We start from the raw sequence: 56,963 nt of genomic DNA, 5'->3' as shown, positions 1-56,963 counted from the left end.
AGACTATCACATGAGTTATATTTTTATTATACATTGATCATATCAAAAATATTATCATTAGTGAAATTATCATTCATTATTTTGTAATGTTAAAGCTGCCAGCATAATAATAATGTTCACCAAGTTTCATAACAGCTACATATGCTTTATTTATTCTGCTTGCTAAAAGTGGTGGTACTTTATCATTAATTAATCCACTACCTAGGACGATAATAAAGTCTTGATTGTATTTTGGTTTGTTCAATTGATACAAAAAGTAAGTTGTTAAAAAAGTTGATACATGGATAAAGAAATATAAGGCTATTAAAGAAATGCCACCGAAAATAGGGCTGAAATATGAAGGGACAAATCGTTCTGGATCCACAATTGAAAAGATTAAGTATAATAAAATACAGCTACCTAAAATTAAAGTTAAAGAATTAGAAAAGCCCCTGCTCTCTCTTTTTCTTAAAACTCTTGCATTAAGAAAAAGTCCTATCATTAAAAAGAATGCACCAAAGGTATATACTAGTACAATAATTGCAATTGGTATAAATACAATCCGAATTAGAATTAGATTTTCAGAAGAATAACTTACATACTAAGAGTGAGAAATGAAATAATAAACAGATTAAAGAGAAAGCCAATGAGTAAACTTCTCGGATCTTTTAAATAGAAGAATAGGAAAATTGAGAATAAAGCCAGAGTAATCATTACTAAAAACAACATTTTTGTATACACCTCAATTTGTTATAAATATGTTGTGATTTTATACCATATTGTATAAATAGTATAGTGGAATATGAAATGGTTTACATTAATAAAGAAATATTAAAATGTTTATTATCAATTTGTAGTAGGGGTCACCATATTAATCAAAGAAAACTTTAAGAAACACAGAGGTAACAAATCTCTGTGTTTCTTAAAGTTTATGACAGCAATCCTGTCCTACCCCAAACATGAAATCAAAGCTAACCAGTCAAAATGATTATCCAATTTTCGGAAAACACCCCTTATTAAATAGTGCAATTAAAAGTATGTAGGTATATCTAGAATTGTAAATATCAGCAAAACAAGGGGATGAAGATAGTGTATCGAATCTCTAATAAAAGAACCCCCATTATAGACGACGTATATTACTATAACTTATACTTCGAACTACAAATCCAGACCAGACTGTCCGGTCTGGATTAGAGTTAAGATATTAACAAATTAATTTTCTTAATATTCACCTGAGAATTTAGCATATTCCTTCTTATACTATGGATTAAAAGAACCGTAGTATAAGATTCTTTTATTTAAAGATAGTAAACAGCAATCACTGCTACCGAATTATTAATCATGTGCATTATAATTCCCACATATAAACGCCCGGTTAACTTATAAGTACAACCTAAACTAATTCCCAGAAGGAGATATGGAATTGCTTCTAAAGAAAGAAGACTAACATGCACACCCGCAAAAATAGCTGAAGAAACAAGTACACCTAACCAGGAATTTTTAAAAATCCCATGCTGTATAACACCACGATAGACAATTTCTTCTCCAATGGGTGCTACCAGAGCAACAGAAAATGCGAAGACTAAAATGGGTAACGTTATTTGGCTTTCTAATGCAACTTGATTAGATGATTGAAAACTTATAACGTTTGCTAGTAACAGTGGTAGGAATTTACATACTACAGTTAGTACTAGACCTAAAAGTAAGCTCTTTTGCAAACTCATCGTAAAATTATTTTGATTAGTAAAGGGCTCTTTAGATCTACGATAATAAAAATAAATTATTAGAACAATTAACAAATTAATTGCATCAAACGAAAGGCTAATCCCACCAAACTGTTCATCACTAATGAAATAAACTAGTGCGATAATTTGCCTTAAAATCATATAAAACATAAAAATCCCTAACGATATTGCCGACATTTTATTGAATCGACATTGTTTCTTTAATATATCAAACACAAAAAAACCTCCTTGAAATAATTTTAATTCGTAGAACATGATAACAAAGCCTAACTTCTTTTGCACTACTTATATAATTAAAATATAATTTAAATATATCTAAATTATATAATATTAACTTAGAGATAATTATATAAATGGTAGTAGGGGTTACCATATCATTCTGAGAAAATTGTACTCTAAGGAATATCAACCCCTGGTGTTACAGCCTTTTTTAGAGATAACTACATGTACAGAAAGATAAAAAACTAAGCTTAATTGAACATTGATTTATTTACACACTTTTTGAACATGATTATAATTTGGAAAACGTTGATAGTATTGAGTTTTATTCTCTGTTCATTAACATAGGATTTTCTGGACAAATGCCTTTTAACGTACAGGAAACAGCTTAAATGTGCCCAAATTGTATCTAAATGAAACGGTATGGTTAGACCATATAGCACACCTACGGAAATAAGGGGGCTTCTGAGATAAAATATAAACTATGTAACTTCTAATCTNNAGATTAGAAGTTACATAGTTAGATAGAAGTCATTAACTTTAAAAAAAATGTAATTTATAATCCAGATATAGATCATTTATTAAAGGAGTATTCAAATGAAAAAAATTATAAGTTATGCGGTAGTTATTGCTATTTTTATAGGAATAGGATTAGGAGTAAAACGTTATGTACAAGGTCCAGGGCAACCAGTGGATGGGATTTTGGTTAGTGGTACTGCAGCTGAGGTAGAAAAAGTCAAACAAGAATTTAAAGATGATACTAAACAATCAATAGACTATAAAGTAAAATATGTCACAACAATAAGAAAGACCCAATTATCAGAAGAAGATAAGAAGCAAAATGATACAAATGAAGAATTTGAAATCAATACAAAAGAATATGCGGTTATTAATAGTTCTACTGCGGTAAAATTATTTAATAAGGGACTTCTAAGAGCTAGAAAAGATCCAAATTCAGCGTCTACTATTTCCGAGATGGTGAAAGATAAAAATAAAGTATCTAGTGATCAGAATCTATTATTTTCTCTTGTGTTCTATAATTCTACAGGGGATAATCCTACAGTTGAAAATTTTGAAAATAACCAGTTGAATTTGAACGGTAAGATGGTATCTGCACAGTATGTTAAACAACAAATTTGGATTGGATATGAACCAATGGACCTTGTTATTCTAAAAGACCAAGACTATAATGCAATTCCTGAATCAGAGTCAATAATGAAATTGATTCAATTTAAAAAACGTAATTTTGATTATAAAAACAAACAAGAAGTAGCAAAGGTCTTAAAAGAGTTAAATAAAACCTCTCCAATTAGTGAGAAGAAAATAAACTTCGTAGAAGTACAGGACTAATTTAAAATAAGGATAAGGTGATATAAATGGAAATCGTAAGAATAGAAGATGTAGTCAAAAGTTATGGTGAAGGTAACAGCAGGATAGATGCTCTAAAGGGTATAAACCTTACAATACATCAGGGGGAATTTGTTTCAATCGTAGGAGCTTCTGGCTCAGGTAAAAGTACATTGTTGCATATTTTGGGCGGGTTGGATCGCCCAAGTTCAGGAGAAGTATTTATTGGAGAGAACAATATTTATAATTATCCAGATAATGAACTTTCGATATTTAGAAGAAGAAAAGTTGGATTTATATTTCAGTTCTTTAATTTAATTCCAGTATTAAATGTGCAGGAGAATATAGCTTTACCCACTTTACTAGATAATGAACCTGTAGATAATTCTTATATGGACGAAATCGTTGAAATTCTAGGACTTCATGAAAGAAGAAATCATTTACCATCTGAATTATCAGGAGGTCAGCAACAACGGGTTTCGATTGGGAGAGCACTTATAAATCGTCCACATTTGATTTTAGCTGATGAGCCTACAGGAAATCTTGATACCCAAAATACAAAAGAAGTCATGGATTTATTAAGATTGACAGCACAAAAATATAATCAAACTATTGTATTGATTACTCACGATTTAAAAATTGCATCAACTTCTGACCGTATTATTACAATTGAAGATGGCCAAATCATTTCCGATCAGTGGCTAGCAACGAGTAAGCCTAAGACGGGAGGAAACTAATTTTGATTGGTAATTATAAACAATTAAGTAGGAGATACTTGAAGGGGAATATGAAACGAACAATTTTAACTTTGATCGGAATCATACTCTCTGTAGCGTTAATTTCTACAATCGGCCTATTTATGAACGGGACTCAGATTACTCAAATCGAGAATGCGAAAAAGAGGCAAGGGTATTCTTTTCATGCTGTTGTATTGAATTACGATGAATCGATATTAAAAAAAATTAAATACAATCCACAAATTGAATCATTTGGTTTAATGTCACAGGGAGATACAGTCCAAGTCGGAGAGGCTGCTGTACAAATGAATTTTGCTGACGATAACGCCTTGGAGTTTTTAAAATACAGTATTATTAAGGGCCGATTGCCATCTAATGATCGAGAAGTTGCTGTTGATCCCTGGGTATTACCTCATATAAAAGAAAATATCCAAATAGGTGAATCATTTGAATTAAATGAAAAAAAATACAAATTGGTTGGTTTTCTAAGTGATCGTGCATATACACAGGAAAATAAAGTGGGACGGTTACTAACCTATAAGCGTGAGTTTAGCGCTGGGGAAGGAAAAATATTAGTCGGAATTAATCCAAAAGCCAACTTTAATGAGGTTTTAGAGGGAATCACGACCCTTTCCGGAAAAAATAATAATATTAATATAAATAAAGAATTAATTCAATTAGAGAAACCAGGTTACAATAATTCGATTATGGCTACGCTAATTATTACAATCAGCATTGTTGTGATAGCGACAGTTGTTGTGATTTACAACGCTTTTCAAATCAGTGTCGTGGAACGAACGAAGCAGTTTGGTTTGTTGAGAAGCATTGGAGCAACACGAAAGCAAATTAGACAAATCGTGCTGAGAGAAGCTACTTTCCTGGCTGTTATCGCTATACCATTTGGAATTATATGCAGCCTAATAGCACTTGCCTCTCTTCAATTCACTTTTTCACTTTTAACGGAAAATAGTAAAGAGGTCTCGTTATTCTATGTTGATTGGAAGATTTTATTAATCAGTTCGATTATTACCTTCTTTTCTGTAATAGCGTCAAGTTTGTATCCAGCTTATGTTGCAGGGAAAATCTCTCCATTGTTAGCAATCAGCAGCAGGTTGTCAATTAAAAAAGAACAAATCAAAAAACAAAAGAATTCCATGTTGAGAAAACCTTTATCTTTTCCTTTGAGCATGGCTATGAAAAATGTGAAGCGAAATAAAAATCGTTATACCATTACAATTTTATCAATTATTATAAGTAGTGTGTTATTTATTACTTTCTCATATTTAATGAATGTTGCATTTGCATCTAAATCTTATACTAAATTATCTATTAAATCGGATATTACAATTAATATAGAGGATAATAATTCAGATCATTTAGTTGAAAGTAAACAAGTTTTGAATCAATTGAAATCACTTGGAAATATATCTAATGTATACAAAAATAAGAAGAATAGTTTTGAAACTAAATTAAAGGATGTAACTCAATCTTCCGCGACAGTTGAGGAAATAAAAAACACGATTGGAAAAAGATATTCCATTGCAATCGTAAATAATTATCAAGAAAATAAAGCAAAAAAAGAAGAAAAACTTACTTTACAAGTGCTTGCATATGGTTTTATCACAGTCATTTCTTTAATTAGTAGCGTTAACATCCTCAATACTATAACTATAAGCATCATGACTAGACGAAAAGAATTGGCCGCGTTGAAATCCATTGGTATGTCACAAAAGGATTTGAAAAAAATGATTACCTATGAAGCCCTGATTTACGGTTTTTCTGGAAGTTTACAAGGAATCTTTTTTGGTTGTATACTGTCATATATTATATATGTAGCTATTTCTGATATGTTGAAAATGGCATGGACGATTCCTTATGAGGCTTGTATCGTTACGTTTGTTTCAGCTTTAATAATTAGTTATTTATCAGTCTTAAATCCATTGAAAAAAATTCAACAAGATAATATTATTGATACTATCAGAGAAGAGTAATATTATAGGCCTGGCTAGATTATAGTCAGGCTATTATGATTGGAGAATAAGCTAGGGGAAGAAAAAGGAGAGGGCATACTTGAATAGAAAAATATTACTAGTTGAAGATGATGAAGCTCTTGGCTTAGCCATCGAATTTTCATTGAGAAATGAAGGTTATGAGGTAATTAGAGCGTCTAGTGTACAAGAAGCAAAATACCAGTTTGTTCACAATACATTTGATTTGTTCATCCTTGATATCGGTCTACCAGATGGTAATGGTTATGACTTATGTTTATATTTTAAAAGGCAAAACGAAAAATCGATTATTATTTTCTTAACTGCACTAGATGAGGAAGCAAATGTGGTAATGGGACTGGATATAGGCGGAGATGATTATATAACCAAACCCTTTCGGGTTAGGGAACTCATGGCTAGAGTGAAAGTACAATTGCGCAAACAGGCAGCGCTTGAAACACCTGCTCAGATTTTAAAATCTGAGAATATAAGAATCGATACGAACCTAGTCAAGGTTTATAAAGATTGTGAAAGTATTACATTGACGAATTTAGAATACAAGCTTCTATTGAATTTCATGATGAATTCTCATAAAGCCTTAAAAAGAGATGAGCTCCTACTAAAAATAACGGAAGGAGATAATGTCTTTTTTGATGAAAATACGTTATCTGTATACATTAAGCGTTTAAGGGCTAAAGTTGAAGACAATCCCCAAAAACCACAGTTTATTGTTACTGAAAGAGGATATGGTTATCGTTGGAGTAAGGACGTGATTGGGTGAGCAAGATAATGAAAAATACTGAAATGAAAAGCTATATGACAATATTAACCGTTCTTTTATCTTTATTTACGATTTACCAATTTATTACTCAGCAATTATTCTATGATCATTTAAAACGCGACTCTATTGCAACCTGGGGGGGAATTACGGCTAGGTTGGTTGAGCAAAATCCTGAAAATGAAGCTGAAATTATGAAAGCCTTAACAAATCATTCGTCTCATTCAAGTGAATATCAAGAAAAAGGGACAGAGATCCTAAAGCAATATGGATTATACGAAGACTTGGAATCAAAATTTTTCCCCCATTTAAATAATCTAATTTTTGACCACAATCAATTTATTATTTGGGGATTGATTGTTTTTGGTTTTTTGCTTTTTTTTGCAAACTACATGCAACAAAAAATTATTTTCAATAAAATTAGCCAGCTTACTAGTGCTGCAAAAAAAATAATCGAGGGAGATTACTCGGTTGTCATAAATGAAAATAAAGAAGGGGATTTCGCGAAATTGGCAATTTCATTTCGCTCAATGAAGGACATCATTAGAAAAAATATGCATGATTTGCTTGAAGAAAAGCGATTTTTAGGAGAAATGTTGCAGGATATATCTCATCAGTTAAAAACACCGCTCTCAACGATCTCTATCTATAATGAAATGTTAGTAAGTGAAAAGCTATGCCGCGAGCAACAAGTTAAATTATTGCAAAATAATGATATTCAAATATCTAGAATGAATGTCTTAATTCAGAATTTGTTAAAAGTAGCAAAAATTGATGCAAAAGCTATTTCGTTTGATAAAGAGCCAGGGAATTTAGTAGATACGACTAATGAAGTTCTAAATCGCTTGCAAAGCATGATAAGTGATAAAAATATATTGATTGATTGGAATGAACCGGGAGAAATAGTCGTTATTCACGACAAATTATGGATGCAGGAAGCTTTGTTAAACCTGTTGAAGAATGCAATCGAACATTCTAAACCGGGTGGTAAAATAATGATTCAGGCCAAAAATTCTCCAATCTATACAGAACTAATGATTCAAGACTTTGGAGAGGGAATTTCAGCTGAAGAATTACCACATATTTTTGAACGATTCTATAAATCAAGTAGTTCTAAAAAGCACGGTTCGACCGGAATTGGGTTGGCACTTGTCAAAGCTATTATTGAGGCACATCACGCCTTGATTACAGTTGAAAGCGAAAAAAATGCTTATACAAAATTTACAATTACTTTTATGAAATTTTAAATTAGAATTATAGCCAAAATCTATTAAATAATGGATATGTGGTGAAATTCCATCATCTTCATCATGTTTGACCTCCAGGAAATAAAAAGTTAAACTATTCTTGTACTCGAAGTACTACAATAGTACTGAAGAGATAATAACTTTACTATTTTGGTATGAGGTGAATAAATGATGAAAGATCGGATTGCCAAAACTGCTATTGCACTTTTTCATGTAAGGGGAATAAAATTCACCATGAGTGATTTAGCTCGTGATCTAGGTGTAAGCAAAAGTACGCTTTACGAGCATTTTCCATCTAAGGACGCGCTTATTGGTTATGTAGTTGAGCAAATAAATGAAGAAGCCCAAATACGTTTTCGAGAAATTATCGAAAACTCGAATTTGACCATACCCGAAAAATTAAAAGGGATTCTTTTAATTGTGCCCAAGGATTTTCAGCACAGCTTCTTACGTTTATTGATTGAACTGCGACGTTACCACCCAGAGCAGTGGACAAAAATAGAACAAGGCATAAATGAAGAATGGGAGGTAATTACTGGGCTAGTTGAAGAGGGCATCAATAGTGGTGTTTTACGTTCACTGGACATTCCAGTACTAATCCAAACACTCAAAACGTTAATGACATCAATTTTTGAACAGGGCAGTATAGCTTCTAACCAAATTTCGCTACAAGAGTCACTTGCAATGATGGTCGATATCATATTGCATGGAATCACAAGTAATGATTAAATAGTACTTCTACATAAAAAATGAGTAGGATCACAATAACCATATAGGTTAACGTGATCCTGCTCATTTTTATTTTTATGCCGATTTTACGAAAGGGGAATTATACTTTACAGGCTGGAAGAAATCGGTATAATATAAAGTGTAGTACCAAAAATAATTTTATGGTACTGAAGGTACATATTGAGACAACCAGAGATGAAAACGAAAAGTTAGTACTTATAGATTGTTTTTTCAATTTGGCTGGGATGTCCTTGAAGATAAAATACAGGTATAGGAGGAATGTAAATGGATTTTTTCGAGACTGTTTTAATCATTGTGAATTTTAGTATTCTAGGCTGTACACTTTTTTTTAGTGAGAAAATAAAGCGATGGTCTATCTTCAGCCTAACGGTTGCCTTCGGCGTGGTTGTTGTGCAGCTTATCGTAGAAGGCTATCGCTGGCAGATGATTCCGGCTTATTTCTCCCCAGTTATTTTAACAATCTACTATTTATTTGCTGAACCAAAAAAGAACGTTAAAAGTATTGTTGCAGTCACAGCTAAGACATTGCTGCTGGTCATTTATTTGACTATTGCGGTCATGCTTCCTTCCCTCATGCCGGTTGTTTTATTTGAAAAAACGAACGGTCCTTTCAAGGTTGGTACTACACTTTATCATTGGATTGATTATCAGCGAGAAGAACCTTATTTGAAAGAGTTGAACGACCGGCGCGAGCTGATGGTTCAGGTTTGGTATCCTGCAAAGGAAAAAGGAGAGATGAATCGCGCACCTTATATTCATAACTCGGATGAAATTGCCAAGGGATTGGAAAAATCATTGTCTATTCCAGCATTCGCATTTCACCATCTAGGCTTGGTGAAATGCGAATGCATTCATGGAAGCTCAATTGTCAGATTCAGAGAAACATTATCCGATTCTAATTTTTTCCCATGGTTTAAGCGGTTTTCGCAATCAAAACACTTTTGAGGTGGAGGAGCTGGCCAGCCAAGGTTATATCGTCGTAGGCATTGATCATACCTATGATGCTGCAGCTACCGTCTTTCCAGATGGCAGAACCGCTTTTGTACAGTCGCTCAATTTAAATGATTTTGCCGAACGAGATCGCCATATTAAATTATGGAAGGAAGATGTTGTCTTTGTACTTAATCAAATAGAGAAGCTTAACCAAAATGATAAAGACAATCGCTTTACAGGAAGAATGGATACATCCCGAATTGGAATGTTTGGCCATTCTTATGGTGGAGCTACAGCTGCGCAAGTATTAGTGGAAGACACTCGTGTCAAAGCAGCCATCGATATGGATGGTACATTATATGGGGAAAATGTTCCGAAAACTGGAGTCGGAAAACCGTTTTTGATTATGAATGCAGAGATTAGTGATGATTCCACGGAAGATTTTTTAGAGGGAAAAGTTCGTAGTGACCATGCACTTGCAGGTGGAGGCATGTCAATGGTTATTCCCCATACTAATCATACAAGTTTCACTGATTTTCATTTGTTCTCTCCTTTGTTACGAAGCTCAGATGAAGATCCAAGTTATGTTCACCGTATTATAAACGAATTCAGTCTTGCTTTTTTTGACCGATATGTGAAACAGATAGACGATAGTTCTACGCTTGAAAAATTGGACTCCAAATACCCAGAAGTGAAATTTAAAGTAAATGAATGAAAATGTCTTTTCATATATTTGCTAGCAGTTGGGTATATATTTTAATCTTTTTAATATGAATATAGAGGAGTTTTTTTATGTTTAATAGATTGAAGTATTTTCTTTTATCTGAGAAAGAAATAGTTGAAACAGTGAAAAATTACAATGAGGAAAAAATACACGTTTCCATAATAAAAGATATTTTAGGGGATTTAATCTTAATAAGAACTTTTATATTTTTAGCGTTTGTTCCAATATCAACTTTTATTTTTTCAGTTATAATTTATGGAGCTGTTTTCTTTTTATCCGGTATTAAGATTACTGTTTGGGGCATCACTATAATGTTATTGGTTCCAATAACATTACTTTTCTATATGAATATAACTAATACATCAATTATTATTACTGATTTAGTGAAGAAATTTTTATTAACCATAAAATATTTAAATCCATTTTACTCAATGTTAAATAAACCTTGGCTATTTATTTTTGAATTATTATTCGGTTTTTTATATGTCTTTGTGCTATCTTTGTTTTCTATTTGGATAGTATTACATTCATTAGAAATAGATTTCTCTGAATTTAGTTCGGAGGATAATCGAAGTTTCCAATTTTCAATTACTATTTTGCATACAGCGGTTTATTTGTTTATAAGAGTTCATGGCCAACCTTGTAAGACAACTAAGCAAAAAATTAAAAAGCTGAAAATGAAATTTTATTTATGGTTTTGTTCTATGATTGCAAGTATTGTATATATATTTGAATCACTCTTTAATCATATGAATGGAATTCAAGCATTTTATTTTATTTTTGTTTTAATGATTGCTTTAGAAAGAACAGTGACACATTACAAGAAATTTATAGATTTTTTAGAATCTGAAGGCCTATATGAAAAACAATTGTAGAAAAAGAAGTCTTTTTAAATTCAAAAAGTTATACCTACTAAGTATTAGAAGAGTAAAAAAACGTTATTCTTTACCTAAAATGATAGGAAAGGATAGCGTTTTTGTATGACTATTTTTGTATTTGATGAATCATGATTAGTTGCTCAAGAAATTCAAAGCTTTTTATCTCAAGATTTCTTATGAAATCTTGCCAGAGAAATTGGTTTCGTGCAACGAACTTGTAAATTCCCCAAAAAATATTTACTCAATTCTTGAGTTTGGATGGAAGTAGAAAGAGATTCTATACTGTCTTATTTAATATTAATTTATATTAAAATTCATGTAATGTAATATGAAATAATACATTTTATAATAATCTATTAAGATAAAATGATATATTTTTGAATGGAATATATAAATGGAGGAATTGTTATGAACAAGAATTTGAAATTTACTCAACTGATACTTGGTATTAGTACAATGGCATTATCATTTGGAAGTATTCAAACGCAAGTATCAGCAGAGGAAAAAGCACCGTATAATGTGTTACAAGTGAAACCAATTGGGACAGAAACTTCTAAAGATGAAATTGTACATGCTACAAAAGCAGAAGAAACATTGACTTTTGAAGAGCGATTAAAAGTAGGTGACTTTTCACAAAGACCTACTCCGCTTATGAAACGTGATGAAAGTCAATTAAAGCAAAGCTACACCCTGGCAGAACTAGATAAAATGCCTGATAACGAACTCATTAATACACTATCAAAAATTTCTTGGAATCAAATTACTGATTTATTTCAATTCAATCAAGATACGAAAGCTTTTTATGAGAATAAAGAACGCATGAACGTTATCATTAATGAATTAGGACAACGAGGAAGGGCGTTTACGAAAGAGGACTCAAAAGGAATTGAAACATTTGTTGAAGTATTACGTTCTGCTTTTTATGTAGGATATTATAATAATGAATTAAATTACTTAAAAGAGAGAGGCTTCCATGACAAATGTTTACCAGCATTAAAAGCAATTGCAAAAAATCCAAACTTTACATTAGGTACAGCCGAGCAAGATAGAGTAGTAGCAGCGTATGGAAAATTAATTAGTAATGCTTCTAGTGACACTGAAACAGTACAGTATGCGGTAAATATTTTAAAACAATATAATGATAACCTTTCTACGTATGTAAGTGATTATGCAAAAGGACAAGCTGTATATGAAATTGTAAAAGGAATTGATTATGATATACAGTCTTATTTACAGGATACGAATAAGAAACCTAATGAAACAATGTGGTATGGAAAGATTGATACCTTTATAAATGAGGTTAGTAGAATTGCTCTCGTGGGGAAGGTAACAAATGAAAATAGTTGGTTAATTAATAATGGCATTTATTATGCAGGACGTTTAGGGAAATTTCATAGTAATCCAAACAAAGGGTTGGAAGTTATTACACAAGCGATGAGCTTGTATCCTCGTTTAAGTGGAGCGTATTTTGTAGCAGTAGAACAAATTAAAACAAACTATGGTGGAAAAGATTATAGTGGAAATGAAGTAGATTTACAAAAAATACGTGAAGAAGGGAAACAACAATATTTACCTAAAACATATATATTTGATGACGGATCTATTGTCTTTAAGACGGGAGATAAAGTAACAGAAGAAAAAATTAAGAGATTATATTGGGCAGCCAAGGAAGTAAAAGCACAATATCACCGTGTAATTGGAAATGATAAAGCACTAGAACCGGGTAATGCTGATGATGTACTAACAATAGTAATTTATAATAATCCAGATGAATATCAATTAAATAGACAATTATATGGATATGAAACAAATAACGGTGGAATTTATATTGAAGAGAAGGGGACTTTCTTTACGTATGAGCGTACGCCAAAGCAGAGTATTTATAGTTTAGAAGAGTTATTCCGTCATGAATTCACTCATTATTTACAAGGAAGATATGAGGTTCCTGGTTTATTTGGAAGCGGAGAAATGTATCAAAACGAACGATTAACTTGGTTCCAAGAAGGGAATGCAGAATTTTTTGCAGGATCTACACGTACAAATAATGTTGTGCCACGTAAAAGTATAATAAGTGGCTTATCATCTGATCCAGCAAGCCGTTATACAGCAAAGCAAACTTTGTTCGCCAAATATGGATCTTGGGACTTTTATAAGTATTCCTTTGCACTACAGTCTTATTTGTATAATCATCAATTTGGCACATTTGATAAGCTTCAAGATTTAATTCGCGCAAACGATGTGAGAAATTATGATGCGTATCGTGAATCATTAAGCAAAAATACACAATTAAATGCAGAATATCAAACGTATATGCAGCAGTTGATTGATAATCAAGAGAAATACAATGTACCGCAAGTAACAAATGATTATTTAATACAACACGCACCAAAGCCGTTAGCTGAAGTGAAAAAAGAAATTGTAGATGTAGCAAATATAAAAGATGCAAAAATTAAAAAACATGAGTCGCAATTCTTTAATACATTTAGCGTGGAAGGAAAGTATACAGGTAGTACATCAAAAGGTGAGTCTGAAGATTGGAAAGCGATGAGTAAACAAGTAAACCAAACTTTAGAGCAATTATCCCAAAATGGGTGGAGTGGCTATAAAACAGTTACAGCTTATTTTGTAAACTATCGTGTAAATGCAGCTAATCAGTATGAATATGATATTGTTTTTCATGGTGTTGCGACCGAGGAAAAAGAAAAAACGGCTACTATAGTAAATATGAATGGACCATACAGCGGGATAGTAAATGAAGAAATTCATTTCCATAGCGATGGTACAACAAGTGAAAATGGAAAAGTTATTTCTTATCTATGGAACTTTGGGGATGGTACAACAAGTACAGAAGCGAATCCTACCCACGTGTATGGAGAAAAAGGAACATATACCGTGGAATTAACAGTGAAAGATAGTAGAGGAAAAGAAAGTAAAGAACAAACAAAAGTTACTGTAAAACAAGATCCGCAAACAGGTGGATCCCTCGAAGAAGAGAAGGTACTTTCGTTTAATACGCTTGTAAAAGGAAATTTGATTACGCCTGATCAGACAGATGTTTATATGTTTGATGTTACAGTTCCAAAAGAAGTAGATGTTTCTGTGATAAATGAACAAAATATTGGGATGACATGGGTACTTTATCATGAATCAGACATGCAAAATTACGTAGCTTGTGGTGAAGATAAAGGTAATGCTATAAAGGGAAAATTCGTAGCGAAACCAGGGAAATATTATTTGAATGTATATAAATTCGATGATAAAAATGGTGAATATTCATTATTAGTAAAATAAATTTATTTGTGGTGAGTAGTTCAATAAAGCCCTAATTATTCATACCCAACCGCGCTGAAAAAACGGTATTCTTTCTATCTAAGATGTAGAAGGAATATCGTTTATTTTTTTGACAAAATTAAGGGGTGACGTTCATGGAAATGGATAACATCATTCGTATTTTACGTAAAGAGAAAAAGTTTTCCAAAGAAGATTTAGCTAATTTTCTTGGCGTAACGGTTGATTAAAATTTCACTTTATTACTTGTAAAGGGGTATTCAATGTATCGTACTATCGAAAAATCCAAATTTAATCAATGAATTGCGATAAAATCTGTTCGGAAATAATGAAATTTTAGGAAAAATAAGGTACACTAGTCTATGATTTTAGTTGAAAATCGCTTGACGTTAATGTATATGGGGGAAAGATTGATGAACAACAATACAATAAATGAATCAGTTGAAGAAGTTGATCAAAAACGAGTAAGATCGAGTAAACGTTTTACAAATTGGAAGTTTATTGCAACGGGTATTGGTGTAATTGCACTTCTTATTGGGGGAATGAGTTATTATCAGGCAACTCACTTCAATTCGAATGTCACGATTAACGACACAAAGATTGGTGGTCTGAGCGCTGATCAAGCAATACAGAAATTAAAAACATCTGGATTAGCAAACAAAGTCTATGTTGATCAACAACAAATTTTAGATGAAAAAGAAACAAAAACGGAACTTACGGAAAAAGATTTGCCTCAAGTTAAGAAACTATTAAAAGGCCAGTGGACATTTTTCCCTTCTTCAAAGGAAAAAAATTATTCATTGTTACCAGAGAAGGCAGATCAGTATCGTAGTGAAACGATGAAAAAACTTGTAGAAGAAAAGCTCATCTCTATGAATGAAAAGTTAAAAGCGCCTCAAGATGCTATGGCGAAGCTAGAACAAGGAAAAATTGTTATCTCGAAAAGTGTTGAAGGAAAACAGTATGATATTACTAGTCTATTGAAAGATTACGACAAGCAGAAGTATAAAAGCGAAATTCATCTGAAGTCAGCATACATAAAGCCTATTAAAGAAGACGATCCGATTGTCAAAAAAGAGGAGAAAGCACTGCAGAATCTTCTTGGGCAGTCTGTTGAGTATAAAGTGCAAAATGAAGTGTATCCTTTAAAAGCGAAAGATTTAATTCAAAATGCCTCTATGTCAAAGGATATGAAAGTTACAATTGATGGGAGCGATATTAAGAATAAGGTTGCTGAAATTAATAATGCTAAATCAACATTAAATAAAGATTTCGCATTTAAAACTCATTCTGGTTCAGTTATATCAGTAAAAGGACAAGGTTATGGCTGGGCACTAGATGTTGAAAAAGAAACAAAACAAGTTCAACAAGCCTTTGAAAAAGGTGATAACTCACTTTCTGCTTCTAATATTCACGGAAATGGTTGGGAGAAGGAAGGGATCGGTTATAAAACAACATCGAATAATGGCATTGGAGACACATATGCGGAAGTTTCAATTGCCGATCAACAAATTTGGATTTACAAAGATGGAAAATTAGTTGTCACAACAAATGTAGTAACTGGTAAACATAGTACGGGTGAAGATACATCACCAGGAGTTTGGTACGTCCTATATAAACGAACACCATACACGCTCAAAGGCAGCGCAGTAGGTAAGGCTGATTATGCAGTTAAAGTAGATTACTGGGTCCCATTCACAAATAGCGGTCAAGGATTCCACGATGCCGGTTGGCGGAAAGACTGGGCAAATAATGCTTATTTAACAGGAGGATCAGGTGGATGTGTTAACCTTGTTCCTAATGTTGCAAAAACTGTGTATGATAGTTTGAACACGTATGATCCAGTAATCGTGTACTAAAAAATAGTAATCGTGCGTGAAGCGATGTATGTATGAAAAACTTAAATGGATAAAAAAGCAGGGAGTCACGAGAGTGATTTCGTGCTTTTTTGTGCATATACAACGTGGTACACTGGATATTGAAGTTAGATTTAAATAATTTTATTAGTACCCAGAAGAAACAAATTGGAAAGTGATTAAAATTGACAATGAATATCATTTTCATTTAATATGAAGTCGGTACATTTTATTGAAGATGATTTTTGTGGGAAAAGTCTACTTTTCTATTAATGTAATAGATTACCATTAAGGTGCCACTTTCAAAAATTATCACTGATTTTATATGAATTTAAGCGCAGGAAGGGATAAAATAAAAATGAATTGGAAAAAAGGCGGATTATGGATTATTATTTTTTTCATTGTAAAAGGTACGATTTCTACACTTTTAATCGTTACAGGTGCTAAATATTTTAATTTATCATCTATGCAAATTTTAGTACTAATACTGATTTTATTACTGATTTCCGTAATAGGACGTAAACTCCTTTACAGATATAAACAAAACAAAAAAACAAAAAGAGCTAAATATATAATGAAGCCCCAGAAACCTTTGGATTTCTGGGGTTTTACTTATAAAAATTTATAGTTTATAAAACAAAAAACTCCGTATTATTTGACTTCTAGTAACAATTTATATGATCAAGAATAATTGAGCTAATAGATTTCGTTAAATTGCCATGATTTTTTTGTAACCGAATAGATTCATTACCGTTTCAGACCTATGTATTCATTCATAACCTAACAGTAAAAGGGGGGATAATTGAAGGTATGGCGGTTAATGAGGAATCAATTTGTCAACAGTTTGCAAGAATTATCGGTGGTCAAGAAGGCTTCGCCGGTGGGAAATGCGTGGCAACAATAAACCGAGATGAAATACGAGCAACAATCTTGGGAAAACGTTTTAGAGTAACAACTTCTTTCTCATTCGAATCAAGAGATAATAAAACTGGACGGGCATTGTGTCTAGGTCGGGTAGCGCTTTTACAAAAGGAAGTCACTGAATTTGTTGCTACAATTATTAAACAAGGAATAATCGTTTCGTCTATACACAATGAGTGGTTATGTGATGATCCAAATTTAATTTATGTGAATATCGAAGACGTTGATGATCCACTAATTTTTGCAAGAAAAGTCAGAAGAGCATTGTGTAATTAACTAATTTTTTTAGTTAATTGAGTGATTACGTTAAATAGAAGATTTTAACGTGTTGAATGTTATATTTGGAAAATAGATTTAAGTGGATGGATTTATAAAATGAAAGAAGGCGTTCTGTATTTGGAATGCCTTTTCTTGATGATTTTGTTGCTAATGTGGGTGGTTACTTTATTTTAATTGATTATATGTTGCTTGTTTTGCAACAATAAGAACTCGGTGGAGTACCCTAAGAAATACATTCTTGCCCTAGATGACATTTTAGCTTAATAGCAATGAGCTCCCGATTGTGGAAAATCTCCAGACTTCTATTAGCTGGTTAGTTGAAGAAGTATTTGTTCCACAACTCTTAAGGTATTGTAATATAAAAAAATCATCCTTCTGCAATCCATTCAAATGGTTCAATCTCCACATCTTATGAATTCCATGAAAGTGCTAAACCTAAGCAAACGAATTAACTATCCTATGCAAGAAAGTTTAGGTAGCTAATAGCATATGTTTTATTGAAAGGGTGTGATTGGATTATGGATCGACCGAATTGGGGAATTGGAGGATTAGTATTCGTTGGCTGCATGTTTCTTGGTGGAGGAGTGGGATCTATGTTAGGAAATGCCCAAACTGGATGGCTAATAGGAATGGGTGTTGGCTTTCTTGGGATGGCTTTAACGAAACTGATTAGAAAGTAATATAACGGGGATTTTTTTCCGGTAAATAAAGAAATATGTAAGTATTTAATACCATCAGAGCTCTGTAAATTATAGTTAGAAGCTTCTCTTTTGTAGTGGCCTTTTCTAAATTTTTCTATACATAGATATGATTCTCAAGTCGAAGGATGGCACCTTAGGGTGTCTTTTTTATGCTCTCTAAAAATGTCTTAACATATAATAGCCGAGTTTTTCCTTCCCATCAAGTATAAAAGGAAAAACACCTCATAAAACAAAAAATCTGCCCATTTAAATTCTGGTAACAATTCATGTAATCAAGAATAATTGAGTTAATAGATTTCGTTACATTCCTAGCATCTTTTTTATAATAGAATAGATTCATAACCTAACAGTAAAAGGGGGATGATTTTGACATAGAAAAATAATAGGTAAATCATTTGACAATTAAAATAACCTACTTTAATATGTATGCCATAGCATGTAATTTCTGTTTATTTCGAGGAATGATGGAGATAGCTTGATTTTGTATCATATCTGATTCAAAATCACTTTTTTACCTATTACCAGTCAAATTTTCGCATTATATATGCTATAGCATATTGGTTTTGTCCTTTTAATATTGAAAAGGGTAATGTAAATTGAATCGACTTCCATATGGTCAAGCTCAGGCAATAGGGTAAAGGTAGTGACTACTACCTGAACAATACTGAGTTTTATCAAATAATTAGAAAGGTGTGATGACTATTATAATATTAATCAATATTATAAAAGCCTTGTTGTTTGTGTTCTTTTTAATGACAGGTACGAAAATTATATCGGGGAAAATGGCAGATGAGTTCAAACGATTTGGTTTACCTTCGTTTTTTAATTTCTTAACTGGGGCTTTTGAAATTGTAGGGGCGATTGGTATGTTGATAGGAATTTGGATTCCAATGGTAGCTTTATTGGCGGGATTTTTGTTAGGCGGTACGATGCTTGCAGCTGCACTTACTCTTATTGTATTAGCGAGAGATCCTTTTAAGAAAGCAATACCTGCACTTGTCTTGTTTATTCTTAGTTTAGCGATAAGTTGTTATCATATTTTTTAGCATAGCCTAAAACCGTTAAACTTTATGCATTCCAGTTGCTATCGTTTTGTCCTCATTTGAGACATTACCATCATTTGAATCAAAAAATATATAATCAGTAAAAGAGTGGGAAGAATTTTTATATAAAGGAATTCTTGTTGTACGTTGAAAAATATTGAAAATAGGAGTGAGTGAAAATGGCATATTTATTACAAGTTGATTTTCCGTTTGAAGGTCCTTTTGGTGAAAAAATGGAAAATGCATTTTGGGATTTAGCGAAAAGTATTAATGAAGAAGAAGGATTCCATTGGAAAATATGGACAGAGAATCAAGAAACAAAAGAAGCTGGAGGCATCTATGTATTTGAAGAAAAACAAGATGCTGAAAAATACGCGGAAATGCACAAGAGCAGACTTGAAGCAGCTGGTGTTAAAGATATTAGAGTAAGAATTTTTAACATCAATGAAAAGTTAACTGAATTGAATCGTGGTTATATCAAATAATTTTGATAGTCAGAGCAAGCGTAAAAAGGAGGGGGATTATCCCCTCCTTTTTTGAATTTTTAAGTTAAAGGTGAGGGGGCCTTACACAAAAAAATCCCTATAAAGATAGGAATTCGTGTATCGACATATAGATCTTTGGAAAAGGTTGTCCTAAGTGTAACATATGAAAATTCTTGAATTTGTGAAAATGACGTGAGAGTACTGTGGAAAAAGTTGTATTAAAATAGTTATTTGTAAAAGGGTAAGACCCTTACTGGGAGGTAAGGGTCACAGGAAATGCAAATTTATTTGTAATTTGCTAAAGTAATTATAACATATATACCTGTCTATACATGTTACGGAATTATGAACATAAATATAATTTTGTAACATGTAATAGCGAATTCTGGTTGACTTGTGTTATTTTTAATGGCTTGTAACAAAAAAGAAAGAAAAGACCTGATAACAGCCCCCGTTTTTGTTGTTGTTTTGGCATATAATAAATTCTGTTGTTTCTCACGCATTAATATGAGCCAAGATGAAAGAAATAGGGAAACACCCTATTTCTTTTTATTTCCATAATAAAATAAGATTATTAAGTCGAATGTGACAAGAATAATTAGAAGTAACAAGTGTAGAAGTGCATCAGCTTTCCCGTTTAGCAAAGACTTTATAAAGAAATCCCATTCTGTTTCATGGGGAGGTTCTATCCAGTTTCGTTGCAGTCCTAACACCATTCCATTTATGAAAAAGACAATACTTAATAGAATTCTTCCAACAAATAAGGCAGCTATTTTTATATTCCACTTCTTTATCCCGCATTAACGGGCAGTAAGACCCCCACCACAAAATTCAGCGAAAACAAAGAAGTTAGGTGGGGGATCAACTGTCCGTAAAAGCCCGATTGGTGAAGGCTAATAATCATTGGGGGATGAAGAAACCCCCAATGATTAAAGTTTCACTTTATCTCTCCGTCTCAAAAAACTCAATCCACTCCCCGTCAGGGCCAGCGAAGAATATGTATCGTGTTCCATCTGGTAATGTTTCGATTTCTTCTCCTAGTAAAAAGGTTACTTCGTGCTTTCTTAGTCTTTCGATTTCCTCTTCTAATGAATCCACTTTGAAGCAAATATGATGTACTTTTCCTTCTGCCGGAAGAGAAGAGTTGTAGCCTTCAATGAGTTCTAGTATCGTTTCCTTCGATTCTTCTACACCTAAAAAAGCGAGTTGTAAGTCTGGATTCGGGTGACCCATACGTTTAATGAGCTGTAATCCAACTACTTCTTCATAAAATGAAATAGATGTTTCTAAGTTTGCAACCATAAGTCCAACGTGTTCGATTCTTCTAACTGGCATGTAGATTCCTTCTTTCTGAAAATTATATACAATATATTATTGAAAATTAAGAAAATAAGCAAGATAAAAACCTTACAAATTTTAGCTTGTTATATGGTATAGTGAGAAAGTATGTTTGGGGAGAAGGAAGGAGATTATACGATGAATACACCTACTCAAACTCCTTCATTATCGGCAACGATGAAAGAGTGGCATTATGCATTAGCGTATGAAATTAAACATTGGAAAACGATAGGTGGTAGTAAAATTTCTATCATGAACGGTCGTTTTTTATATACAGATTATGAAAGTACGGTATACGTATTTCAGCTTATTTCAGAAGTAAGCTTACCTGAAGGCTCACCAATTCGAATTGAGTTCGATGGTGAGGAAGCGACAGGGGAAGTATTATCTGTACACGGATTAGAAATAGAACTGAAATTAAATGATTATATACAAGGTGAAATACGAGAGGCTGTTTTATACAGTGAACCGTGGCAATTGCTAGAGCAACTACAAGAGCGATTGAAAGAGGCACATAAAGATAAGTTAAAACGTAATCGTATAAAGCGTCTTGTTGATGGGACGAGCAGTCCAAAACATATTGAGAAGATGAAAAATCCGAAAAATGAATTGGCGTATCGATCGTTTTACAATCCGACAACATACGTGTGGGGACCACCTGGAACAGGGAAGTCTTACAATTTATCACGTATTATTTCGGCGCATTATCAAAAAGGAAAATCGGTACTTGTGTTAGCTCATAGTAATGCCGCAGTGGACGTATTAATGAGTGAAGTAACGAAGCAAATTGAGAAGAAAAAGAAATGGACGCCTGGCGAAATTGTTCGTTACGGTTATAGTCAACATGAACATATACGAAATCATGAAACATTACTTACGTCGAAGTTAGTTGAAACGACGAACGGATCATGGGGAGAAGAAAGACTCTATTTGGAGGAAACACGACAAGATCTTCGTGAAAAGATTTTATCATATAAAGCGACATCTGCTGATAAGAAGCGTATACAAGAGATTGAAAGTGATCTTCGAAAGCAAAAAGCGAAAATTAAAGAAGTAGAAAAAGAATACATTGAAAATGCGAAAGTAATCGGCGCAACTTTATCAAAATGTGCTATTGATTCACTTATTTATGAGCGTACATTTGATTTAGTTGTCGTAGATGAAGTGAGTATGGCATATGTGCCGCAAATTGCATTAGCTGCTTCACTTGGAAAACGCATAGTCGTATGTGGTGACTTTTTACAATTACCTCCAATTGCGATGGCAAACCATGAACTCGTTCGAAAATGGCTCGGGGAAGATATGTTTTACCATGCCGGCATTGTTGATTCTGTAAATAAATCAGAAGCACATCCAAACCTTTTTATGCTGCAGGAACAAAGACGTATGCATGCGGATATATCGAAGTTTACGAATTCATTTATTTATAAAAATAGAGTATACGATCATCCGTCTGTTTCAGAACGTAAAGAACTTGCGAAACTACAACCGTTCGCAAATGAAGCGAGTGTTTTATTTGATACGAGTTTAATGGGTGCATTTTCGTTAAAAGACGCTGCTTCAGGATCTCGTTTTAACATTATGTCTGGTTTAGTAGCGATGCAAATGATGTTAATCGGACTGTTAGACGGTGTTCAATCGATTGGTATTGTTACACCTTACAGGGCACAATCCCGCTTCTTATCAACGTGTATTAGAGAAATGCTGCAGAGAACGAAATATCAGAACATACCAGTATTAGCGGCAACTGTTCATAAGTTCCAAGGTTCTGAAAGAGATATGATGATCTTTGATACGGTGGATAGTTATCCGCAAGAACGACCAGGCGTATTATTCTTTGATCATAAAAACCATCGCCTCGTTAATGTAGCAGTGACAAGAGCAAGAGGGAAGTTCATTCAATTATCAGATTGCCACTATATGCGTAAAAACCTTTCAAGAAAACAAGCGTTATCACAATTAACAGCTCATATAGAACGTCATGGAGATGTGTATGATCGCACGACATCACGACAATTGTGGGAGCGAAAGATTTCGAAACGATTACGCTGGTTTATGGAAATGAATCTTGAAGAAACGAAAGGGCTATTAAAAGATATTTTAGCCGCAAAACGAAAAATCATTATTTCACTTCCAAGTACGAAACAAGTAGATAAGCGAGTATGGCAAGCATTAATGCGTACAAATGCGCAAGTAACGGTGTATAGTGATGGACCAGTTCCATTAAAAAATGTAAAGTTACAAAGACAAAATAAAGCATTCCCGTTTATCGTAATCGATGATGAAATCTTCTGGGCAGGGGCACCGCTCACATCTCAAATGATGTTTGAGGGTAGTACAGAATTTCCGTACGTATGTGCAAGACTGCAAGCACCAGAAACAATTGGTGTATTAAAAGGATTTTTAGATATTCGGTAAATTCGGATAGGAATTCCTTGACTTTTAATCGGAATGAACTTAGAATGAATGTAATTTAATATAATTTTATGAAAATTCTTATCACGAGAGGTGGAGGGACTGGCCCTATGATACCTCGGCAGCGGATTCGTTATGAATACTGTGCCAATTCCAGCAAGGTAACTTGAAAGATAAGAAAGAAGCTCATTTTGACTGTATATGCAGAAGCCTCTTTCTATCTTTTAGAAAGAGGCTTTTTTATGTGAAAATATAAGGGGGAAGAAAAATGGGAGCGACAGGAGTAACGTCACAAAGAAAAACAATTGAAGAGAGTATTGAAAGAAATAAGGAAAAGTACATAGAAACAAGTCACGATATTCATGCGAATCCGGAGATTGGTAACCAAGAGTTTTACGCATCAAGAACGTTAAGTTTATTGCTAGGGAGTGCAGGATTTCAATTACAACACAATATAGCTGGACATGAAACAGGTTTTATCGCGCGAAAAAGTTCAGGGAAACAAGGACCAGTCATCGCATTTTTAGCTGAGTATGATGCTTTACCAGGACTTGGTCATGCGTGTGGTCACAATTTAATTGGCACAATTAGCGTTGCGGCAGCGATCGCATTATCAGAAACGCTTGAGGAAATTGGCGGGGAAGTTGTAGTATTCGGAACACCAGCAGAAGAAGGCGGGCCAAATGGTAGTGCGAAAGCGAGTTATGTAAAAGCGGGGTTATTTAAAGATATCGATGCGGCACTTATGATTCATCCGAGCGGAAAAACAGCGACAACGAGTCCTTCACTAGCAGTCGATCCACTTGATTTTCATTTTTACGGAAAAACAGCTCACGCCGCAGCTTCACCTGAAGAAGGGATTAACGCATTAGATGCGGTTATCCAGCTGTACAATAGTATTAACGCACTTCGCCAACAACTTCCGTCAGATGTGAAAATTCATGGCGTTATTACAGAAGGCGGAAAAGCACCTAACATTATTCCTGACTACGCCGCAGCAAGGTTCTTCATCCGCGCAGCAACGCGAAAAAGATGTGCGGAAGTAACAGAGAGAGTAAGAAACATCGCAGAGGGAGCAGCATTAGCAACAGGTACGAAAGTGAAAATTCATCAATTCCAAAATGAAATCGATGAATTACTCGTAACAAAAACATATAACGACGTCGTAGCCGAAGAACTAGAACTACTAGGTGAAGATGTAAATCGTAAAGAAAGACTAGGTATCGGCTCAACCGATGCAGGAAACGTCAGCCAAGTCGTACCGACAATCCATCCGTACATTAAAATCGGTCCAGATGACTTAATTGCACATACGAATGAATTTAGAGAAGCAGCTCGTTCAGAATTAGGGGATAAAGCGCTAATTACATCCGCAAAAGCATTAGCGAATACAGCGTATCGATTAATTACGGAAGAAGGGTTGTTAGAGAAGGTGAAGGAGGAATTTAGAGAGGCACAGAGGAATCAGGGATAAATAGTACTCAGGATTTTTTAGTAGGAAATTGAATGAAAAAAGAACCAGCCTATGGCTGGTTCTTTTATATTATAAAAGAGTTTTTCCACATACACTTGGTATTTCTACCTTAATATCCTCTTATTAGAACGACATTTTCTCCTCAAACTCACTCTTTAAAACAATTAAAGGAGACGATAATCCAAATTGCATTAAAGAGTCTAGAAATACAGCGAGGGAATCCATCGAATCGCTCATGACCTTCATCATATAATTAAACTCCCCGCTAATTCGATATAAATCTGTTACTTCAGGAGCGGCATTACAATATTGGATAAAATCAGTGCATTGGCTCGTTTTAAACATGATGAATGCTTGAATGTTCTTATTAATTTTAGAAGGCTCAAATTTCGTTCGGTATGCAGCTATAACGCCTTGATCTTCAAGCTTGTTAATGCGTTCTTTTACAGCGGGCTGCGTCATGGATATAATACGTCCTATTTCTGAAACAGAAATTCTCGCATTTTCATGCAACAAGTTCATAATTTTATGGTCAATTTCATCTAGTTTTACTGTGTTTTGCATTGGATAGTACCCCTTTTTATTTTCTAAAGTAAATCGTAAATTATAACTATAATATCATAAGTAAAGGAACTAAATTACCTATAAATCTATATTTAAAATTATTAGTATTTACATAAAAATATAAGTATAGGATTTATTAAACGAAAATGTAGGAAGGGTGGAAAAAATGAAGAATTTTGATGGGAAAGTAGCGTTAGTAACAGGGGCGAGCCGGGGCATTGGCCGTGCGATTGCGATAAGATTGGCGAAAGATGGTGCATTAGTTGCAGTTCACTACGGCCGAAATAAAGCAGCTGCAGATGAAACAATTAGTGAGATTGAATCTAATGGAGGAAAGGCATTCTTAATTGAAGCGGATTTCAATTCGATTGATGGTGTCAAAAAGCTAGTAGAACAATTAAAGAACGAATTACAAATAAGGGTTGGTACATCAGAGATTGATATTTTAGTAAACAATGCAGGGATAGGTACACAAGGAACGATTGAAAATACGACAGAAGAAATTTTTGATGAAATTATGGCCGTAAATATTAAGGCGCCGTTCTTCTTAATTCAGCAAACATTACCATTACTACGAGCAGAAGGGCGTATTATTAACATTTCATCAGCTGAAGTACGACTTGGTTTTACAGGATCAATTGCATACGGTTTAAGTAAAGGAGCATTAAATACGATGACACTTCCTCTAGCTAAACATCTTGGAGAAAAAGGTATAACAGTGAATACAATTATGCCCGGATATACGAAGACAGATATTAATACGAAATTGCTAGATGATCCTGAAATACGAAATTTTGCTACGAATTCATCTGTGTTTGGACGAATTGGGCAAGTTGAAGATATTGCAGATGCAGTATCGTTCCTTGCTTCTTCTGATAGTCGCTGGGTAACAGGACAAATTTTAGATGTTTCTGGTGGGTTTTGTTTATAGGGAAAAGGTGTTCCATAATCATTGCTTAGGTTTCTCAATTTATGAGCGTGATGGTTGTGGGGTACAGTCATTTACGTATCAATTTAATTATTGTATCGCTTTAAACCTACTTCTGAAATAGATAGGGAATATTCTGTTAAAATGATGAGAGTGGAATAACGCAGTTTCAGAAAGGTGGTTTAACTTATGATTTCTGAATTAAGCAAGAATGATTTTTATAAATGTAGAGGTTTAATAAATGAACAAGGTCAATTAGAGGTACGTGCTGTAATTGCAGGGGTGAATCCTGGTCGTATATTTGTAGATAATATTTCTTCTCCTAATTCGGGACTTATTTGGTTAGGAAATAATGATGGATTCTTTTTTATTGGAAATGCAGAAAATGAAGAGTTTAATAAAGAAGTGAATCGTTTTATTAATAATGTAATAGTACCTGAGGCGAGGAAGGTAGGACTAGATTACTTTGAAGGAATCGGTAATCATTCAAAGTGGAACAAAACAATCGAAAGTATATTTCAGCATCGTAAATTAAAGAGCTGGAATCAAAGAGTGTATACGCTAAGAAAAGAGAACTATGAAAACCATCGCGAACCTAAAATTGATCAGGGATATACTGTACTAAAAATGAATAAAGCTCTCTATGAAAATAATAATAACTCATTTAAGAATATTGATTTTTTGCAATCAAAAATTTTAGAGTTTTGGTCTTCAGCGGATTGTTTTTTAAATGAGGGAATTGGTTATTGTATTGTTTATGACGATATGATTGTGAGTGTTTGTTTTTCAGGATTCGTCTTTGAAAATATACACTGTATAGATATTGAAACGGTAGAAGGTCACCGAGGGAGAAAATTAGCTCAAAAGATAACTCATAGTTTTATAAAAGAGTGTTTGGAAAATGACATCACTCCTTATTGGGACTGTATGGAATTGAACAGGCCTTCCGTCGCAGTTGTAGAAAATGTAGGGTTTACAAATGTATTTAACTATGTGGGATATTATTTTTCATTTGAATAATCTAGGCATACTTTACAATTTACACTTTGAAATTGCCCAATCATTTTATATGTCTACAATTCAAAAAAGAAACCATATGAGGTGTTCTAAAAATGAAAATACAAATTGTGTTATTTGATGGTTTCGGAGAACTTGTCTCTTTCGCACCGTTTGAGGTACTCAAAAGGGCGATAGAAGAAGGGGCTCCATTTACGGTTGAATTTGTTTCAAGTGAACAAAAACAAGAAGTTATTACTTCATTTGGAGTTACGGTTAAATTACATGATTTTTTACGAATGGATAATCGTCCAGATGTGTTAATTGTACCTGGTGGCGGTTGGAATCATAAAGCTGAACATGGTGCGCGAAAGCAAGCAGAGCTTGGAACTCTGACCGAAATGATTAAAGAGATGCACAAAGCAGGGACGATCGTTGCCGGAGTTTGTACAGGAGGTATGCTGTTAGCGGCCTCAGGTATATTGAATGGTCGAAAGGCAACGATGCACTATTTGGCACAGGATGAAATAAGTGAATACGGGGCAGAACTTCTTCATTACAGAATTGTAGATCAAGGCGATATAATTACTGCAAGAGGAGTAACTTCAGGAATTGATTTAGCTCTTTGGATTACGGAAAGGTTCGCAAATCCCAAAATTGCAGCTGCCGTTGAATATAGAATGGAATATGAAAGGCGAGGTGTTGTTTGGAGGTGATTTTTTAGTCGTTTAATCATATTTTTTTGCTGTAGAGCGTATTGGATATTCTCAAAGAGGAAGAGCCAACTCATACGAGTAGGCTCTTTCGTTTATATACTATAGTGCTAATTTTTCGCAGTAATATCCTTTTTAGAAAATTATAGAATGAATCATGTATTTTGTTTCATAGTGATAATGATTTTTATCCCGCATTAACGGGCAGTAAGACTCTCACCTCAAAATTCAGCTGGAGCAAAGAAGTTAGGTGGGAGATCCACTGCCCGTAAAAGCCCGATTGGTTCAACTAATAATCAGTGGGGGATGGACAAAACCCCCACTGATTAAAGTTTCACTTTATTATATATTCATAAATTCGTAAAAATTAGTTTACAAATTTGGATGCAGCTTATATAATTTGACTCATATAAAAAAGTTTCCCTAAGGAAACTTAGGTACGGATTTGCATTCGTATTATATTTTTTTGTTTAAAAGTTGCCTTTGTGCAAAATAATTAAATTAAAGAAAAAAAGAAGGAGGAGTACATAAAAAATGACTGAGGCTATAATTGTCAAAGATTTGTTTGTATCCTATCAAGGGAATCAAGTGGTTCAAAATGTTTCTTTTGAGATTAAAAAAGGAAATCTCGTTGGAATTATTGGTCCAAACGGAGCGGGAAAATCTACTTTAATGAAAGCTGTATTGGATTTAATCCCAAATGATAAGGGATTTGTTCAAGTTCTTGGAGAGGATATTCGAAGCGTTAGAAAGAGTGTTGCATATGTACCGCAAAGAAGTGATATAGATTGGGATTTCCCAATTACAGTTTTAGATGTCGTGCTAATCGGAACGTATCCATCTTTAGGTATGATGAAAAGACCGAAGAAAGAGCATCGGGATTGGGCATTTGAATGCTTAAAGAAAGTCGGGATGGAAGAGTTTAAAAACCGTCAAATTGGTGAGCTTTCAGGCGGACAACAACAACGTGTCTTTTTGGCGAGAGCTTTAGCACAAAAGGCAGAGATATTCTTCTTAGATGAGCCATTTGTCGGAATTGATGTAACGAGTGAAGAGACAATCATTAAAATTCTGAGAGAATTACGTAAAGAAGGAAAAACGATTGTCGTTGTACATCATGATTTAAGTAAAGCAGAATCGTATTTTGATAAATTACTATTATTGAATAAAAGCTTAATTCATTATGGAGAAGTACGACAAGTATTAGAACCAACCGTTATGTCAAAGGCATATGTAAATCAAGGAATATTGTTTAATCATGCAGCGGGGGTACATTCATCATGAAGATTGTAGAATTTATAGAGGCATTAACACAGTATAGTTTTCTGCAGAAGGCGTTATTAACTTCCGTTATGGTAGGAATTATCTGTGGTGTTATTGGATGTTTTATTATTTTACGAGGTATGGCATTAATGGGTGATGCCATTTCACATGCTGTTCTTCCAGGAGTAGCGCTTTCTTATATGATTGGAATGAACTATTTTATAGGAGCGGTTTTAACAGGTGTTATTACTGCAGTAGGAATCGGATTTGTAAGCCAAAATAGTCGTATTAAACATGATATGGCGATAGGAATTATGTTTACATCTGTATTCGCTGTAGGGATTATTTTAATTACCTTTATGAAGAGTAGTTCTGATTTGTATCATATTTTATTCGGGAATGTTCTATCAGTTCGTTCTTCTGATATGTGGATGACACTGACTATTGGAGTGGTCATTATCGGTCTTGTAATGTTGTTTTACAAAGAATTACTCGTATCCACGTTTGATCCAACGATGGCACAAAGTTATGGGTTACCAAACAAATGGATTCATTATGGCTTAATGATTCTTCTTACAATGGTTACAGTTGCTTCACTTCAAACTGTTGGAATTATTCTAGTTGTTGCGATGCTTATCACACCAGCGGCTACAGCGTATTTATTAACAAATCGTCTATGGGTCATGATTTATTTAGCGGCAGGTATTGGTGCACTTTCATCTGTAGTAGGGTTATATTTTAGTTTCTCTTATAATCTTGCTTCAGGTGCAACAATTGTTCTTGTCGCAACATTCTTGTTCGCATTGGCATTCTTTTTCTCACCGTCACAAGGTTTGTTTTGGAGAGCTATCAAAATTAGAAAAAATAGAGCAGAGTTGTCATAATTGATTGGAGGATAAAAATGAAATTTAAAAATGTTTTATTATCGGTAATTTGTATTTTCGTATTTGCATTAACAGCGTGTTCTAGTAACACAAATGGAAAAGAAGAGAGCAGTGGAAAATTAAAAGTTGTAACTACATACTCCATTATATATGATATGGTGAAGCAAATTGGCGGAGATAAAGTTGAGATTCATAGTCTTGTTCCAATCGGCGCTAACCCACATGAATATGATCCACTACCGAAAGATGTTATGAAAATGACAGATGCAGATATGGTACTTTACAATGGGTTAAACTTAGAAGAAGGTGGAGCGTGGTTTAAAAAGCTATTGAAAACTGCAAATAAATCAGAGAAAGATGCGCCTGTTTATAAAGTAAGTGAAGGCGTAGAAGCTATTTACTTAGAAACAAAAGGATTAGAAAAAGAACCAGACCCACATGCATGGATGAATATTAAAAACGGTATTTTATATGCTGAAAATGTGACAAAGGCATTAATTAAAGAAGACCCTAAAAATAAAGAGTTCTATACTAAAAATGCTGATAAGTATGTAGCAGAGCTCCAAAAGTTACACGATGAGACAGTGAATAGAATTCATCAAATTCCTGAAGAAAAACGTTTCTTAATCTCTAGTGAAGGTGCTTTTAAATACTTTGGAAAAGCATATGATATGAAGACGGGATACATTTGGGAAATTAACTCAGAAAACCAAGGTACGCCAGACCAAATTAGAGATGTTGTCAGTGTAATTCAAACAAAAAAAGTGCCAGCTTTATTTGTTGAAACAAGTGTAGATCGACGTAGCATGGAAACTGTTTCAAAAGAAACAAACGTGCCGATTGCAGGGACAATTTTTACAGACTCACTAGGTAAATCAGGTGAGGATGGAGATACGTATTTGAAAATGATGAAATGGAATATAGATACAATTATTAATGGGTTACAAAAGTAAAATAAGGGAAGAAAGAGATAACTCCTAGGAGTTATCTCTTTCTTTTATGTTTAATAATTTGGCTGAATATGATTGGAAATTGTACGTTTATTTTTGAATAACAATAATAGATTATTCGACAAAAATATGAATAATAATTAAAGTATAAAATATACACATCTTAGGGAGGGCATATATGTGAAGAAATGGATGAAAATTGTTCTATACTCTTTACTAGGCATTTTAATGGTGGGAGGTATTACTTTTTTGACTTGGTCTCAGTTTACGTACAAACCAACGAAAGAGGCTGTGTCTTTAGTAGATAATAAAAAAGATGAAGAGAATATAGTATTTGGACAGAAAGATGCTAAAATAGGGGTTGTTTTTTACCAAGGTGCTAAAGTAGAAGTTGAATCTTATAGTTACTTGGGAGAAGCTCTTGCAAAAGATGGGCATTTTGTAGTAATGCCTAAGTTACCATTAAACTTAGCGATACTTGGAACAAATGTGGTAGACAGTGTAATTGAAAAGTATCCTGAAGTTCAAAAATGGTATGTTGCTGGGCATTCAATGGGTGGAGCTATGATTTCTAGGTATGCCTTTCAACATGAAGAAAAGGTGGACGGGATCATCCTCTTAGGTTCTTATCCTGCAGATGATTTTTCTACCAAACTGATTCCAATGTTATCAATTTATGGGGAAGTAGATGGCTTAGCAACTGTAGAAAAAATAAAGAACAGTAAAAAGTTACTGTCAAAGAATGCAACCATGCACATGATAAAAGGTGGGAATCATGCTAATTTTGGCATGTATGGTGAGCAAAAAGGTGATAATGCTAGCTTAATTACGCCAAAAGCACAACAAGATGAAACAGTTAAAGTAATTGAACAATGGTTATTAAAACAATGATAACGAATTTAATAAATGTACGGAAAGAATTCTCCTTCCTAAAGCATGTAAAGAACGATAGCCCGATGATAGGTGGGAGAGGTAATCAAGAGCCAACTCATAAGAGTAGGCTCTTTTATTTTTCTACTATGTCCAATTGTTTTCTTATTTTCTCCGGAATATCCTTTTCAGAAATAAAATCGTAAGAATAGACATACTTGCCTTTTACATGAATTTTTAAGTGAGTTTTTCTTATGAAATCATTAGGGGTGTTCGTTCCTACTGTATATTCTTTCCCGCGCCCAGATTCATCAAAACCTTTTAGTGAGTACATAGCTCGGCCTTTATGATGGTAATCTGGAACGCCATATCCTTTCGCAACGGCATATACATTTTTTTCTTCAGCAATCGGATTAAATCTATCTAAATCTCCGCGTAATATGAAAGGTAGTAAATATATAGGAAGGCCTATTCCTATTATGCAAATTACAAATTTCTTCATGATCATTTCTCCTTTTGTTCATTTACATATGTAAGTATAGAAAAAACTTCTTATAAATATAGTGGGGAATTTCTTAAGTTTTTCTTAAACAGTTTTTTTAGGGGTGATAACCTTGTATGATTATTCTCTTTTACATTACGGGTTTAACATTACAATTTGCTTAAAATAGTTAAATATTACTTCTTGAAAGCACATTTTATTACACATACGATTGTTTAGGGAAGTATGTATCTTTATATAATCTTGATATAAAATTCCCTTTATCTTTCTATGAATATGAGATTATCTAAATATGAGTTAGCTACACTCTCCTTAGAAAGAAATGAGGAGAGGTATTTATGAACCATATTAGGAAAGAAACACTCTGTGTATTAACAATCGCAGGACTAGGTATATGTATAGGTATGTCAAATAGTGAAAGCCCTATAAGTGAAAAGAAGCAGCCTATTATTACGCAAGAAGTGCAGCGAAAACAAGAAGTAGTTGAAAAAGAAAATGTATTAATAGAACAAGAGAAAGAGGTAATAAAGCCATTAGATGTGCCGCTAATCTTACAAAAACCAGAATTGATGCGTGGTTGTGAGGTCACAAGTCTCGCTATGGTATTACAATTTTCAGGCGTGCAAGTAGATAAAATGAAATTAGCTTCTAAAATAAAGTATGTACCATTTCAAACAAATGGTTTAAAAGGAAATATGCATAAAGGGTTTATTGGAGATATTTCTACTTTTGATAAACCTGGATTAGGTGTTTATGTGGAGCAGATTTTAGAATTAGCAAAATTATATGTTCCAGATGGAAAAGTGGTGGATTTAAGTCATAAAGAACCAGAGCACATATATAACATGGTAGATCAGGGACAACCTGTATGGATAATAACAAATGCTCTGTTTAAACATTTACCTGATAACCAATTCTATACGTGGAAAACAATTGGAACAGGTCGTTACAAACTTGTTTACAAATGCGATTCGTTATACAGAGGCGAAACAAATTATTGTAATAGATGTACAAGAGGAACAACATGGCGTATATATAGGATGTGAAAATAAAGGTTCACATATAGCGGAAGAAAATATAGATAAAATATGGGATCAATTCTATAGGGTGGATAAATCAAGAAAGCGAGTATGCGGTGGAACGGGCCTAGGTCTTTCTATTGTAAAAAATATATTTGATTTACATGGTGCAAAGTACGGTGTGGCCAATACTGAGGATGGTGTACTGTTCTACTTCCGTTTAGAAAAGTGGGATGAAAAGAAGTAATAGAAAACAGATGTAGTAAACAGAAAAGGTGCGAAGTCTAATTGAAGGCTTCGCACCTTTTCTGTTTACTGATTGTTATTCCGAAGCTACTAATAACAGAATGATTGAACTGTGAATTTATTATTTTCAAAAAGTAAAATTTATTTTAACTTGATATAAACTTGATATGCCTTAAGTATGATTGAAAAGGAACATAAAGATGTACAGAAAGGAATTTTTAAATGATTAGGTATAAAAAGATTGTAAGTACGATGGCTATACTTATTTGCGTTACGGGAGGTTTTTTTCTATTTCAATGTATTACCTCTCCAGCTAAAGCGATACGAGATCAAGTGAACCCTGTTCAATTAGTAAGTAATCAAAGGAAGGTAGACAATAAGAAGAGCGTACCGGATATATACAACGGTAAAGTACGAAAGGTAGCGTATTTAACGTTTGATGATGGTCCTGGCAAATATACTTCGGAGTTATTAAATATTTTAAAAGAGAATGATGTGAAGGCTACTTTCTTTTTAATCGGTCCAAATATTCATCAATATGTAAAAGAGGTAAAGAGAGAGTCAAAGGAAGGGCATTATATAGGCATGCACAGTATGACTCACAACTATAAGCCGTTATATAAAGAAAGTAAATATGTAATTGAAATGAAAGAAACGCAAAAAATTATAGAAAATATGATTGAGCATACATCGACACTGACAAGACCTCCGTATGGTTCTTCAGGATTTACAGAAAATATAAGAAATCAAATTGTTGAAAATCAGTTAAAAGTATGGGACTGGACGATTGATTCATTTGATTGGAAACTAACGAAGTTACCGCTAGAGCAATCTGTTCCTCAAATAGTCAATAATGTCGTTTCCAAGGCAACTCAAAATAGAGAAGTAATACTATTACATGATATTCATCAGCAATCTGTTAAAGCAGTGCCATTGATTATTAAGGGGTTAAAGGAAAAGGGTTATGAATTTGAGCCGTATAGTGAGTCATCTCATTTTCCAGTAAATTTCTGGAATGATAGTCGGCTATAAATATAAAATTTTAGTATGGATAGGAAAGAAATAAATAGTGAGAAGTAAGTTAATAGGTATACTTGTTTGTATGATTGTGATGATATGTATTTCTATTACTTATATCAATCTATTGGGAAAGTATTGGAAAATAATAACTATGAATCTAATAGGCACGCTGCAAAGAATGATAATGGTGAGAAAGAGGTTTTGAACGATGAAGGAAACATTATAAAGTGTAAATATGAAACAAAATCAGGGGAATATTCATTATTAGTAAAATAAAAAAATTCAACATGTGTATAACAGTTTTTTTGAAAAGCATATGACCTTTATTTTTAAATTATAAAATTGGATTCATTTATATGAAGATTAGAGCCCTCCTTCTTGTAGGAGGGCTCTAATCTTTGTTTAAAAACTATATCATATACATGGGCAGAATCACTATGTGAACTTTGTCCGGATTCAATTTAGAATATAAGAAAAGAGAACTTGCGTTAGAAAACAAGCTCTTTTTAAAAGAAATACGCAATTGAGATACTTATATATTAACAATTGTTTTCTTCTAATTCCATATGTCTTATGTTGAGAAATAAATTATAAGTGGTTTAATAAAACTAAAATGAATTGTTGACATAATATTTTGACGATAATATAATAAATCTCGAATTCAAGATAATTTGTAAGGGATTGGTAATTACGAGCGTGATTAACGATGAGAGTTTATCTTTAAAGTTATTTGTTATATTATCAAGGGCAGTACAGTCAATTACTAAGCGTATTGAAGAGGATATAAAAAGTTATGGACTTAATCCAACTGAATTTTCAGTGCTTGAGCTACTATATAGTAAAGGCAATCAACCTATACAAAAAATTGGAGGCAAAATATTACTTGCAAGTAGTAGTATTACGTATGTAGTGGATAAGTTGGAAAAGAAGAGGTTCTTAATACGTAAACCATGTCCTAAAGACCGCCGTGTCACGTATGCGTCAATTACTTTAGAAGGTATTGAATTGATGGATATTATTTTTCCACAGCATAAAGAGGCGATTCGGCAAATATTTGGTGGTTTGGACTATATTGAGAAAAAAATAATAATCGAGAAGTTGAAAAAATTAGGGTATTATGCACTGGAACTATAAATATTTAGAAGTATATCTCGAATTAGTAATGTCCTAATTAAATATAAATTAAGTAAATAGGAGGAAAAATTAATAAATGGTAGTAAATGTATTGTAATGCAAAATGAATAAAACATGTAATTTCAATTGGTATAGTATGAAATAAAGTTGTTATGTTAACGTATACATATCGTCCTTTAAATTATCAATCTTTCATAAAGCGGAGAGTGGGTATCAAGAATGGAATTACGTCATTTAGAGTATTTTATTCAAGTTTGTAATAATAATAGTTTCACTAAAGCTGCGGAAGTTCTAGGTATTTCACAGCCGACTTTAAGTCAACAAATACGTGTTTTAGAAGGTGAACTTGATACACCCTTGTTTCATCGAGTTGGAAGAGGTATCAAAATGACAGAAGCGGGTAAGCTGCTATTTGATAAAGGAAAATTTATCATGCAACAATTTGATGACGTTTATAATGAAATTTTTGAATTAAAGGGTGTAAAAAGAGGTGTAATTACTATAGGAGGTTTATTAGAGGATCTCACTTATTTAACACCTCATATTATGAAGTTTCAACAACATTATCCCAACATCGTAGTAAAAATTATAGAATCCGAAGTTGCTGTAAATCAAATCGTTGACAAAAATATTGATTTCGGGATTACACGTAGTGCTCAAATTCCAGACACATTAACAAACACCCTTTTGTATAGTGAAGAGCTCGTCCTTGTAATTCCAAAAAATCATCCTTTAAATGAAAAATCATTTGTTTCTTTTCGAGAATTAGTAGGGCTGAGTAGAATAATGGTTTCATGTAGTTGTCGTGAATCTATTAAGATATATTGTGAGAGTTTAGGGTTATCTTTATCTGAAGCAAATATAGAAACAAAATCTTCTATTTCTCTATTGAGCCTTGTATACAATGGACATGGGGTTGCCATAATACCTCTTTCGCTGGTTAACTTTGTTAATAATGATACTTTGAGCATAGTTCGTATTACTGATCCAACACCAAGTCAAGATATTAATCTTATTCACTTTGATGATAAATTTTTAAGTTTTGCAGCACGTATCTTTATGCAGAAGTTAAATGATTCTCAAAAAGTATTAGTCTAATAGAAATAATAATGATTCTAGTGTGGAAATTGAAAATAATCTATAATTCTTGGGATAAGATCTATATTAAAGTAAAAGGGCAGTGGACTTATATGTATGGTGTAGTTGATTCAAAAGGGAATACCATTGACTTTTATTTAAGGGAGAAAGGACAGATTTTGCAAGGAGAGAAATCTGCCAAAAAAACAAGTCAAGTTAATCAATCAACTCTTCGTTCTTACTGCATAGTAATAGATTTCGTTCGGGATAGACTGCTATTTTGAATCTACATAGAGCCTATATTACCAGTATGATCTTAATACCAATACTATTTGGATTCGTCTTCGGCCATAAACCATTATCGTAGAAAGAAAACCACCGGCATTATACCGGTGGTTTTGATTTAGAAAGCAAAGCAAGTACAACCAATACCCCATTTAGTTCCATCTTTTCCTATTACGGTATGAGTGTGTTGATGGAGAGGGTTACTGCAACTATGTAACTTGTTATCATGGGAATCGTGAGAAAGTATAGTGTTAGCTAGGTTAGCACCACCATACCCATAAACGCCCGTCGGTGACCAATCAGGTGATGCTGGCGGCAATTCAGGTGATAAATTTTTAAATTCATCATTTCCATAAACAACCTGCCCACCCATAATGGTGAGTAATGATTCAAGGTCTTTGATTTCTTCTTCTGGCACAGTAAAGTAGTCAGCAGACAATACAGCAATATCAGCAAACTGACCTACTGCCAGGGTTCCCTTTTTACCTTCATCACCAGAGAACCACGCACTTCCTTTTGAATATAATTCCAGGGCTACTTTTCTATCAAGTTTATTTTTTTCATCGTATATGGAAAGCCCACCAATGGTTTTTCCGGCAACCATCCAGTAAAGAGCAACCCAAGGGTTATAGCTGGAAACCCTGGTTGCATCACTACCGGCGCCAACAGGTATACCAAGGTCTAACATACGATAAATCGGAGGAGTACGCTTTGCAGCTTCCTTTCCGTATAAATCAACAAAGTATTCACCTTGAAAAGCCATGCGGTCTTGGATGGCAATACCGCCATTTAAAGCCTTAACACGTTCCATACTACGATCTGAGATTGTTTCTGCATGATCAAACCACCAGCGTAGCCCATTAAAAGGAATTTCTCTGTTAACTTCCTCAAATACATTTAAGAAACGTGTTATTGACTCGTCATAAGTTGCATGTAAACGGAATGGCCAACGGTTTTCCACCAATAGAGAAATTACTTTCTTTAAGTCGGCTTCCATCACTGTAGCTAGTTCAGGCCGCGGCATCTGAAATTTTTCAAAATCGGCTGCCGAGAATACTAACATTTCTCCGGCACCATTCATTTTATACTTATCACTTCCTTGACCTGGAGAAACAATCTTTGCCCATGAAGCAAAGTCTTCATATTCATGATTTGGATTTTGCGTAAATAGATTATACGCAATACGCAAAGTTAATTGATCTTTCTCAGCTAAATGTTCAACAACTTTATAATCATCTGGATAATTTTGAAACCCACCACCTGCGTCGATGGCACTTGTAATACCTAATCTATTTAATTCACGCATAAAATGGCGAGTTGAGTTAATCTGGTCGTCAAGATTAAGTACTGGTGCTCGCCCCAAACTTGAATAAAGAATAGAAGCGTTAGGGTTAGCAATTAAAAGGCCCGTTGGATTACCTCTTTTATCCCGCTCAATTAAACAGCCTGGAGGGTCTGGGGTATCTTTCGTATATCCCAGTGCATGCAGTCCAGCGCGATTTACAAGTGCCCTATCGTAAAGATGTAGCACAAAGACAGGAGTGTTTTCAGAAACAGCATTAATCTCTTCCAAAGTTGGCATCCGTCTCTCTTTAAATTGAAATTCAGACCAACCTCCAACTACTCTTACCCACTGAGGAGCAGGTGTACGCCTTGCCTGTTCTTTGAGCATTTCCAGAGCAATAAAAAGTGATGGCACGCCTTCCCAACGTAATTCCATATTATAGTGAAGACCGCCACGAATAACGTGTATATGGGAGTCATTCAGGCCTGGAATAGCTCTCTTTCTTTTAAGATCTATTTTTTTTGTTTTTTCCGTGGCACTATTAAGAAGCTCATCTCCACCTACTGCAGTGACTAAACCATCAGTTATGGCGATAGCAGATACCTCAGGTTGAGAAGGGTCAAGGGTAGTAATTTTTCCGTTATATAAGATCATATCCGGTAAATTCATGTTCACACCTCGTCTACTTTCTATTATTTTGTAACCATGGATGAAATAATTTACCGAAAATCGGCATGACTACCCATGATAGCAAGGACACTATACATACAGAAACAAAAAAAGCTGACATAATAGGATTCATATGTTTTATAATAGGGCCTATCACTTTAGGAACTAACATGCTAAGAGGCCATACACCCAGAAGGGTAACAATAGACATTTTCCATTTTGGCGGTGGAACTGGCGTTTTCGGAGTAACAAACCAATAAGCCAAACTGCTTTCAGTTTTGTAAGTTGGATTAGTAGCTTGAAATTGCTCGGCCGTTTTTAATAAATCCCGGCGAACATCTGATTCTTGCCAAGCACGTAGATGCTCATATGTATCAAAGCGGAAAATAACAGTATACTCTCTGGATTCGTTATTTGGGACTATTAGGTTTACGCCTAAATGCCCAGGGAATTTAGTAGCGGCCGCCTCGATTTCATGTCTCCATGTTTCAAACTGTTTTTCTCTACCTTCTTGAATTTTCCATGTAACAATCGTTGTTACTAGAGTGCCAGCATCCATCGTGTTCTCTGTATGAGTCTCTCCGACAGCTACTCCTTCTTGTTTCATATTTTCCTGCTTGGAAGCGCGCCATGCACCATAGTATATGCGTATTCTACTCCTTGACCATAAGCACCAGTGTGTTCTTTTACAATGTCCATTACAGCATCATAAGTGTCTTTGCGTGCCCAGTCACGTTGGTATTCAAGTAAAACTTGAATTGCTGTCACTGGAATTGCACCAGCTTGTTCTACACGACGCATAGCAGCGTTATGTGCTGTCAAACTAGTACCACCTGAAGCATCATCAACTGCATAAACTTCATAGCCAGCTTTAATTGCTTCAAGCACTGGGAATGCAAGGCAAACTTCAGTCCAAAGTGCTGCAAATATTAATTTCTTTCTACCTGTTGCTTTAACTGCCTCAACAAATTTTGGATCTTCCCAAGAGTTCATTGAACTACGTTCTATAATTTCATGGTTTGGGAATATGTCAAGAATTTGTGGCCAAAAATAACCAGAAAAGCTGCGTGTTTCAACTGTAGTAAGAATAGTAGGTACGTTAAAAGTTTTTGCTGATTTAGCAAGCAACATAACGTTATTAATCAATGTTTGTCTATCAATACTTGCAACTCCAAAAGTCATTTGAGGCTGAAAATCAATCAAAATTAATGCACTGTTCTCCGGATTTAACAATTCTAAATTACTCATAATAAAACGCTCCTTTTTTAATTGTTTAAAATTAATAGTATTGAAAATAATGTGTTTTCTGTTAATTAAAAAGAGAGTGCTGATTTAATCAGCACTAAATGTATACTATCCATTTTTTTGAAAGTGATTTAAAGCTATTTCTTTGAAATACATTTATGCATTTTGTTTACTAAGATCTCGCTGAGCTCCCCTATAGCTTCCAATTATATTTTGATAGCCTGGAAGATTACTAGCAAGCAAATTGCCAAAACCTTCGACATCGTTGCGCCAATCACGTTGTAATTCGCAAGCTACGCTAAACCAGTTCATAAGTTGCACGCCACTATGTGCCATGCGAGTATTGGCAGCATCTGCAACTTGTTTATTGAAAGTTCCTGAAGCATCAGTAACAGCAAATACTTCATATCCAGCTTTTATAGCGGAAAGTGCCGGGAAAGCAACACAAACGTCCGTAACTACGCCCGCGATGATAAGTTGTTTTTTTCCAGTTTCTTCAATTGCTTTTACAAATTCATCATTATCCCATGCGTTAATTTGTCCAGGTCGAGCTATTTTTGGTGCATGAGGAAAGAGATCAACCAATTCTTGCATTAAAGGTCCGTTAGGTCCGTTTTCAAAACTTGTTGTTAAAATAACTGGTAAATCAAAAAACTTAGCAGTGTGAGCAAGAGCTAAAATATTGTTCTTGAATTCATCAACACCATAGTCACGTACTAGTCCGGCCATAAGACCAGTTTGATGATCTACTAAAAGCACGACGGCATCATCTTTGTTAATACGAGAATAGAGATCAGTCATTATGTATTCCTCCTAAAAATTAAGTAATCGAAGAAAGTTTAAATAGTCGAATACTATCATAAGTTTCTTCGTTTGTTACGATTCGCTTATAACTAAGCTAATAATATTAGTTATAGCAGCATTCACAGAACATGAAGCGCTATACAATTTATAGTATTTGAAAACCGATTCGTTAATCAATTCTAAATTATCTATGATTTGTATAGGTCGTAACTATAGTTATTTTCACCATAAAATTGATTGGTTTTACCTATACATTCTATAGATAGAACAATATTGATAGTCACCTATTTTTGTTATTACAATTGAGTATGAGGAATGTTCAGCAATTATTTCATGATGAAAAGGGTACTAGAGGGGGAATTGTTCCAAAAGGAGAAAATGAATGTATTGGAATAATAGAGTTTCATACTTAGAGTTCACAACATAAACGTGCATAAATAGGTTATGAGATTCATCCGGATTATGGAAGAAAAGAATATATATTAGAATATTTTTTGGAGGTAGAAGCATGGCAAAAATTACTGTAGGAACCGAGAATCAAGCACCAATTGAGATATATTATGAGGATCATGGCATAGGAAAACCAGTTGTACTAATTCATGGTTGGCCGTTAAGTGGTCGATCTTGGGAATACCAAGTTCCCGCTCTTGTTGAGGCTGGATACAGAGTTATCACATATGATCGTCGAGGATTTGGAAAATCATCTCAGCCGTGGGAAGGGTATGAATATGATACCTTTGCTTCTGATTTACATCAACTATTAGAACATTTAGAGCTTCAAAATGTCACACTTGTTGGTTTTTCTATGGGTGGAGGCGAAGTAGCTCGGTACATTAGTACGTATGGAACAACTCGTATTGAAAAGGCTGTTTTTGCTGGAGCAGTTCCTCCTTATTTATACAAATCAGAAGATCATCCTGAAGGCGCATTAGATGATGCTGCAATTGAAGCATTCAAAAGTGGTGTGATAAATGACCGCCTTGCATTTCTTGATGAATTTACTAAGGGATTTTTCGCGGCTGGTAATCGAACAGATTTAGTTAGTGAGCCATTCCGTTTATATAATTGGGATATTGCAGCCAGTGCATCACCTAAAGGAACGCTTGATTGTATTACGGCCTTTAGTAAGACAGATTTTAGAAAAGACTTGGAGAAGTTTAATATACCTACTCTTATTATTCACGGTGACTCTGATGCAACTGTACCTTTTGAATTAAGTGGAAAACGTACATATGATTCTATTCCTGGTAGTAAACTCGTTTTAATACAGGGTGGTCCTCATGGATTAAACGCAACTCATGCAAAAGAATTTAATGAAGCACTCCTATTATTTTTAAGGGACTGATTACAACTATATAATTGATAAATTATAAATAAGTTGCAATTCTATCATATTTTTTCTAATAAATGGAAATACCTAAAGATGAATAATTTTGAGGAGGTTTTCAATTATGGCAGAAAACCAGGACATGAATTCTCTAGATGAACAAGATGTGAAACGTGAGACATTGACAACACGACAGGGGCACCCTGTGAAGGATAATCAAAACATCCGAACAATTGGGAATCGTGGTCCAGCAACACTTGAAAATTATCATTTCATCGAAAAAATTTCTCATTTTGATCGAGAAGAGGTTCCGGAACGTGTAGTACATGCGCGAGGAGCTGGAGCATTTGGGTATTTTGAAACCTATGGAACAGTTGGAGATGAGCCGGCAGAAAAATATACTCGTGCGAAAGTATTTTCAGGGGCTGGTAAAAAAACACCGTTAATGGTTCGTTTTTCTACAGTAGCTGGAGCCAAGGACTCACCAGAAACAGCAAGGGATCCACGAGGTTTTGCAGTGAAAATGTATACGGAAGACGGTAACTGGGATTTAGTAGGTAACAATTTGAAGATTTTCTTTATTCGTGATGCGATGAAGTTCCCAGATATGATTCACGCATTTAAGGTTGATCCAGTTTCAAATGTGTCGAATCCTCAGCGGATGTTTGACTTTGTTTCTCGTACCCCAGAGGCAACACATATGATTACATTTTTATTTTCTCCATGGGGTATTCCAGCAACATATCGCCATATGCAGGGATCTGGTGTGAACACTTATAAATGGGTAAATGAAAAAGGCGAAGCTGTATTGGTAAAATATCACTGGGAGCCGAAGCAGGGAATTCGAAATTTAACACAAGAAGATGCAAACAGTATTCAAGCAATGAATGTTAGTCATGCAACACAGGATTTATATGAAGCAATTGAGCGCAAAGATTATCCAGAGTGGGAGCTATTTGTACAAATTATGGAGGATGGTTATCATCCAGAACTCGATTTTGATCCTCTTGATGATACGAAGCTTTGGCCAGAGGAGCAGTTCCCCTGGTTACCGGTAGGACGTATGGTTCTTGATCGTAATCCAGTTGATTACCATTCAGAGATTGAACAAGCTGCTTTTGGTACAGGAGTACTTGTTGATGGCATGGACTTCTCAGATGATAAAATGCTACAAGGTCGTACTTTCTCTTATTCAGATACTCAACGTTATCGCGTTGGTGCAAACTATCTGCAATTACCTGTAAATGCACCTAAAGCGCCTGTTCGTACAAATCAACATCGTGGTCAAATGGATATGCGTAATCCGAAAGAGTCTGGAGAAAATCCGCATATTAACTATGAGCCATCTATGCTGGGTGGTTATAAAGATGCAAAACAAGAAAAGCATCATCCACACCAACCAACTTACAATGCGGCTGCTATGAGCGCACCAATTGATCGTCCTAATAATTATGGTCAAGCAGGTCACACATATCGTAGTTTTGAGGAGTGGGAACGAAATGAGTTGGTTAAAAATCTATCCGAAGCACTTGCAGTATGTGACAAAAGAATTCAGCATGCGATGATTGAACACTTCACACAAGCTGATGAGGATTATGGCCGTCGTGTTAAAGAAGGTATTGAAAAGAAAATGAAAGAAGCTAAAACGGAAAATAAACTTCCAGGCCGCGAAGTAAGTAAATCAAAATATGGCCAAGGTTCATTAGCTGCAAACGAAGCAACAAAAGATGCAGTGAAGAAAAGTCATGAATCAGATCCTTATTAATTAGACGTAAGCACAATAGAATATACTTAGAGGTACTGTAAAAACGATTAGGTAGCCTTTCATACGATTACTAAAGTAATTTTATTTAAAAATATGAGAGGTACTAAATATCATAAGATAGTTGATAAACAAGTAAAAAATAAAGTTTTATAAAAGATGCTCTTGGATAAATCCAGGAGCATCTTTTTAAATGGTGATATTGAGATGTTAGGTTGATAAATCTTTATTAGTTTTGGATTGAATATTCTTCTTAACAGCTAAAATGTATTGATTAGAGTTTTTTAGATTTCTTAGAAGTATTGTTATATTACTATCAAGATAATATTTTGAATAATCCTCAAAACAAAGATACACATTTTTTGAGGAAGAAATATATTGTCAGAAAACAATAAAATCTTATTAATTTTTATAATTGGTAGAATTTTTATGGAAATAATTCTCTTAATATATTAAAATAACATCGTATTATGTCAGATTTTAATTAGGGGAGAGAAATTTTATGTTGAAAAAAATCATTCCAGTTGCTTTAGCATTAAGTACAGTTACTTTTACTAGTGTATTTGCTGCGCCTTCAGCCCAAGCAAGTACAGAACCAAACCGCTACATAGATGTACAAATGCTCGGTATTAACGATTTTCATGGGCAACTAGACACTGTAAAAAAAATTAACAATAAAGATGCAGGGGGAATCGAGTACTTAGGGGCTTATTTACGTGATCGTGAAAAACAAAATCCGAATACATTAAAGGTACATGCTGGCGATGTTGTTGGAGCAAGTACTCCTGTTTCAGCATTATTACAAGACGAACCTACGATTGAATTTCTAAATGATTTGAAATTCGATGTTGGAACCATAGGGAATCATGAATTTGATGAAGGTGTTGAGGAAATGAACCGCCTTATTTATGGTGGATACCATGAGAAAACAGGAAATTTTAAAGGAGCAAAATTCCCATATGTTGCCGCAAATTTCTATAATAAATCCACGGGTCGTTTATTTTTACCACCATTCACTATAAAAAAGGTACAAGGAGTTCCTGTTGGATTTATCGGAGTCGTAACAACGGATGTTCCTAACCTTGTTATGCCTACTATGCTAAAGAATGTTGAAATTACAGATGAAGTTGAAGCCATTAACAAATCCGTAAAGCAATTAAAAAAATTAGGAGTTAAATCTATCGTTGTTCTTGCGCATAACGGAGGTACAACAGATGGGAACGGCGTAACAAATGGTGATATCGTCCGATTAGCAAATCAGACTGATCCAGAAGTCGATGTTATTTTTGGTGGGCATAGCCACACCTATGTAAATGGAACTGTCAATAATAAACTTGTCGTACAAGCAAATTCTTATGGTATGGCATTTGCTGATGTTGATGTAAAGATTGATCGTAAAACACAAGATATTGTTGAGAAAAAGGCAGAAATTGTTACAACTTACCATGAAGGCATGGAGCCTGATAAAAAAATAAAGAAGAAGATGGAGAAATATCAAGCAAAAATCGCACCTCTTGTCAATGAAGTTGTAGGTAAGTCTATTGCCCCACTAGATCGCAAACTAAATACGGCTGGTGAATCTACTCTTGGAAATTTAGTTGCTGATGCCCAGCGTACAACAATGCAATCCCAAATTGCACTTATGAATCCTGGTGGTATTCGTAATGACTTAGATGCTGGTGATATTACATGGGGAGAGATATATGGTATTCAACCATTCGGAAATCAATTAATAAAAGTAAATTTAACGGGTCAAGACATTCGTGATATTTTAAATCAACAATGGCAAAAAGACATAACAAGAATGCTTCAAATTTCAGGGATCCAATACACTTGGGATGCAAACAAACCTAATGGAGAAAAAGTAACAAGTATTCGCCTAACAAATGGAGAAGAAATTATTCCTTCTAAAACTTACAGCGTCGTTGCGAACGCATTTCTAGCTTCAGGTGGAGATGGATTTGTGTCCTTTAAAAACGGTAAAGATGCTGAAACAGGACCAACTGACTTTGAAGCATTAGTAGATTATATAAAACAAGCAAAAGAACCAATTCAGCCTATTATTGATGGAAGGATTCAAAAAATAAACTAATTTTTTATTAATCTCAAAAACATCTAGATTACCTGTCCACTATATTTTTTATTGTGCAGGTAATCTATTTTTTGTGGATTTGAAATAAATCTTACCGTGGTCAATGGATATACCGTCTAGATGCAGAGTGTCGAAAAAAAGTGAAGTAAACAAAAGTTGATATCCTGAACGTACAGGGAGTCTTTTTTTGAAAAAACGGGACATAGCAAACATCAAACAGGCTTAACGATGGATGTTAAAAGTGCAAATAATGAATTAGAGCTATCATGTGCTAAGACGAAGGAAGGGAGATGGCTGAAAGAAAATGCGCATCGTGCAGGGTATATCATTCGTTATCCAAAGGAAAAAGAGAATGTAACTGGTTATGCGTATGAACCTTGGTACATTTGCTATGTAGGGGATGGTGCTGAAAAAATATACAAGGAAAAACTAACTTTAGAAGAATATATGAATGATAGATAATAAAACTGAAGGAAATAAAAAATCTTTACTTTTTAGTTAATAAGGAATGCGATATTGAACGTATAGGGGGAATTCATACCTTTTCTAGATAAATTATGACTTCCTTTTGTCATATGTCGAAAAATATAAGTTTATAAATTAATTATGAATATATTTTATTTTTAAAAACATTCCTTGATAAATACACAGAATTATTGTAAAGTGATGATAATTAAAATGTATATTGTTTGAAAGCGATGAAAGGAAATAGTAACAAGTATTTTTTCTTTTAGAGAGTCGGTGGGTGGTGTAAACCGATAGAAAGAACTTGTGAATCCGTCCTTGAGCGAAATGTGGAACACTTCAATGTGAAGTTAGTAATCGTTTCCGGCTAAAAGCCGTTAATAATTTAAGTGGAGGGCGTATATTTTTGCGCTTTCAACTAGGGTGGCAACGCGGGGTAACTCTCGTCCCTTTTATAGGGACGGGAGTTTTTTGTATTTTATCTAGTTAAAGTCCTAGTTTTAAAAAGATTAGTTACTTAATTAAGGGAGAGATGAAATATGTTAGATGTAAAAGTATTACGTAAAAATTTGGAAGAAGTAAGGGGGAAATTACTTTATCGTGGTGGAGAGTTTTTGGAACTAGATAAATTCGAGGAATTAGATCAAAAGCGTCGTGAGCTGCTAGTGGGGATAGAAGAGTTAAAAAATAAACGTAATGAAGTATCTGAACGTATTGCGAATTTAAAGCGTGAAAAACAAGATGCTAATGAACTTATTAATGAAATGCGTGAAGTAGGAGAAAATATTAAAACGTTAGATGATGAGTTACGTTATGTAGAAGAAGAGTTAAATACAATACTGCTAGCCTTACCAAATCTACCTAATGAGACAGTACCTGTTGGGGCATCAGAAGATGATAATGTCGAAATACGCAAATGGGGAGAAATAGATGAATTTTCATTTGAAGCAAAACCACATTGGGAAGTTGCTGAAAGATTAGGATTACTAGATTTTGAGCGTGCAGCAAAAGTAACGGGAAGCCGTTTCGTCTATTACAATGGGTTGGGAGCACGTTTGGAGCGAGCGGTAGCTAACTTTATGTTAGATTTACATGTTGAAGAACATGGGTATACAGAAGTGATTCCACCATTTATCGTAAATAGCGATAGTTTATTAGGGACGGGACAATTCCCGAAATTTAAAGAAGATGTATTCACATTAGAGGACACAGATTACTCTTTAATTCCAACGGCAGAAGTACCGTTAGCAAACTATTATCGTGATGAAATTTTAAATGGTGAAGATTTACCTATTAATTTTACAGCACATACTCCATGTTTCCGTTCTGAAGCCGGTAGTGCAGGACGCGATACGAGAGGGTTAATTCGTCAGCACCAATTTAGTAAAGTTGAAATGGTTAAATATACAAAACCTGAAGATTCATACGATGAGTTAGAAAAATTAACAGCAAATGCGGAAAAGGTACTGCAATTGTTACAATTACCTTATCGGGTGATTGTATTATGTACTGCTGATATGGCATTTCCAGCTGCAAAAACATATGACATTGAAGTTTGGTTACCAAGTTATGGAATATATCGTGAAATTTCTTCTTGCTCAAACTGTGAAGATTTCCAGGCGCGTCGTGCAAGTATACGTTTTCGTCGTACACAAGGTGCAAAACCGGAATTGGTGCACACATTAAATGGTTCTGGATTAGCTATAGGTCGTACAGTAGCGGCTATTTTAGAGAATTACCAACAAGAAGACGGTTCAGTTATAATCCCGGAGGTATTGCGTCCATATATGAAAGGAATAGAAATTATAAAATAAGAAAGACATTGATTTGAGAAAAAATTTTAAGGATGAAAAAATTATTTAATTGGATGAAGATTGAGGAAGCTTTTTTAGATGAGTATATATCAAAATTAAATGATTTTACTGTGTGAGTATTTTTCCATAATAAATTATAAAAGGCAAGGAGATATTTTTAATGAACAATCATTATAGATTAATAGAGGAATTTAATAATGCGGAATTTGATAAAAGTTTAAAATGGTTTTCTTCACCTACAGTTTGGGAGGTTAATAGTAATAAATCGAAGTTAATAATCAAACCGGATAAAGAGACAGATTTCTGGCAAAAAACACACTATGAATTTCAAACTGATAACGGTCATTTTTTATACTATGAACTAAATGGAGACTTTAGATTGATTACGAAAGTAAAATCTAAACCAGCAAATAGATATGATCAAGCGGGTTTAATGGTTCGATTTTCAAAAGATACTTGGTTAAAGACGTCTGTTGAGTATATACCTGATGACAATAGTAAACTAGGTGTTGTTGTAACAAAGAATGGATATTCTGACTGGTCTAGTCAGGAGTTTTTAGGGGATTTAAATTCTCTTTATCATCGCATAACAAGAAGGGGGAATAATTATTATGTTGATTATTCATTAGACGGGACAGTATGGAAACAAATAAGAATGGCTCATCTTTTTGAGGGAAAAGATTGTATGAAAGTTGGCATTTATGCTTGTAGTCCACAAGGAGATGGGTATGAAGCAGAGTTTGAATTTATTAAGATTGAAAATATAGATGATAATACAAAGATTTATTAAATAAGAAGTTGATTCAGTAATGAATTTGAAATAAAGGTAAGAAGTTTTGAATAGAATGCTTTAGTGTAATTGAGATATTAAAAGTAATTAAACTTCTTTATAAAAAACAGTCTGTATACAAAAACGAAGAGTCTATTTTGAACAAATATTTTCTTATTTATCCAGCGAAATGGAGGTTATATATTTTGAAATTGGAAAGGCTCTTATCCATCATTATTCTACTGCTGAACCGTCGTATGGTGCAGGCTAAGGAGTTGGCGGATCGGTTTGAGGTATCTATTCGGACGATATACCGGGATATTGACGCAATCAATGCAGCTGGCATTCCAATTGTCACTTATCAAGGAATAAATGGTGGCATTGGTTTGTCAGAAGGTTACCGTCTGGATCGAAATATCCTAACAAATGATGAGCTTGCTGCTATCGTTACCGCTCTCCGTAGTATCTCCACTTCATATGATAGAGAGCAACACCAACGTCTAGTAGAAAAAATACATAGTATTATATTGCCATCATATGAAGAAGAATTTCAAAATAAAACAAACCGCGTACTAATCGATTATTCTCCTTGGGATGGTATTGAGCACCTTCGGCCGAAACTAAAACTATTAGACGAAGCATTAGATAGTTGTGTATTGGTAAACTTTACCTATTCGAATGCGGAGGGTGAAGTTTCCAAGCGAATAGTAGAGCCACATGTGCTTATTCTCAAAGGAAGAGAATGGTATCTACAAGCTTATTGCATAGAGAAAGAAGCGTTCCGCCTTTTTAAACTAAAAAGAATGAAAGAGCTTGTGATAAACCGTGAAAAAACCTTCATTCGTCGGGATGCTACTACTCAGGAACATCTCAAAAGCGAGAGTCAATCTAAGCCATCCAATGTACCAGAAGTTGTCTTACGTTTCAAAGATGAAGCTCGCCATTTGGCAGAAGAATGGTTTGGCATTGAAGCACTTTTACCAGTTGAGGATGGCGGTTGGCTAATAAAAAAGGCATATCCTGAAAATGAATGGCTCTATAGTTTTATTCTTAGCTTAGGCCATCATGTAGAGGTACTTGAGCCCAAACATTTACGGGGAATCATTGCTAATCGTGCGGAAAAAATAGCGAAAATTTATAGATCGGGCAAAGTAACCTGACAGTCAGTTGTCAGGTTTATTGTTTTATACTGATAGCATTCTATAAATAAGGAGAATGATTAAAGATGAAACGAAATGAACAGAAAAGCATGACTGAATGGGAACGTGTATCGTCTAACGATAAAACAAATGAAAAACGAATTGAACCTAACCGAATTGAGGAAATACCATCATTTATGTTAGTTGGGATTAGTACTGTTACATCAAATAAAGCTGAACTAAGCAAAGATGGTAAAATTGGTAAGTTATTCGAACAATTTCATTCTCAAAATATTGGTGAAAAGCTAGGGGTTAATATACAAGAGGATGGTTTTTATAGTTGTTATTTTAACTATGAACAGGAAGAGGCAGGACTTTATGAAGTAATGGCTAGCGTACAGAGACAGGAAACCTTAAATCTTCAAAACCTAAATATGATAAAAGCATTTACTGTACCTACTGCAAAATATGCTGTATTCGTTACAGAAAAGGGACCGATAATAGAGATGGTACAGCGTACTTGGGCTGATATTTGGCAATGGTCGCAACAGCCAGGTAATAACCGGGCATTCACAGGTGACTTCGAATATTATGTCAATGGTATTAATCCAGAGGATGGTCAAGCAGAAATTTATATTTCAGTGAAATAGCTTACATGTTGTATCGGACAACTTGAATTGTCTATAGTAGTTTGTTAAAACAATGAATCTGTAAAATGGGGTACCTCAAAATATTAGTTGACTAGTTTGCTATTAAAAAAGGAATGAACAATGTGAATGTAATTGAAAATACAAAAGTAGAGAGAGTATTTGAGCAGTATCCTAAACACATTCAGTCGAGAATTTTGATTCTTCGCCAATTAATTTTGGATACGGCAATAGAGACAGAAGGTATTGATAATGTGGATGAAACGTTAAAATGGGGAGAACCCAGTTATATCACAAAAAAAGGGAGTACAATTAGAATAGGATGGAAACACTCAATCCCAGACCAATATGCCATGTATTTTAATTGTCAAACAAGACTAGTTGATACATTTAAAGAGGCTTATAGAGATTTATTTAACTATGAAGGCAATCGTGCGATTGTATTTGCTGTAAATGATAAAATCCCAGTAGAGGAATTAAAACAGTGTATTGTAGTGGCGCTCACTTATCATACTCGAAAGCATCTTCCTATGCTTGGTCTTTAATAAAGAAAAGTTAAAACACTTTTATAAACACTGTTCAGTTAAGTGAAATCTATATATGTAACTAGTAAAAAAGGAGTGAGCTGTATTTTAGCTCACTCCTTTTTATGTCTTAATGTCCGATATGTATAGTGATTTTTCATTTGATACAAATTCTTCTAGTCTATATCAGACAATTTTCTATTACTTATTTTTTACTCATCTTTAACAGTTCTTATTGTAGGAGACATTTTAATTAGATTTTTAGGGCTAAATATGTGCTGCGCAATGTTAATGGTGAGATAAGCATTAGCATTTGAATAGTAAGGACAATCGCTTAAGGTTTCTTAAAAATGTAAAAGTACGGTTATTTTAACCAAAATTTTCATAGAAATACCTTTAAAAAGAACGTTAGTTCGTATATAATAAGAACAAACGTTCCTTTAGTTGGGGGTGATAACCTTGTATGATTATTCTCTTTTACCGAATCGTATTATTTTATGTGTAGATCTTCGTAGCTTTTATGCAAGCGTATCATGTATTAAAAAGGGACTTGATCCACGATATACAAAATTGGCTGTCGTAGGAGATGTAAACCGGAGTGGGTCGATCGTCTTAGCAGCAACACCGCCATTAAAAGTGTTAGGAATTAAGAAAATGGCAAGGTTGTACGAAATACCGAAGCGGCCAGATATTCTTATTGTGAATCCAATTATGCATACGTATATGAAGTGCTCAACTTTCATAACAGGTTTAGCTTTACAGTATGTTGCGCCGGAAGATTTTCATCAATATAGTATCGATGAATTTTTTATGGATATGACTGCAAGTATTCATTTGTTTGCGAGTAATCCACGCGAATTCGCATTAAAGTTCAAACGAGAAATATATGAACGTACACGGATTGAAAGTACGATTGGTATAGGGCCTAATTTATTGTTGAGTAAAGTAGCGATGGATGTGGAAGCGAAAAAGAATAGGGATGGAATAGCGCACTGGACGTATGACGATATACCCGAGAAGTTATGGAGCATTAGACCGCTCAGTAAATTTTGGGGTATATCGTATAAAACGGAAATAAAATTAAATCGAAAAGGTATACATACGATTGGGAATTTAGCGCAGTACCCATTGAAGTATTTAAAACAATCATTTGGTGTAATAGGGGAAGAATTACATTTGCATAGTAACGGGATTGATTTCAGTAGAATAGCAGAGAAATATGTTCCAGCGACAACATCTATAGCGAAAAGCCAAATATTATTGCGTGATTATTCGGTAGAAGAGTTCATAGTTATTTTATTAGAGCATATAGAAGAGGTTTGTTATAGGTTGAGACGAGAAAAGAAATGTGCGCAAACAATCCATTTTTCAGTTGGATATAGCAAGGAATATGGAGGGGGAATAAAAAAGGCACATACGTTAAATAGAGCAACAAACTTAACGATGGATATTTATAATGTTTGTACATATTTTTTATATGAGCGCCATACAGGGGAACCGATTCGATCAGTAAGTGTTTCGTTAACAAACCTTATTAATGAAGGAGAAGAGCAAATTTCGCTTTTCGATAACATTATACAAAGAGAAAAAGAAATACGATTAACGAAAGTTATGGACGAAATTCGAACACGATTTGGTAAGAACAGTATTTTACGAGGTATTTCTTACACAAGCGTCGCAACAGCAAGATATAGAAATACATTATTAGGAGGGCACAAATCGTGAAGAATGCTAATATGCCAAAAGGAAGAGGTATGGTAAAGTGGCAACCGTTTGCCAATATGCCAGAGCAGTTTGTAATTATTAAAGAAATGATATATGAGCAAACGAAAGTCCCGCGTCCAATTTTAACGCAAGATGCAAAAGCGATGCTTGAAAACAAACTATTAACTTCATTTTTAGGTGAAGAAGAGGTTTTACTTACATATTATAAAGACGGCTATCTATATAAAAATTACATAACAGTCGTGGATATTAATCCATTAAATGAGACGATTACTTGTACGGATGCTTTTCATAATAAAAGAAGGTTTAAGTTTGGTGAAGTGATTGAAGTGAATTAGAGGGGGAAATAAAAAGAAATATCTCTTCCTAACTTAATTATATCATGTAAATCACGTTCGAAATAGACTGTTTATTCCCATTTACTACTGCTACAATCAAGAACACATGCAAAATAAGGAGAGATGTTACATGAGTTCTTTCGTTCTCGATTTTCAGGAAATAGAAAAAACGCAGCTTTTTCTCGTTGGTGGAAAAGGATTGAATTTAGGGGAGTTATCAAATATTCAAGGGATACAAGTGCCAGAAGGCTTTTGTGTTACAACGATAGGATATGAAAAAGCCATCGGAAAAAATGAAGTGTTTCAAACTTTGTTGAATCAACTAGCAATGCTAAAAATTGAGGACCGAGATCAAATTGGTGAAATTAGTAAGAAGATTAGAGAAATCATTATGGCAGTGGAAATTCCAGTTGATGTAGTGGAATCAGTAGCTCATTCTCTCTCCCGTTTTGGAAATGAATATGCGTATGCAGTGCGTTCGAGTGCTACTGCTGAAGATTTACCGTATGCCTCGTTTGCAGGTCAACAAGATACGTATTTAAATATTATTGGAAAAGAAGACATCTTGCAGCATATTAAAAAATGCTGGGCTTCTTTATTTACAGATCGAGCAGTCATTTACCGAATGCAAAATGATTTTGATCATAATCAAGTTTCTATATGTGTTGTCGTTCAAAGGATGGTTTTCCCTGAAGCTTCAGGGATTTTATTTACTGCAGATCCGATTACTTCGAATAGGAAGGTGTTATCAATCGATGCCAGCTTTGGACTTGGCGAAGCGCTAGTATCTGGATTGGTTTCTGCCGATAATTATAAAATAAAAGAGGGCGAAATCGTCGATAAGATGATCGCAACTAAAAAAATCGCTATGTATGGACGGAAAGAAGGTGGAACGGAAACAAAGCAAATTGCTGTTAATCAGCAATTTGCTCAAACCCTTACTGACCAACAAATTTTACAACTAGCACGTCTTGGAAGACAAATCGAAGCTTATTTTGGTTGTCCGCAAGATATTGAATGGTGTGTAGTTGATGACACATTTTATATAGTTCAAAGTCGGGCAATTACAACTTTATATCCAATTCCAGAAGTAAATGATGGGGGAAATCACGTGTATATATCAGTTGGTCACCAACAAATGATGACCGATGCGATGAAACCACTAGGGCTATCATTTTTCCTGTTAACGACTAGTGCACCTATGCGTAAAGCGGGAGGACGGCTGTTTGTTGATGCTACGCAAAGACTAGCTTCACCTGCTAGCAGAGATTATTTAATAAACACTTTAGGCAAATCAGATCCGCTCATACGAGATGCATTAACGATTGTAATTGAGCGAGAGAATTTTATTAAATTGTTACCGGATGATGAAAAAGAAAAGGATCTTAGTAAAAGTGTGCCACCTGCAAATTCGCAGCCACAACCTGAAAACGATCCGGAAATCGTTACGAATTTAATAAAGAATAGTCAATTATCAATAGAAGAGTTAAAACAAAACATGCAAATGAAATCAGGGGTGGATGTACTTGATTTTATTTTGGAAGATATTAAGCAATTAAGGAAAGTATTATTTAGCCCGCAAAGTATAGCTGTCATTATGGCAGGGATGAATGCTTCATCATGGATGAATGAAAAGATGGAGCAATGGCTAGGGGAAAAGAATGCAGCAGATGTACTTTCACAATCTGTACAACATAATATTACGTCAGAAATGGGGCTAGCGTTATTGGATGTGGCAGATGTGGTTCGGCCGTATCCAGAAGTTATTGCGTATTTACAGCATGTAGAAGATGATAGCTTTTTAGATGAATTAATTCAGTTTAAAGGTGGGGAGAAAGCTCGAGATGCAATCGATGCTTTTCTAAATAAATATGGGATGAGATGCAGCGGAGAAATCGACATTACGAAAACGCGCTGGAGTGAACAGCCAGCTACAATTATCCCAATGATATTAAATCATATAAGAGACTTTGAAGCTGGTGCTAGTAAACGGAAGTTTGAAGAAGGATTGCAGGAAGCTTTGAAAAAAGAAGAAGAGCTGTTAGAGCGATTGCAGCACTTGCCAGATGGTAATCAAAAAGTAGAAGAGACGAAGAGAATGATTCGTAACATCCGCAATTTCATCGGTTATCGCGAATACCCGAAATATGGCATGATTCATCGTTATTTCATATATAAGCAGGCATTACTGAAAGAAGCAGAGAAGCTTGTGCAAAATCATGTTATTAATGAAATAGAAGATATATATTATCTAACTTTTGAAGAACTTCACGAAGTCGTCCGCACGAATAAACTAGATTACAAAATTATTCATAAGCAAAAAAATGATTACAACTTATATGAAAAACTAACACCCCCGCGTGTTATCACGTCCGATGGAGAAATCATTACAGGTAAGTACAAACGAGAAAATCTCCCGGCCGAAGCAATTGCAGGTTTGCCGGTTTCTTCTGGAGTGGTTGAGGGGAGAGCGCGCGTTATTTTAAATATGGAAGACGCAAATTTGGAAGATGGAGATATATTAGTTACGGCATTTACTGACCCTGGCTGGACACCGTTGTTTGTATCTATAAAAGGATTAATAACAGAAGTCGGAGGGCTTATGACACACGGAGCAGTTATTGCACGTGAGTATGGATTGCCAGCAGTCGTCGGAGTAGAAAATGCTACAAAACGAATAAAAGATGGGCAACGAATTCGGGTACATGGAACAGAAGGGTATATTGAAGTGCTGTAATTAAGTAAAAGAACATCCACTATTATTAATCTGTACCCTTTGTAA

Annotated in this window: 47 protein-coding genes, 5 pseudogenes, 1 riboswitch and 1 other annotated feature; of the genes and pseudogenes, 42 read left to right on the top strand and 10 right to left on the bottom strand. The window is 34.3% G+C overall.

Annotation, left to right across the window (positions count from 1 at the left end):
- Nucleotides 1-142: 142 nt before the first annotated feature.
- Both COK05_RS31970 and COK05_RS29680 read right to left on the bottom strand, forming a co-directional pair.
- Nucleotides 143-705: pseudogene (locus COK05_RS31970) on the bottom strand (YdcF family protein); the annotation flags it as partial.
- Nucleotides 706-1,277: 572 nt separating this feature from the next.
- Nucleotides 1,278-1,940 (bottom strand): CPBP family intramembrane glutamic endopeptidase, encoded by a 663-nt coding sequence (locus tag COK05_RS29680; protein WP_255290365.1) that lies wholly within the window; start codon nt 1,938-1,940, stop codon nt 1,278-1,280.
- 600 nt (nt 1,941-2,540) lie between these two features.
- Here COK05_RS29680 and COK05_RS29675 point away from each other — a divergent pair.
- The 15 genes and pseudogenes from COK05_RS29675 to COK05_RS29610 all read left to right on the top strand — a co-directional run bounded on the left by COK05_RS29675 (nt 2,541) and on the right by COK05_RS29610 (nt 19,898).
- Nucleotides 2,541-3,293, top strand: a complete 753-nt coding sequence (locus COK05_RS29675) for a lipoprotein BA_5634 family protein (RefSeq protein WP_098615378.1) — start codon at nt 2,541-2,543, stop codon at nt 3,291-3,293.
- Nucleotides 3,294-3,319: 26 nt separating this feature from the next.
- Entirely contained in the window at nt 3,320-4,027 is a 708-nt protein-coding gene (locus COK05_RS29670) for an ABC transporter ATP-binding protein (protein ID WP_098615377.1), read from the top strand.
- 2 nt (nt 4,028-4,029) lie between these two features.
- Complete coding sequence (locus COK05_RS29665; protein WP_098615376.1) at nt 4,030-6,018, top strand: ABC transporter permease; 1,989 nt, start codon at nt 4,030-4,032, stop codon at nt 6,016-6,018.
- 79 nt (nt 6,019-6,097) lie between these two features.
- Entirely contained in the window at nt 6,098-6,796 is a 699-nt protein-coding gene (locus COK05_RS29660; RefSeq protein WP_098615375.1) for a response regulator transcription factor, read from the top strand.
- 8 nt (nt 6,797-6,804) lie between these two features.
- Complete coding sequence (locus COK05_RS29655) at nt 6,805-8,040, top strand: HAMP domain-containing sensor histidine kinase (RefSeq protein ID WP_098615374.1); 1,236 nt, start codon at nt 6,805-6,807, stop codon at nt 8,038-8,040.
- Between the two features lie 168 nt (nt 8,041-8,208).
- Nucleotides 8,209-8,769, top strand: a complete 561-nt coding sequence (locus COK05_RS29650) for a TetR/AcrR family transcriptional regulator (RefSeq protein ID WP_098615373.1) — start codon at nt 8,209-8,211, stop codon at nt 8,767-8,769.
- A 285-nt stretch (nt 8,770-9,054) separates the two neighbouring features.
- A pseudogene (locus tag COK05_RS29645) lies at nt 9,055-10,438 on the top strand (alpha/beta hydrolase family protein).
- 77 nt (nt 10,439-10,515) lie between these two features.
- Nucleotides 10,516-11,322 (top strand): hypothetical protein, encoded by an 807-nt coding sequence (locus tag COK05_RS29640; protein ID WP_098615372.1) that lies wholly within the window; start codon nt 10,516-10,518, stop codon nt 11,320-11,322.
- A gap of 411 nt (nt 11,323-11,733) precedes the next feature.
- Complete coding sequence (colA, locus tag COK05_RS29635) at nt 11,734-14,616, top strand: collagenase ColA (RefSeq protein ID WP_098615371.1); 2,883 nt, start codon at nt 11,734-11,736, stop codon at nt 14,614-14,616.
- 410 nt (nt 14,617-15,026) lie between these two features.
- Nucleotides 15,027-16,472 (top strand): L,D-transpeptidase, encoded by a 1,446-nt coding sequence (locus COK05_RS29630; protein WP_098615370.1) that lies wholly within the window; start codon nt 15,027-15,029, stop codon nt 16,470-16,472.
- A 355-nt stretch (nt 16,473-16,827) separates the two neighbouring features.
- Nucleotides 16,828-17,044 (top strand): annotated as a pseudogene (locus tag COK05_RS29625) (hypothetical protein).
- 235 nt (nt 17,045-17,279) lie between these two features.
- On the top strand, nt 17,280-17,666 hold the full coding sequence (locus COK05_RS29620) for a DUF1259 domain-containing protein (protein WP_141539304.1): 387 nt from the start codon (nt 17,280-17,282) through the stop codon (nt 17,664-17,666).
- A 521-nt stretch (nt 17,667-18,187) separates the two neighbouring features.
- Complete coding sequence (locus COK05_RS31505) at nt 18,188-18,349, top strand: hypothetical protein (RefSeq protein WP_176539474.1); 162 nt, start codon at nt 18,188-18,190, stop codon at nt 18,347-18,349.
- Between the two features lie 716 nt (nt 18,350-19,065).
- On the top strand, nt 19,066-19,416 hold the full coding sequence (locus tag COK05_RS29615) for a DoxX family protein (protein ID WP_098615368.1): 351 nt from the start codon (nt 19,066-19,068) through the stop codon (nt 19,414-19,416).
- 176 nt (nt 19,417-19,592) lie between these two features.
- Entirely contained in the window at nt 19,593-19,898 is a 306-nt protein-coding gene (locus COK05_RS29610; protein WP_098615367.1) for a monooxygenase, read from the top strand.
- Between the two features lie 539 nt (nt 19,899-20,437).
- Here the strand turns inward: COK05_RS29610 and COK05_RS32020 are convergent.
- Both COK05_RS32020 and COK05_RS29600 read right to left on the bottom strand, forming a co-directional pair.
- A complete protein-coding gene (locus tag COK05_RS32020; RefSeq protein WP_141539306.1) occupies nt 20,438-20,692 on the bottom strand; it encodes a hypothetical protein in 255 nt (84 codons plus the stop codon).
- Between the two features lie 148 nt (nt 20,693-20,840).
- Nucleotides 20,841-21,233 (bottom strand): VOC family protein, encoded by a 393-nt coding sequence (locus COK05_RS29600; RefSeq protein ID WP_098615366.1) that lies wholly within the window; start codon nt 21,231-21,233, stop codon nt 20,841-20,843.
- Nucleotides 21,234-21,344: 111 nt separating this feature from the next.
- Between COK05_RS29600 and COK05_RS29595 the strand changes: the two genes are divergently transcribed.
- Nucleotides 21,345-23,654 carry an AAA domain-containing protein gene (locus COK05_RS29595; RefSeq protein WP_141539303.1) on the top strand — a complete coding sequence of 770 codons (2,310 nt, stop codon included), beginning with the start codon at nt 21,345-21,347 and terminating at the stop codon, nt 23,652-23,654.
- A gap of 75 nt (nt 23,655-23,729) precedes the next feature.
- Nucleotides 23,730-23,831: riboswitch (SAM riboswitch) on the top strand.
- An 88-nt stretch (nt 23,832-23,919) separates the two neighbouring features.
- The gene (locus COK05_RS29590) at nt 23,920-25,125 is read left to right on the top strand and encodes a M20 family metallopeptidase (RefSeq protein ID WP_098615364.1); all 1,206 of its coding nucleotides are present in this window, start codon (nt 23,920-23,922) and stop codon (nt 25,123-25,125) included.
- Between the two features lie 123 nt (nt 25,126-25,248).
- On the opposite strand, the gene COK05_RS29585 is transcribed toward COK05_RS29590, so the two are convergent.
- On the bottom strand, nt 25,249-25,689 hold the full coding sequence (locus COK05_RS29585; RefSeq protein WP_098615363.1) for an Lrp/AsnC family transcriptional regulator: 441 nt from the start codon (nt 25,687-25,689) through the stop codon (nt 25,249-25,251).
- 166 nt (nt 25,690-25,855) lie between these two features.
- On the opposite strand from COK05_RS29585, the gene COK05_RS29580 reads away from it, so the two are divergent.
- The 7 genes from COK05_RS29580 (at nt 25,856) to COK05_RS29545 (ending at nt 32,314) form a co-directional block, all read left to right on the top strand.
- The gene (locus tag COK05_RS29580; protein ID WP_141539302.1) at nt 25,856-26,620 is read left to right on the top strand and encodes an SDR family oxidoreductase; all 765 of its coding nucleotides are present in this window, start codon (nt 25,856-25,858) and stop codon (nt 26,618-26,620) included.
- A 186-nt stretch (nt 26,621-26,806) separates the two neighbouring features.
- On the top strand, nt 26,807-27,637 hold the full coding sequence (locus tag COK05_RS29575) for a GNAT family N-acetyltransferase (RefSeq protein ID WP_098615361.1): 831 nt from the start codon (nt 26,807-26,809) through the stop codon (nt 27,635-27,637).
- Between the two features lie 92 nt (nt 27,638-27,729).
- On the top strand, nt 27,730-28,329 hold the full coding sequence (locus COK05_RS29570) for a DJ-1/PfpI family protein (RefSeq protein ID WP_098615360.1): 600 nt from the start codon (nt 27,730-27,732) through the stop codon (nt 28,327-28,329).
- Between the two features lie 531 nt (nt 28,330-28,860).
- On the top strand, nt 28,861-29,610 hold the full coding sequence (locus COK05_RS29560; protein WP_098615359.1) for a metal ABC transporter ATP-binding protein: 750 nt from the start codon (nt 28,861-28,863) through the stop codon (nt 29,608-29,610).
- Nucleotides 29,607-30,473: a metal ABC transporter permease gene (locus COK05_RS29555; protein ID WP_098615358.1), complete on the top strand. Its 867-nt coding sequence runs from the start codon at nt 29,607-29,609 to the stop codon at nt 30,471-30,473. The genes COK05_RS29560 and COK05_RS29555 overlap by 4 nt, the downstream gene beginning before the upstream one ends.
- 17 nt (nt 30,474-30,490) lie before the next feature.
- Nucleotides 30,491-31,426 carry a manganese ABC transporter substrate-binding protein/adhesin MntA gene (mntA, locus tag COK05_RS29550; protein ID WP_098615357.1) on the top strand — a complete coding sequence of 312 codons (936 nt, stop codon included), beginning with the start codon at nt 30,491-30,493 and terminating at the stop codon, nt 31,424-31,426.
- Nucleotides 31,427-31,603: 177 nt separating this feature from the next.
- Entirely contained in the window at nt 31,604-32,314 is a 711-nt protein-coding gene (locus COK05_RS29545) for an alpha/beta hydrolase (RefSeq protein WP_098615356.1), read from the top strand.
- 115 nt (nt 32,315-32,429) lie between these two features.
- Here COK05_RS29545 and COK05_RS29540 read toward each other — a convergent pair whose 3' ends face one another.
- The gene (locus COK05_RS29540) at nt 32,430-32,795 is read right to left on the bottom strand and encodes a YxeA family protein (RefSeq protein WP_098615355.1); all 366 of its coding nucleotides are present in this window, start codon (nt 32,793-32,795) and stop codon (nt 32,430-32,432) included.
- 338 nt (nt 32,796-33,133) lie between these two features.
- Here COK05_RS29540 and COK05_RS32125 point away from each other — a divergent pair, with 338 nt between their 5' ends.
- From COK05_RS32125 to COK05_RS31145, 6 genes and pseudogenes are all read left to right on the top strand, one after another.
- Nucleotides 33,134-33,841, top strand: coding sequence for a C39 family peptidase (locus COK05_RS32125; protein WP_440898762.1), 708 nt, complete (start codon nt 33,134-33,136; stop codon nt 33,839-33,841).
- The gene (locus tag COK05_RS29530; protein WP_427271371.1) at nt 33,750-34,061 is read left to right on the top strand and encodes a sensor histidine kinase; all 312 of its coding nucleotides are present in this window, start codon (nt 33,750-33,752) and stop codon (nt 34,059-34,061) included. The genes COK05_RS32125 and COK05_RS29530 overlap by 92 nt, the downstream gene beginning before the upstream one ends.
- A 221-nt stretch (nt 34,062-34,282) precedes the next feature.
- Nucleotides 34,283-35,092, top strand: coding sequence for a peptidoglycan-N-acetylglucosamine deacetylase (locus tag COK05_RS29525; protein WP_098615354.1), 810 nt, complete (start codon nt 34,283-34,285; stop codon nt 35,090-35,092).
- 684 nt (nt 35,093-35,776) lie between these two features.
- Nucleotides 35,777-36,214, top strand: a complete 438-nt coding sequence (locus COK05_RS29515; protein ID WP_141539301.1) for a MarR family winged helix-turn-helix transcriptional regulator — start codon at nt 35,777-35,779, stop codon at nt 36,212-36,214.
- Nucleotides 36,215-36,433: 219 nt separating this feature from the next.
- Nucleotides 36,434-37,312, top strand: a complete 879-nt coding sequence (locus COK05_RS29510) for a LysR family transcriptional regulator (RefSeq protein WP_098615352.1) — start codon at nt 36,434-36,436, stop codon at nt 37,310-37,312.
- A gap of 29 nt (nt 37,313-37,341) precedes the next feature.
- Nucleotides 37,342-37,494 (top strand): annotated as a pseudogene (locus COK05_RS31145) (DDE-type integrase/transposase/recombinase); the annotation flags it as partial.
- 200 nt (nt 37,495-37,694) lie between these two features.
- On the opposite strand, the gene COK05_RS29500 reads toward COK05_RS31145, so the two are convergent.
- From COK05_RS29500 to ycaC, 4 genes are all read right to left on the bottom strand, one after another.
- Nucleotides 37,695-39,530: an amidohydrolase gene (locus tag COK05_RS29500; RefSeq protein WP_141539300.1), complete on the bottom strand. Its 1,836-nt coding sequence runs from the start codon at nt 39,528-39,530 to the stop codon at nt 37,695-37,697.
- A 13-nt stretch (nt 39,531-39,543) separates the two neighbouring features.
- A complete protein-coding gene (locus tag COK05_RS29495; protein WP_098615350.1) occupies nt 39,544-40,137 on the bottom strand; it encodes an antibiotic biosynthesis monooxygenase in 594 nt (197 codons plus the stop codon).
- Nucleotides 40,134-40,778, bottom strand: a complete 645-nt coding sequence (locus tag COK05_RS29490) for a hydrolase (RefSeq protein WP_098615349.1) — start codon at nt 40,776-40,778, stop codon at nt 40,134-40,136. Before COK05_RS29490 ends, COK05_RS29495 begins: the two co-directional genes overlap by 4 nt.
- A 153-nt stretch (nt 40,779-40,931) precedes the next feature.
- On the bottom strand, nt 40,932-41,576 hold the full coding sequence (gene ycaC, locus COK05_RS29485; RefSeq protein ID WP_098615348.1) for an isochorismate family cysteine hydrolase YcaC: 645 nt from the start codon (nt 41,574-41,576) through the stop codon (nt 40,932-40,934).
- Nucleotides 41,577-42,087: 511 nt separating this feature from the next.
- On the opposite strand from ycaC, the gene COK05_RS29480 reads away from it, so the two are divergent.
- From COK05_RS29480 to ppsA, 12 genes and pseudogenes are all read left to right on the top strand, one after another.
- Nucleotides 42,088-42,924, top strand: a complete 837-nt coding sequence (locus tag COK05_RS29480) for an alpha/beta fold hydrolase (protein WP_098615347.1) — start codon at nt 42,088-42,090, stop codon at nt 42,922-42,924.
- Between the two features lie 106 nt (nt 42,925-43,030).
- Nucleotides 43,031-44,671 carry a catalase gene (locus COK05_RS29475; protein ID WP_098615346.1) on the top strand — a complete coding sequence of 547 codons (1,641 nt, stop codon included), beginning with the start codon at nt 43,031-43,033 and terminating at the stop codon, nt 44,669-44,671.
- 499 nt (nt 44,672-45,170) lie between these two features.
- Nucleotides 45,171-46,760: a bifunctional metallophosphatase/5'-nucleotidase gene (locus COK05_RS29470; protein WP_098615345.1), complete on the top strand. Its 1,590-nt coding sequence runs from the start codon at nt 45,171-45,173 to the stop codon at nt 46,758-46,760.
- A gap of 189 nt (nt 46,761-46,949) precedes the next feature.
- A pseudogene (locus tag COK05_RS29465) lies at nt 46,950-47,222 on the top strand (M15 family metallopeptidase); the annotation flags it as partial.
- Nucleotides 47,223-47,449: 227 nt separating this feature from the next.
- Nucleotides 47,450-47,679: a binding site (T-box leader), on the top strand.
- Nucleotides 47,680-47,764: 85 nt separating this feature from the next.
- Nucleotides 47,765-49,039, top strand: a complete 1,275-nt coding sequence (serS, locus tag COK05_RS29460; RefSeq protein ID WP_098615343.1) for a serine--tRNA ligase — start codon at nt 47,765-47,767, stop codon at nt 49,037-49,039.
- A gap of 160 nt (nt 49,040-49,199) precedes the next feature.
- Nucleotides 49,200-49,829 (top strand): DUF1349 domain-containing protein, encoded by a 630-nt coding sequence (locus tag COK05_RS29455; protein WP_098615342.1) that lies wholly within the window; start codon nt 49,200-49,202, stop codon nt 49,827-49,829.
- Between the two features lie 185 nt (nt 49,830-50,014).
- The gene (locus tag COK05_RS29450; protein WP_098615341.1) at nt 50,015-50,968 is read left to right on the top strand and encodes a helix-turn-helix transcriptional regulator; all 954 of its coding nucleotides are present in this window, start codon (nt 50,015-50,017) and stop codon (nt 50,966-50,968) included.
- 65 nt (nt 50,969-51,033) lie between these two features.
- Nucleotides 51,034-51,597 (top strand): GyrI-like domain-containing protein, encoded by a 564-nt coding sequence (locus tag COK05_RS29445; protein WP_098615340.1) that lies wholly within the window; start codon nt 51,034-51,036, stop codon nt 51,595-51,597.
- A 122-nt stretch (nt 51,598-51,719) separates the two neighbouring features.
- A complete protein-coding gene (locus COK05_RS29440) occupies nt 51,720-52,139 on the top strand; it encodes a DUF1801 domain-containing protein (protein WP_218010111.1) in 420 nt (139 codons plus the stop codon).
- A 438-nt stretch (nt 52,140-52,577) separates the two neighbouring features.
- Nucleotides 52,578-53,843 (top strand): Y-family DNA polymerase, encoded by a 1,266-nt coding sequence (locus tag COK05_RS29435; RefSeq protein ID WP_098615338.1) that lies wholly within the window; start codon nt 52,578-52,580, stop codon nt 53,841-53,843.
- A complete protein-coding gene (locus COK05_RS29430) occupies nt 53,840-54,181 on the top strand; it encodes a YolD-like family protein (protein ID WP_098615337.1) in 342 nt (113 codons plus the stop codon). The genes COK05_RS29435 and COK05_RS29430 overlap by 4 nt, the downstream gene beginning before the upstream one ends.
- Before the next feature lie 130 nt (nt 54,182-54,311).
- Complete coding sequence (gene ppsA / locus COK05_RS29425; protein ID WP_098615336.1) at nt 54,312-56,918, top strand: phosphoenolpyruvate synthase; 2,607 nt, start codon at nt 54,312-54,314, stop codon at nt 56,916-56,918.
- The last annotated feature ends 45 nt before the right edge of the window (nt 56,919-56,963 follow it).

Source organism: Bacillus cereus (assembly GCF_002567495.1).
GTDB lineage: Bacteria > Bacillota > Bacilli > Bacillales > Bacillaceae_G > Bacillus_A > Bacillus_A cereus_AQ.
This window is presented reverse-complemented; position numbering and strand designations above follow the sequence as displayed.

What these genes read in the sequence shown, in the direction of transcription:
- ppsA (WP_098615336.1), top strand. Translation starts at nt 54,312, where the DNA reads ATGAGTTCTTTCGTTCTCGATTTTCAGGAAATAGAAAAAACGCAGCTT.
- COK05_RS29630 (WP_098615370.1), top strand. Translation starts at nt 15,027, where the DNA reads ATGAACAACAATACAATAAATGAATCAGTTGAAGAAGTTGATCAAAAA.
- COK05_RS29555 (WP_098615358.1), top strand. Translation starts at nt 29,607, where the DNA reads ATGAAGATTGTAGAATTTATAGAGGCATTAACACAGTATAGTTTTCTG.
- mntA (WP_098615357.1), top strand. Translation starts at nt 30,491, where the DNA reads ATGAAATTTAAAAATGTTTTATTATCGGTAATTTGTATTTTCGTATTT.
- COK05_RS29575 (WP_098615361.1), top strand. Translation starts at nt 26,807, where the DNA reads ATGATTTCTGAATTAAGCAAGAATGATTTTTATAAATGTAGAGGTTTA.
- COK05_RS29500 (WP_141539300.1), bottom strand. Translation starts at nt 39,530, where the DNA reads ATGAATTTACCGGATATGATCTTATATAACGGAAAAATTACTACCCTT.
- colA (WP_098615371.1), top strand. Translation starts at nt 11,734, where the DNA reads ATGAACAAGAATTTGAAATTTACTCAACTGATACTTGGTATTAGTACA.
- COK05_RS29650 (WP_098615373.1), top strand. Translation starts at nt 8,209, where the DNA reads ATGATGAAAGATCGGATTGCCAAAACTGCTATTGCACTTTTTCATGTA.
- COK05_RS29655 (WP_098615374.1), top strand. Translation starts at nt 6,805, where the DNA reads ATGAAAAATACTGAAATGAAAAGCTATATGACAATATTAACCGTTCTT.
- ycaC (WP_098615348.1), bottom strand. Translation starts at nt 41,576, where the DNA reads ATGACTGATCTCTATTCTCGTATTAACAAAGATGATGCCGTCGTGCTT.
- COK05_RS29455 (WP_098615342.1), top strand. Translation starts at nt 49,200, where the DNA reads ATGAACAATCATTATAGATTAATAGAGGAATTTAATAATGCGGAATTT.
- COK05_RS29475 (WP_098615346.1), top strand. Translation starts at nt 43,031, where the DNA reads ATGGCAGAAAACCAGGACATGAATTCTCTAGATGAACAAGATGTGAAA.
- COK05_RS29510 (WP_098615352.1), top strand. Translation starts at nt 36,434, where the DNA reads ATGGAATTACGTCATTTAGAGTATTTTATTCAAGTTTGTAATAATAAT.
- COK05_RS29610 (WP_098615367.1), top strand. Translation starts at nt 19,593, where the DNA reads ATGGCATATTTATTACAAGTTGATTTTCCGTTTGAAGGTCCTTTTGGT.
- COK05_RS29480 (WP_098615347.1), top strand. Translation starts at nt 42,088, where the DNA reads ATGGCAAAAATTACTGTAGGAACCGAGAATCAAGCACCAATTGAGATA.
- COK05_RS29495 (WP_098615350.1), bottom strand. Translation starts at nt 40,137, where the DNA reads ATGAAACAAGAAGGAGTAGCTGTCGGAGAGACTCATACAGAGAACACG.
- COK05_RS29560 (WP_098615359.1), top strand. Translation starts at nt 28,861, where the DNA reads ATGACTGAGGCTATAATTGTCAAAGATTTGTTTGTATCCTATCAAGGG.
- COK05_RS29600 (WP_098615366.1), bottom strand. Translation starts at nt 21,233, where the DNA reads ATGCCAGTTAGAAGAATCGAACACGTTGGACTTATGGTTGCAAACTTA.
- COK05_RS29640 (WP_098615372.1), top strand. Translation starts at nt 10,516, where the DNA reads ATGTTTAATAGATTGAAGTATTTTCTTTTATCTGAGAAAGAAATAGTT.
- COK05_RS29570 (WP_098615360.1), top strand. Translation starts at nt 27,730, where the DNA reads ATGAAAATACAAATTGTGTTATTTGATGGTTTCGGAGAACTTGTCTCT.
- COK05_RS29580 (WP_141539302.1), top strand. Translation starts at nt 25,856, where the DNA reads ATGAAGAATTTTGATGGGAAAGTAGCGTTAGTAACAGGGGCGAGCCGG.
- COK05_RS29445 (WP_098615340.1), top strand. Translation starts at nt 51,034, where the DNA reads ATGAAACGAAATGAACAGAAAAGCATGACTGAATGGGAACGTGTATCG.
- COK05_RS29670 (WP_098615377.1), top strand. Translation starts at nt 3,320, where the DNA reads ATGGAAATCGTAAGAATAGAAGATGTAGTCAAAAGTTATGGTGAAGGT.
- COK05_RS32125 (WP_440898762.1), top strand. Translation starts at nt 33,134, where the DNA reads ATGAACCATATTAGGAAAGAAACACTCTGTGTATTAACAATCGCAGGA.
- COK05_RS29585 (WP_098615363.1), bottom strand. Translation starts at nt 25,689, where the DNA reads ATGCAAAACACAGTAAAACTAGATGAAATTGACCATAAAATTATGAAC.
- COK05_RS29620 (WP_141539304.1), top strand. Translation starts at nt 17,280, where the DNA reads ATGGCGGTTAATGAGGAATCAATTTGTCAACAGTTTGCAAGAATTATC.
- COK05_RS29490 (WP_098615349.1), bottom strand. Translation starts at nt 40,778, where the DNA reads ATGAGTAATTTAGAATTGTTAAATCCGGAGAACAGTGCATTAATTTTG.
- serS (WP_098615343.1), top strand. Translation starts at nt 47,765, where the DNA reads ATGTTAGATGTAAAAGTATTACGTAAAAATTTGGAAGAAGTAAGGGGG.
- COK05_RS31505 (WP_176539474.1), top strand. Translation starts at nt 18,188, where the DNA reads ATGGATCGACCGAATTGGGGAATTGGAGGATTAGTATTCGTTGGCTGC.
- COK05_RS29470 (WP_098615345.1), top strand. Translation starts at nt 45,171, where the DNA reads ATGTTGAAAAAAATCATTCCAGTTGCTTTAGCATTAAGTACAGTTACT.
- COK05_RS29675 (WP_098615378.1), top strand. Translation starts at nt 2,541, where the DNA reads ATGAAAAAAATTATAAGTTATGCGGTAGTTATTGCTATTTTTATAGGA.
- COK05_RS29525 (WP_098615354.1), top strand. Translation starts at nt 34,283, where the DNA reads ATGATTAGGTATAAAAAGATTGTAAGTACGATGGCTATACTTATTTGC.
- COK05_RS29615 (WP_098615368.1), top strand. Translation starts at nt 19,066, where the DNA reads ATGACTATTATAATATTAATCAATATTATAAAAGCCTTGTTGTTTGTG.
- COK05_RS29590 (WP_098615364.1), top strand. Translation starts at nt 23,920, where the DNA reads ATGGGAGCGACAGGAGTAACGTCACAAAGAAAAACAATTGAAGAGAGT.
- COK05_RS29595 (WP_141539303.1), top strand. Translation starts at nt 21,345, where the DNA reads ATGTTTGGGGAGAAGGAAGGAGATTATACGATGAATACACCTACTCAA.
- COK05_RS29540 (WP_098615355.1), bottom strand. Translation starts at nt 32,795, where the DNA reads ATGAAGAAATTTGTAATTTGCATAATAGGAATAGGCCTTCCTATATAT.